Source organism: Phytohabitans kaempferiae (assembly GCF_042433955.1).
Lineage (GTDB): Bacteria > Actinomycetota > Actinomycetes > Mycobacteriales > Micromonosporaceae > Phytohabitans > Phytohabitans kaempferiae.
The window spans coordinates 1-56695 of sequence record NZ_JBHLUH010000026.1 but is presented as its reverse complement, the minus strand read 5'-3'; the positions used below and the strand labels follow the sequence as shown (position 1 = coordinate 56695).

General features: G+C 68.1%; 42 protein-coding genes and 2 pseudogenes. 20 read left to right on the top strand and 24 right to left on the bottom strand.

Annotated elements, in window-relative coordinates; genetic code table 11:
* Positions 1-17 precede the first annotated feature (17 nt).
* From ACFFIA_RS16270 to ACFFIA_RS16250, 3 genes are all read left to right on the top strand, one after another.
* Positions 18-584 (top strand): enolase C-terminal domain-like protein, encoded by a 567-nt coding sequence (locus ACFFIA_RS16270; protein ID WP_377251737.1) that lies wholly within the window; start codon positions 18-20, stop codon positions 582-584.
* A 140-nt stretch (positions 585-724) separates the two neighbouring features.
* Positions 725-3352, top strand: coding sequence for a glucuronate isomerase (locus tag ACFFIA_RS42530; protein WP_446686973.1), 2628 nt, complete (start codon positions 725-727; stop codon positions 3350-3352).
* Between the two features lie 70 nt (positions 3353-3422).
* On the top strand, positions 3423-4130 hold the full coding sequence (locus ACFFIA_RS16250; protein WP_377251733.1) for an FGGY family carbohydrate kinase: 708 nt from the start codon (positions 3423-3425) through the stop codon (positions 4128-4130).
* A gap of 26 nt (positions 4131-4156) precedes the next feature.
* On the opposite strand, the pseudogene ACFFIA_RS42525 reads toward ACFFIA_RS16250, so the two are convergent.
* Positions 4157-4306: pseudogene (locus tag ACFFIA_RS42525) on the bottom strand (IS256 family transposase); the annotation flags it as partial.
* A 556-nt stretch (positions 4307-4862) separates the two neighbouring features.
* Entirely contained in the window at positions 4863-6092 is a 1230-nt protein-coding gene (locus ACFFIA_RS16245) for an MFS transporter (RefSeq protein WP_377251727.1), read from the bottom strand.
* 74 nt (positions 6093-6166) lie between these two features.
* Between ACFFIA_RS16245 and ACFFIA_RS16240 the strand changes: the two genes are divergently transcribed.
* Both ACFFIA_RS16240 and ACFFIA_RS16235 read left to right on the top strand, forming a co-directional pair.
* Entirely contained in the window at positions 6167-6775 is a 609-nt protein-coding gene (locus ACFFIA_RS16240; RefSeq protein WP_377251725.1) for a CGNR zinc finger domain-containing protein, read from the top strand.
* 127 nt (positions 6776-6902) lie between these two features.
* Positions 6903-7330: pseudogene (locus ACFFIA_RS16235) on the top strand (YybH family protein); the annotation flags it as partial.
* 697 nt (positions 7331-8027) lie between these two features.
* Here ACFFIA_RS16235 and ACFFIA_RS16230 read toward each other — a convergent pair.
* Together ACFFIA_RS16230 and ACFFIA_RS16225 are read right to left on the bottom strand one after the other, a co-directional pair.
* On the bottom strand, positions 8028-8720 hold the full coding sequence (locus ACFFIA_RS16230) for an SGNH/GDSL hydrolase family protein (protein ID WP_377251723.1): 693 nt from the start codon (positions 8718-8720) through the stop codon (positions 8028-8030).
* Positions 8717-9445 (bottom strand): class I SAM-dependent methyltransferase, encoded by a 729-nt coding sequence (locus tag ACFFIA_RS16225; RefSeq protein ID WP_377251721.1) that lies wholly within the window; start codon positions 9443-9445, stop codon positions 8717-8719. Before ACFFIA_RS16225 ends, ACFFIA_RS16230 begins: the two co-directional genes overlap by 4 nt.
* Before the next feature lie 71 nt (positions 9446-9516).
* Here ACFFIA_RS16225 and ACFFIA_RS16220 point away from each other — a divergent pair, with 71 nt between their 5' ends.
* Entirely contained in the window at positions 9517-10134 is a 618-nt protein-coding gene (locus ACFFIA_RS16220) for a TetR/AcrR family transcriptional regulator (RefSeq protein ID WP_377251719.1), read from the top strand.
* Here ACFFIA_RS16220 and ACFFIA_RS16215 read toward each other — a convergent pair.
* Positions 10067-10657: a S26 family signal peptidase gene (locus ACFFIA_RS16215; protein WP_377251717.1), complete on the bottom strand. Its 591-nt coding sequence runs from the start codon at positions 10655-10657 to the stop codon at positions 10067-10069. The two genes, ACFFIA_RS16220 and ACFFIA_RS16215, sit on opposite strands and share 68 nt — an antisense overlap.
* 608 nt (positions 10658-11265) lie before the next feature.
* Here ACFFIA_RS16215 and ACFFIA_RS16210 point away from each other — a divergent pair.
* Positions 11266-12222, top strand: coding sequence for a sulfotransferase family protein (locus tag ACFFIA_RS16210; protein ID WP_377251715.1), 957 nt, complete (start codon positions 11266-11268; stop codon positions 12220-12222).
* A 183-nt stretch (positions 12223-12405) separates the two neighbouring features.
* Here the strand turns inward: ACFFIA_RS16210 and ACFFIA_RS16205 are convergent, their stop codons facing one another.
* Both ACFFIA_RS16205 and ACFFIA_RS16200 read right to left on the bottom strand, forming a co-directional pair.
* Positions 12406-12951 carry a hypothetical protein gene (locus tag ACFFIA_RS16205; protein ID WP_377251713.1) on the bottom strand — a complete coding sequence of 182 codons (546 nt, stop codon included), beginning with the start codon at positions 12949-12951 and terminating at the stop codon, positions 12406-12408.
* Positions 12952-13301: 350 nt separating this feature from the next.
* Positions 13302-14297: a LacI family DNA-binding transcriptional regulator gene (locus tag ACFFIA_RS16200; RefSeq protein WP_377251711.1), complete on the bottom strand. Its 996-nt coding sequence runs from the start codon at positions 14295-14297 to the stop codon at positions 13302-13304.
* A 93-nt stretch (positions 14298-14390) separates the two neighbouring features.
* Between ACFFIA_RS16200 and ACFFIA_RS16195 the strand changes: the two genes are divergently transcribed.
* The 6 genes from ACFFIA_RS16195 (at position 14391) to ACFFIA_RS16170 (ending at position 24144) form a co-directional block, all read left to right on the top strand.
* Complete coding sequence (locus ACFFIA_RS16195; RefSeq protein WP_377251709.1) at positions 14391-15683, top strand: polysaccharide pyruvyl transferase family protein; 1293 nt, start codon at positions 14391-14393, stop codon at positions 15681-15683.
* Positions 15676-16587: an ABC transporter permease gene (locus ACFFIA_RS16190; protein ID WP_377251707.1), complete on the top strand. Its 912-nt coding sequence runs from the start codon at positions 15676-15678 to the stop codon at positions 16585-16587. The genes ACFFIA_RS16195 and ACFFIA_RS16190 overlap by 8 nt, the downstream gene beginning before the upstream one ends.
* A complete protein-coding gene (locus tag ACFFIA_RS16185; RefSeq protein WP_377251705.1) occupies positions 16584-17555 on the top strand; it encodes a carbohydrate ABC transporter permease in 972 nt (323 codons plus the stop codon). The genes ACFFIA_RS16190 and ACFFIA_RS16185 overlap by 4 nt, the downstream gene beginning before the upstream one ends.
* Positions 17556-17587: 32 nt before the next feature.
* A complete protein-coding gene (locus ACFFIA_RS16180; protein WP_377251703.1) occupies positions 17588-19210 on the top strand; it encodes an extracellular solute-binding protein in 1623 nt (540 codons plus the stop codon).
* A gap of 176 nt (positions 19211-19386) precedes the next feature.
* Entirely contained in the window at positions 19387-22881 is a 3495-nt protein-coding gene (locus ACFFIA_RS16175) for an alginate lyase family protein (RefSeq protein ID WP_377251701.1), read from the top strand.
* Positions 22882-23100: 219 nt separating this feature from the next.
* Positions 23101-24144 carry a hydroxyacid dehydrogenase gene (locus ACFFIA_RS16170; protein WP_377251699.1) on the top strand — a complete coding sequence of 348 codons (1044 nt, stop codon included), beginning with the start codon at positions 23101-23103 and terminating at the stop codon, positions 24142-24144.
* Positions 24145-24212: 68 nt separating this feature from the next.
* Here the strand turns inward: ACFFIA_RS16170 and ACFFIA_RS16165 are convergent, their stop codons facing one another.
* The 11 genes from ACFFIA_RS16165 to ACFFIA_RS16115 all read right to left on the bottom strand — a co-directional run bounded on the left by ACFFIA_RS16165 (position 24213) and on the right by ACFFIA_RS16115 (position 36237).
* Positions 24213-25490, bottom strand: coding sequence for an FAD-binding oxidoreductase (locus ACFFIA_RS16165; RefSeq protein WP_377251697.1), 1278 nt, complete (start codon positions 25488-25490; stop codon positions 24213-24215).
* Positions 25491-25505: 15 nt separating this feature from the next.
* A complete protein-coding gene (locus tag ACFFIA_RS16160) occupies positions 25506-25949 on the bottom strand; it encodes an FAD-binding oxidoreductase (RefSeq protein WP_377251695.1) in 444 nt (147 codons plus the stop codon).
* Positions 25950-26113: 164 nt separating this feature from the next.
* Positions 26114-27091 carry an alpha/beta hydrolase gene (locus ACFFIA_RS16155; RefSeq protein ID WP_377251731.1) on the bottom strand — a complete coding sequence of 326 codons (978 nt, stop codon included), beginning with the start codon at positions 27089-27091 and terminating at the stop codon, positions 26114-26116.
* Complete coding sequence (locus ACFFIA_RS16150; protein WP_377251693.1) at positions 27088-27915, bottom strand: DUF6282 family protein; 828 nt, start codon at positions 27913-27915, stop codon at positions 27088-27090. Before ACFFIA_RS16150 ends, ACFFIA_RS16155 begins: the two co-directional genes overlap by 4 nt.
* Complete coding sequence (locus tag ACFFIA_RS16145) at positions 27908-29410, bottom strand: lyase family protein (protein ID WP_377251691.1); 1503 nt, start codon at positions 29408-29410, stop codon at positions 27908-27910. Before ACFFIA_RS16145 ends, ACFFIA_RS16150 begins: the two co-directional genes overlap by 8 nt.
* Positions 29411-29472: 62 nt before the next feature.
* Complete coding sequence (locus ACFFIA_RS16140) at positions 29473-31062, bottom strand: ABC transporter substrate-binding protein (protein ID WP_377251689.1); 1590 nt, start codon at positions 31060-31062, stop codon at positions 29473-29475.
* Between the two features lie 26 nt (positions 31063-31088).
* Positions 31089-32084 carry an ABC transporter ATP-binding protein gene (locus ACFFIA_RS16135; protein ID WP_377251687.1) on the bottom strand — a complete coding sequence of 332 codons (996 nt, stop codon included), beginning with the start codon at positions 32082-32084 and terminating at the stop codon, positions 31089-31091.
* Positions 32081-33091 carry an ABC transporter ATP-binding protein gene (locus ACFFIA_RS16130; RefSeq protein ID WP_377251685.1) on the bottom strand — a complete coding sequence of 337 codons (1011 nt, stop codon included), beginning with the start codon at positions 33089-33091 and terminating at the stop codon, positions 32081-32083. Before ACFFIA_RS16130 ends, ACFFIA_RS16135 begins: the two co-directional genes overlap by 4 nt.
* The gene (locus ACFFIA_RS16125) at positions 33091-33957 is read right to left on the bottom strand and encodes an ABC transporter permease (RefSeq protein ID WP_377251683.1); all 867 of its coding nucleotides are present in this window, start codon (positions 33955-33957) and stop codon (positions 33091-33093) included. The genes ACFFIA_RS16130 and ACFFIA_RS16125 overlap by 1 nt, the downstream gene beginning before the upstream one ends.
* Positions 33957-34937, bottom strand: coding sequence for an ABC transporter permease (locus ACFFIA_RS16120; RefSeq protein WP_377251681.1), 981 nt, complete (start codon positions 34935-34937; stop codon positions 33957-33959). Before ACFFIA_RS16120 ends, ACFFIA_RS16125 begins: the two co-directional genes overlap by 1 nt.
* An 85-nt stretch (positions 34938-35022) precedes the next feature.
* Positions 35023-36237, bottom strand: coding sequence for an MFS transporter (locus ACFFIA_RS16115; protein WP_377251679.1), 1215 nt, complete (start codon positions 36235-36237; stop codon positions 35023-35025).
* A gap of 60 nt (positions 36238-36297) precedes the next feature.
* Between ACFFIA_RS16115 and ACFFIA_RS16110 the strand changes: the two genes are divergently transcribed.
* Together ACFFIA_RS16110 and ACFFIA_RS16105 are read left to right on the top strand one after the other, a co-directional pair.
* Positions 36298-37008, top strand: a complete 711-nt coding sequence (locus ACFFIA_RS16110; protein WP_377251677.1) for a FadR/GntR family transcriptional regulator — start codon at positions 36298-36300, stop codon at positions 37006-37008.
* 284 nt (positions 37009-37292) lie between these two features.
* Positions 37293-37988: a GntR family transcriptional regulator gene (locus ACFFIA_RS16105; RefSeq protein ID WP_377251675.1), complete on the top strand. Its 696-nt coding sequence runs from the start codon at positions 37293-37295 to the stop codon at positions 37986-37988.
* Between the two features lie 514 nt (positions 37989-38502).
* On the opposite strand, the gene ACFFIA_RS16100 is transcribed toward ACFFIA_RS16105, so the two are convergent.
* The 3 genes from ACFFIA_RS16100 to ACFFIA_RS16090 form a co-directional block, all read right to left on the bottom strand.
* Complete coding sequence (locus ACFFIA_RS16100) at positions 38503-39222, bottom strand: DUF8817 family protein (protein WP_377251673.1); 720 nt, start codon at positions 39220-39222, stop codon at positions 38503-38505.
* Positions 39223-39593: 371 nt separating this feature from the next.
* Complete coding sequence (locus ACFFIA_RS16095; protein ID WP_377251671.1) at positions 39594-40055, bottom strand: PPOX class F420-dependent oxidoreductase; 462 nt, start codon at positions 40053-40055, stop codon at positions 39594-39596.
* A 33-nt stretch (positions 40056-40088) separates the two neighbouring features.
* Complete coding sequence (locus ACFFIA_RS16090) at positions 40089-40904, bottom strand: nucleotidyltransferase domain-containing protein (protein ID WP_377251669.1); 816 nt, start codon at positions 40902-40904, stop codon at positions 40089-40091.
* A 900-nt stretch (positions 40905-41804) separates the two neighbouring features.
* Between ACFFIA_RS16090 and ACFFIA_RS16085 the strand changes: the two genes are divergently transcribed.
* On the top strand, positions 41805-44039 hold the full coding sequence (locus ACFFIA_RS16085) for an AfsR/SARP family transcriptional regulator (protein ID WP_377251667.1): 2235 nt from the start codon (positions 41805-41807) through the stop codon (positions 44037-44039).
* Here the strand turns inward: ACFFIA_RS16085 and ACFFIA_RS16080 are convergent, their stop codons facing one another.
* Positions 44040-46208: a S8 family peptidase gene (locus ACFFIA_RS16080; protein ID WP_377251665.1), complete on the bottom strand. Its 2169-nt coding sequence runs from the start codon at positions 46206-46208 to the stop codon at positions 44040-44042.
* Between the two features lie 98 nt (positions 46209-46306).
* The gene (locus ACFFIA_RS16075; RefSeq protein ID WP_377251663.1) at positions 46307-47095 is read right to left on the bottom strand and encodes a hypothetical protein; all 789 of its coding nucleotides are present in this window, start codon (positions 47093-47095) and stop codon (positions 46307-46309) included.
* Between the two features lie 469 nt (positions 47096-47564).
* Here ACFFIA_RS16075 and ectB point away from each other — a divergent pair, with 469 nt between their 5' ends.
* From ectB to ACFFIA_RS16050, 4 genes are read left to right on the top strand one after another with little or no spacing between them, the layout of a single operon-like run.
* Complete coding sequence (ectB, locus tag ACFFIA_RS16070; protein WP_446686972.1) at positions 47565-48923, top strand: diaminobutyrate--2-oxoglutarate transaminase; 1359 nt, start codon at positions 47565-47567, stop codon at positions 48921-48923.
* Positions 48920-54829, top strand: coding sequence for a Pls/PosA family non-ribosomal peptide synthetase (locus ACFFIA_RS16065; protein ID WP_446686971.1), 5910 nt, complete (start codon positions 48920-48922; stop codon positions 54827-54829). The genes ectB and ACFFIA_RS16065 overlap by 4 nt, the downstream gene beginning before the upstream one ends.
* Positions 54829-55191, top strand: a complete 363-nt coding sequence (locus tag ACFFIA_RS16055) for a UCP033725 family protein (protein ID WP_377251659.1) — start codon at positions 54829-54831, stop codon at positions 55189-55191. Before ACFFIA_RS16065 ends, ACFFIA_RS16055 begins: the two co-directional genes overlap by 1 nt.
* A 50-nt stretch (positions 55192-55241) precedes the next feature.
* The gene (locus ACFFIA_RS16050; RefSeq protein WP_377251657.1) at positions 55242-55727 is read left to right on the top strand and encodes a hypothetical protein; all 486 of its coding nucleotides are present in this window, start codon (positions 55242-55244) and stop codon (positions 55725-55727) included.
* 620 nt (positions 55728-56347) lie between these two features.
* Here ACFFIA_RS16050 and ACFFIA_RS16045 read toward each other — a convergent pair.
* Positions 56348-56695 (bottom strand): histidine phosphatase family protein (locus ACFFIA_RS16045; protein ID WP_377251655.1); only part of this gene is annotated, 348 nt, incomplete at its 5' end.

Sequence of the window (56695 nt, the reverse complement as noted above, 5' to 3'; positions counted from 1 at the left end):
CCCCCGGACGCGGCATAGTGGACACACACGCCCACCCTGACCCCGAAAGATCTCTAGAGCCGTACGACCTGTTCTGGTTGGAAGACGTCACACCGGCGGAGAATCAGCAGGCGCTGCGCCGGGTCCGCCAGCACACCACGACGCCGCTGGCCATCGGCGAAATCTTCAACACCGTCTGGGACTACCAGTACCTGATCGCCGAGCAGCTCATCGACTACGTGCGCGCCAGCATCACCCATGCCGGCGGCGTGACCGGCCTGCGCCGCATCATCGACTACGCCGCCATGTACCAAATCAAGTCGGGCGTCCACGGGCCGACGGACGTGTCGCCGGTCGGGCTGGCCGCCGCCGTCCATCTCGGCACAGCGATCCCGAACTTCGGTATCCAGGAGTACATGCGGCACAGCGCCGAGACGACGGCCGTGTTCCAGCCCGCCTACACCTTCGCGGATGGGGCACTGATGCCAAGCGAGGCACCCGGGCTCGGCGTGGACTACGACGACGAGGCCGCCAAGGCGTTCCCGTACGAGGCCGCTTACCTACCGGTGAACCGCCTGACCGACGGTTCCATGCACGATTGGTAGGCCATCCGGTGTCCCGGTCATCCACATCGCTTCGGCCGCATCCTGACCGGCTGCTGCCAATCGAGCCACCGGCCCGGCGCCTGGCGCGCCGGCTGTATGAGTCCGTCGAACGGCTACCGATCCTCTCACCGCATGGCCACGTGGACGCCCGGTTGCTGCTTCGGGACGAACCGTTCCCCGACCCGTCGACCCTGCTGATCACGCCCGACCACTACGTGACTCGGATCCTGCACGCCAACGGCGTGGCGCTGGACCGACTCGGTATCGGAGAGGAGCCGCTCAGCGAGCCACAGGCACGGGCCGCTTGGCGGCTGCTGTGCGCCCATTGGGACGCGTTCGCCGGTACCCCGGTGCGTTTCTGGCTCGAACATGAGCTTGCGGACGTCTTTGGCGTCACCTTCCGACCGGGTCCCGACACGGCCGACGAGCTCTACGACGAGGTCGCCAAACGCCTGAGCCAGGACGCATACCGACGCCGGGCCCTGTACCGCCGCTTCGACATCGAGGTCCTCGCCACGACCGACGACCCGTGCGACGATCTGTCCGCACACCGCGCGCTGGCAGACGACTCGGCGTGGCGCGGAACGGTCATCCCGACCTTCCGCCCCGACGCCTACCTCGACCCCCGCCTGCCCCGATGGGTCGAGTCAGTCCGGCGTCTCGGTGAGACCGCCGACATCGACGCCGGATGCTACAGCGGCTACCTCGCCGCGCTCGAGGCGCGCAGGCAACACTTCATCACACGCGGGGCGGTGTCCACCGACCACGCACCTGTCGACCTGGGCATCGAGCCGCTGCCGCCGGCTGAGGCCGAACGGATCTTCGCCGCCGCGGTCGCCGGCACCGCCTCCGCCGCGCAGGCCACCGCCTTCCGCCGGCACATGCTCTTCGAGATGGCGCGGATGTCCACCGAGGACGGGCTCGTGATGACGGTACATCCAGCCGTGTATCGCAATCACCATGAACCCTTGTTCCAGCGGTTCGGCCCGGACACCGGCCATGACATACCGGTCCAGGCCGAGTACACCGGGCCTTGCGTCCGCTGCTCAACCGATTCGGCACCGCGTCCGGGTTCCATCTCGTCCTGTTCAGTGTGGACGAGACCAGCTACTCACGGGAGATCGCACCACTGGCGGCCTTCTATCCCGCCGTCTTCATCGGCGCTCCCTGGTGGTTCCCGGACACGCCCGCGGCCATCAGGCGGTTTCAGCAGGCGGTCACCGAAACCGCCGGCTTCACCCGCCTGGCCGGCTTCGTGGACGACACCCGCGCCTTCTGCTCCATCCCGGCAAGGCATGACATGTCCCGCCGGCTCGACAGCGCCATGCTCGCTGAACTCGTTATGCGGCACCAGATCAGCGAAGAGGAGGCGTTCGCGATCACGAACCAACTCGTCGTGCGGAACCCGCGAAAGGCGTTCAAACTTGACTGACAGTAGGTTGACCGCGACCAGGCTGTCCCGAACCGCGGGCGACGGCCGGCCACCGGCCCCGGTGCGGATCGTCCACATCGGACTGGGGAACTTCTTCCGCGCCCACCAGGCGTGGTACACCGAGCACGCACCGGACGCCGACCGATGGGGTATCGCGGCGTTCGGCGGCCGCGGCGGACACCTCGCCGCCACCCTCAGCGAGCAGGACTGCCTGTACACCCTGCGCATCGCCGGCGAGCCCACCAGGCACGAGGTCATCAGCAGCATCTCGCACGCCCACACCGCCAGGGCCGGCGACCAATGGCGTATGTACCTGCGCTCACCGCAGCTGGCGGTGGTCACGCTCACCGTCACCGAGGCCGCCTCCGCCCTGACCCCCGGCGGCCAGGTGGACCTGAACCACGAGGACCTCCGCAACGACATCGAACGCCTACGCGCGGGTAGCCAGCCGCGCACCGTTCCGGGACGGTTGGCGGACGGCCTGCGAGCACGTCAGGCGGCCGACGGCAGGCCGCTTGCCGTGGTGTCATGCGACAACCTGGCCGGCAACGGCGCCCGAGCCAAACAGGTGGTCACCGCCGTGGCCGACGCCGTCGATCCGGCCCTGTCCCGCTGGATAGCCGCGAACATATCCTGGGTCAGCACGGTCGTCGACCGGATCACGCCCGCGACGACCGCGGACGACATCGACGCGGTGACAACCGAATCGCGACGCCAAGACGATGTCCCGGTCGTCACCGAAGCCTTCACCGAGTGGGTCCTGGCCGGTGACTTCCCCGCCGGACGCCCCGAATGGGACGAGGTCGGAGCCCAATTCGTCGAGGACACCACACCATTCGAGAACCGCAAGCTGTGGATGCTTAACGGAGCCCACTCCCTGCTGGCCTACGCCGGCGGCATACGAGGCCACGACACCGTCGCGCAGGCGTTCGACGACCCCATTCTCCAAGGCTGGGTGGACCAGTGGTGGGACGAGGTCGCGACACACCTCGCGTTGCCGCCCACCGAGATGACCCGCTACCGAGCCGCACTGCGGACGCGATTCAGCAACCAACACATCAAACACCGGCTCGCGCAGATCGCCGCCGACGGATCGCAGAAACTCCCACCGCGGATCGTGCCGGTGGCGCGGGCCGAACGGCACGCCGGCCGCCTACCACACGGCGCCGCCCGCGTCCCTTGCCGCCTGGTTATGCCACCTGCGAGGCGAAGGCGCGCCCACGCAAGACCCCGCCACCGACCTACTGACCCGGGCAAACTCCGGCACCATCCAGGACGCCGTACGAACCGCCCATTCGCTACCTCGACGGCGACCTGGCAGCGGACACCGACTTAGCCCGCACAGTCGAAAGGTACACACACCACATGCTGGCACCGCTGTGACGGGCAAACGGCAACGACGCATCATGCTCGGCGTCGACGTCGGCAGCACGGGCGTCAAGGCAGTGGCGTTCGCCGTGGACAGCACGTGGCGACACGTCGTCATCCGCGAGTACCCGATGCTCCAGCCCGCCCCACGCTGGCAGGTCCAGGATCCCGACGTGCTGCTGGCCGCCACCCATCAGGCGATGTCCGCGTGCATGGCGGCAGCCGGCGACGCCGAAGTGGTCGCCATCTTGATGAGCTCGGCCATGCACGGACTCATCGGCCTCGACGCGGCCAAGAATACCGACAACGACGGTGCTCCGGCTGTCCGGAAAGGCCGGCCACCACATCGGCATTCCCTCTGGTACACCGGTTGTCGTCGGGGCCGGCGACGGACCACTGGCCAACGTCGGTGCCGCAGCGACCGCCGAGACCGTCCCTCGCCGCCGTCTACCACCACCTGTGAGCCCGAGCACCGCAGTTGGACACGGCCTCGCAACCGTCGCGGAAATCCTCGACCAACACCGGCCCGTCCGCCGGAGAAATGGTCCTCACCCGAGGTGAAAGCACGGAGATTCGCTTCTCCGGCGGACGGGACCCACCGGTTGCGATCCTCGTCCGACGCAGAGGCCAGACGCAGCCCTCAGGTCGACCTCGGCGCCATCTACCTCAACACCCGCCGCGATCCTCGCCCGGCACCCCGGGCCAGGCACAGCGCTTCAACAATCAACAGGGTCTGTCAAAGATAACGGTGTAACTGGATCTTGTTGAGTGTCTACTTTCGAGCTGCGGACAGGCGGCCTTCGAAGGTAATCTCGAATGCGTTGAGGCGGCTTCCATCGGGTGACCTAGCGTTTACGGCCCTTGCCAGTCGGGTCCAGGCTCTCACCGCCAGGTACACGCACTTGAGCGCGGCCTGCTCGGACTCCGCTCGCGAATTCGGGGTGTGTCGTTACCGGCCTGGTTGGTCCTGGTCCTGGACGCTGTTGTCCATAAAGGACAGAGTTCGACGGTCTGGGGAGGTCGGGATGTCACTGTCACCGTGTGAGGCTCGTGGCGTACCAACGGAAACCGCGCGGGTGGCGCGTGCAGCGTTTCCGAAGACGACCTTTGGTATGCGGCTGCGCGATGTCCTTGGTCCGCTGTTCACCGATGAGGCGTTCGCTGGTTTGTTTTCCGGGCCAGAGCGGCCGGCCGAGTCGCCGGCGCTGGCCGGGCCCTGGGCCGCGAGGACGAGGATCGCGGTCGCCGCCGCGGTAGACGCGGTCAGGCGGGCGACGCGGGACAGGGTGAGACGAAGGCAAGCTTTCCTTCCAACCTTGGTGACGACGACCCGCGCAGCATGAACCGTGCCCCCGCGGGCCGTCGAGTCAGGAACCGGAAAGCAGTGATAACCCGCGCCGACAGCCGCGAAATGGGAGGGTTTCTACGGAGGCGGTGCGTCGGCTCGAAGACCTTCCTCGTCTCGTCCTCGGCCGCCCCTATGCGCTTCGGGCCAGCTCCGCGCGGCGCAGTGCCGAGGTCGTGACACGCGGAGCCAGAACGCAAGCCGCGAGGGTGATTCCGACGGCGGAGACGACGAAAGCTTGCTGGACACCGAAGGCGGAGCCGAGGATCCCGCCGGTCATCGCGCCGAACGGGACGACGCCGAGGACCACGAGTCGGTAGGCGGCGGTGACACGGCCGAGGAGAGGATCAGGAACGGCCGCCTGTCGCAGGGTGGAAACGACGATCTGATTGCAGGCTGTGGCAACCGCGGCCAAGAACATACCGACGAGCGCGAGGACGACACTGGTGGTCAAGCCCAGCACAAGATAGCTGGCTGCTGGCATGAGAGCGGCCGACCATGTCACTGGTCCACCGCCGATCAGTGGGATGACCTTCTCGGCAATTAGCGAGCCGAGGACAGCCCCAGCGGCCGGGACGGCGATGAAGAGACCGTACATCGCCTCGGAAACGCCGAGCGGACCGGTCGCAAGCAGGACGAGGACCGCCCCGGTCGCGGTGCCGAAGAAGTTGATGGCCGCAGAGATGAACGCCACTCGACGCAACAAGCGGTGGCTCCAGAAGTGGGTCCAGCCCGACCTGATGTCCGCGAGGACGGAGCTGGGCGTCTGGTGCCCCGCGGTCTGATCTCGCGCCGTCGGCAGAAGCTGCGGAAGCAGCAGTGCGGCCAGACCGGCGACGACGAAGAGCCCAGCACTCGTGAAGAACGCGAGAGTCGCGGCGAACGCCATCAGAAGCGCGCCGACTGGCGGTCCCACGAAGGTGTTGATGACCGACTGGGTGGCGAAGAGCCTTCCGTTGGCTCGTTCGAGTCTCTGGCGGGCGACGATGCGTGGTGGAACGGTCAGAGCGGCGTTGTCCACCAGCGTCTCGGCGCTTCCGGCAATGAAGACCGCCATGTAGAGCAGCCAAACACTCTCCCAACCGAGCGCGACCGAGGTCGCGAGCAGCGCGAAGCCAACGGCGCGGAGCAGGTTTCCGGCGACCAGAATGCGCCGTCGATCCATCCGGTCGGTGAACGCGCCCGCCGGGAGGGTGAACAGCAGCCAGGGCAGGAACTGCACAACGGTCATTCCCGCGACCGCCAGAGGGTCGCGGGACAGTGACGCCATCAGGAGCGGAGCGGCCGCCGCCAAGATCCCGTCTGCCGTGTTGGACGTCGCCTGCGACGCCCACAGCACACCGAACGGGGCGAACCGCCGCATACCTAACTCCCTAGAACTTGTTTGGCCATTAGCGGGTACACTAACATGCAACTGCGCCTACAGGAGTTAGGGTCATGCCGTTGCCGGACGTCACACCCTCGAGAGTTGGCGGTGACGTCGCCGTCGACTTCCTCAACACGGTCGGCTGGCGACTCGACCCGTCGCGGCGGCACGAGACACTGCCCTCATACCTTCATCTACTCGCATGGGTGAAGCAGTCCGCACTGGTCTCCAGCGCCGAGGTGGAGCCGCTCACTCGGCAGGCGAACGAACAGCCCGAGCTCGCGGCCGCCGAGCACGCGCTGGTGGTCGAGATGCGCGAGGACACGTACAACGCGCTCAACGAGGACGGACACCCCGGCGTACTCCAACACCTCCTGCTCTCCGCTCACGCCAACAGTCAGTTGCATCGCGAGTCCGACGGAGCGTGGAGATGGACACCGACGACTCTCGACCTGGCAACCCCTCGGCACCGGCTCGCCCTGGAGTTCGCAAGGCTTCTCACGTCGGATTCGGTCGCACGCTTTCACCGCTGTGAAGACCAGCACTGCGGGTGGGTGTTCCTCGACGCATCTCGCCAGCACAACCGCCGTTGGTGCAGTTCCGCCGACTGCGGAAACCGTAACCGGGTACGTGCGCACTACGTGCGCTCCAAGGGCAGCTCACCAGCTGATTCGCGGTGAACCACCGACCCAGCGGCGATCAGGCGGGATGTCGGCTGGCGATCGTTCGTGCGAGGCGCGCGATGAGTTTGCGGGTCGGCCGGGGTTGTAGTGGCAAGGACCGTCAACCCGGAAGGACCGAGCTGACATGCCCACCAACGAGGAACAGATCCGCACCCTGGTCGAGCGCTGGGCCGAGGCGGTACACCACGGCGACCTCACCACGGTCCTCGCCGACCACACCGAGGACATCGTGATGTTCGACGTGCCGCCACCGCATCAGGGCGTGCGTGGCCTCGACGCCTACCGCGAGACCTGGCCACCCTTCTTCCAGTGGCAGGCCCAGGGCGCCTCGTTCGAACTCGAGTCGCTGGACATCGCAGCCGGCGAGGATGTCGCCTTCGCGTACGCCCTGCTGCCTGCGGTACGGAGCATGACTTCGCCGACAATCCCAACAACCGTCTGCGGTTGACGCTCGGGCTGCGCAAGCAGGACGGCCGATGGGTCGTCGCCCACGAGCACCACTCGTTCCCGCTCATCGACCCCTACGACCCGCCACCGGCGACGCCAGCACCAACCTACGCCTCGGACCGGCACAGCACGACCAGCGAGACAGCCACGACCGGTAACCCGACCTGAGCGGGTACCTGGTCAGCTGGTCGACACGGATTCGTTGGTCTGGATGAGCAGTAGCTGGTCGTCGGGTTCGACGGGGCCCGTAGGCTGGCCAGGTCTGTGTCGGGCGGTACGTCGAGGCGGACGGCGAGATGGGGGTGGTCGGCGGCGCCGGTGATGATCACCTTGGCGGCGCTAATGCCGGGCCGCCGGGCAAGGTCCCGGCGCAGGGCCTTCGCCAGGGCTTCCGCGCGCACGGTCGTTTTCGCCCGGCACGGGTTGCTCCGGCCGGAGCTCGACCGTGTCGCTGGACGAGAGTGACGCGCTCGCCCGCTTCAGCTCGCCGTTGGTCAGGTCGCGCAGCGGTTGAGGTCGTAGTCGGAGTTGACGCCGATGCCGAGGCTGCGGCCGAACCCCAACACTCCAGGTCAGGTCGCGTTTCGAACTGTGGATCTCCGAGGCGACTCGAACCCCAACGCCCTCTTGGTTGAAAGACCCACGACGCGCCGGACGGCACCACCTCTGCCGTGAGTTTTAGCGGCCCGACCTGCCAACATGGAAACGCGCGGATGGGTAGGGACGCGTCTGCTGCCTGCCGGCATCCTGGACGAGGTCACCCACGGCATGCATGGCCTGTCACGCCAGGACTGGGTCGTGCTTACCGGGTGAGACGGGCCGCGAGGTCCTCAGCCCACAGCCGGTAGCCGAGGGCGGACGGGTGGAAGCGGTCGCTGCCGAAGAACTCCGGCGGCGGTTGCCCTGCGGGTGAGCTGATGAAGGCGGTCCGGTCCGGGTTCTGTGCGCAGATCCGCCGGGAGACCTGGTCCAGGGTGTCGGCGCGTTCGCTCAGGTAGCGGGCGAGGGTGGCGGGCAGGGCCGGGAACTTGGTGAACGGCGGGTTCCCGGCGACCACAACCTGGCGGGCGCGGCCGGTCAGGTCCGTGAGGATGGCGGTGAGGTCGTCGCGCCACTGGGCAGGGCTGCGCCCGGCCATCACATCGTTGGCGCCGGCCAGCAGGACGACCAGGTCGAGATCATCGCCGAGGCGGGGAACGAGCTGATGCCGGATCCGCCGGGCGGTGGCACCGAAGCGGCCCACCGTCTCCCAGGCGACCGGGCGGCCGGTGTCGGCGGCGAGCCGCTGGGCGAGTGCTGCGGCGAAGCCCTCGGTGTGGTGGGTGGCGCCGCAGCCGGCGGCGGTGGAGTCGCCGACCACCGCGAGGTGCAGCGGCGCTCCGGAGACGCCGGGTACGGTGCCGTTGGTGGCGCCGCCGGCTTCGGGTGCGGGTTTGATGGTGGCGCGCAGCCAAAGTCCTTGGGCGGCGACGAGCGGCAGCAGCATCGGGTTCATGCCGCCCGGCCCAGGGTGAGGGTCGTAAGCAGGTCGAGGGTGATGGTACCGCCGAAGTCGTCGACCAGCCGGCCGAGCGCGTCGAGGCCCTGACGTTGCAGTTGCGGCGGGCGGGCCAGGAACGGGCCGAACGTGCTCACCAGCGCGAGGTATTCGTCGCGGGTCAGTGGCAGCTTGCGCCGGAACCGTTTGACGTGGACGTCGGTGAACTCGCCGGCGGCTATGACGTCGTGGTACATCCAGTCAGCAGGACGTTCCTTCGCGGTGGGGTCGAGTGTGTCGAGCATTGTGTGGATGGCGGTGGCCTGGTCCGGGTCGGCATAGCCGTAGCGGTGTCCGAACAGTGCGAGGGTTCCGCCGGCCGTGAGAGCGGCGCGGGCTTTCGCGTTGCGGGTGGCCGGTTCCAGCCAATGCCAGGCCATTGCGCATGCCAGCAGGGCGACGCCTTCCGGCGGTGGCCGCCACTGCTCGAAGGTGCTGAGGAGAACGTGGGCCTGTGGGAACTTGTCGGTGAGCCGGCTGGCCATCCGAGGGTCCGGTTCGATGCAGGTGAGCGGGGCGGCGAGGGTGACGAGGACCTCGGTGCCCTTGCCGGTGCCGGCACCGACCTCCACCACGCGAGAGGGGGTGCCGCCGTGGTAGTCGGTGATGGCGTCGGCGAGCTCGGGCGGATAGCCAGGGCGTGCGGTTTCGTACTGGTCGGCGACTGAGCCGAAGACATCCATGGCGACTCCCTCGTATACGCTGCCGTATAGGGGCGACGCTAGCGTCCATATACGGCGGCGTATACAGTGAGGTGAGTCACATCAAATTCGAGACTCGTACGCCGCGAGAGCGCTGGATCGCAGCCGGGCTGGACGCACTTGCGGCTGGTGGGCCGGATGCCGTCCGGGTGGAGGCCCTGGCGAAAAGCCTCGGCGTGACAAAGGGCGGGTTCTACGGCTTCTTCGCTGACCGGGAAGCCCTACTGAAAGCCATGCTGGACACTTGGGAGCAGGAAAGCACGGACAGCGCGCTCGAACGCGTCGAACGCGAGGGCGGTGACGCGAGAACGAAGATCACCCGGGCCGGCCTGCTGACCTTCAGCGCGCACCTGCTGCCGATCGACCTGGCCGTGCGCGACTGGGCCCGGCGCGACGAGGCCGTCGCCGAGCGACTGCGGCGCGTCGACAACCGACGGATGGACCTGCTGCGGGAGATGATCGGAACCTTCTGCACCGACCCGGACGAGGTGGAGGCGCGCAGCGTGCTCGCCTTCTGCCTGCTGATCGGCGAGCATTTCCTGGCCGCCGACCACGGCGACCGCACCCGGGCGCAGGTGCTACGCCGGGCCGGCGACTTGATCCTCAACCGGGGCACCAGCACCGTGTCGCGTAACCCTCATCGCGAAAGTCCTGGTAGCGCCGAGCGCTGATCCGGCGCGGCCCGCAGTGATTCGGGTCCGGCGACTCGTCCAGCGACGCGTCCTCGGCCACGTACGGCTCGTCCAGCAGCCTACCGTCGACCGTCACCGTCCCCGCAGCACCGCAGCAGGCGACGGTTTCACCGCCGACCGCGACGACACGTTTGAGCAGCGGCACCTTGTGGTCACCCCAGAGGCCGCCGGGAGAACGGAACAGCACGACGTCGCCGCGCCGCGGCTCATACCTGCCGGTGACCGTCCACACAGTGATGACCTGGCCGGACCTGACCGTCGGCTCCATACTGACGCCGCCCTGGGCGAACCGCTCGGTAGCTCCCGTCTCGGTCGCGTCACCATCGCCACAGCCAGCAACCACTATCACGAGAAGGAGCACCATCAGCCTGCGCATCCAACGGATGCTGCCAGAAACGGTGGTGCCGTGCGGTCCGCCGGGCGCGGTCCTACCCGGCACCGTCCCTACGCCAAGGTCACATACGCTGTCATGCCGCTGATGGCGCGCGTCGGCGCCGCACATGCGGCTGCAATCGAAACCAGCCTCGCCAAAGCCCTCAGGACTCCCACGACAAGGTGAGGGTATGGCCAGGGCCACCGGGTCGTCGCGCCTACTCGACGAGGCGGACGCCGGCGGCCCCTTGCGCCAGCCGTACTACCTTCAGCTTTCGTTCGGGTAAATTGCCGCCTATTGGCTCAGGATTATGGTGCCGTGTAGGCGTAGCACCGACTGGGCATCGGTTTGCGTCGATCCCGCCACACCCCCCAAACCCAACACCCCAGGTCAGGTCGCGTTTCGAACGTGGATCTCAGAGCCGACTCGAACCCCAACGCGCGGTCGAGTGGGCGTCGCCGTGCGCGTCGCGCAACGGGCATTGCTCGGCACCCCGACAACAGGTTACGCACGCCCGCCGGGTGGCGGTTGATCGACTGGCAAGCCGAAGTTGGCGTTGGCTACCGCACTGTGGCTGCCGTCGTAGTCGATGTGAAGCTTCAATTATTCGTTGCGCGGTTGTTGGAGGCGGCCGTCTGGCACGCACTCGGCGCGGCGGGTGCGGGTGAGCCCGTAGCAGCGGGTGAAGGGGATAAAGGGATTGCACAGGCGCCGGGCTGAGAGTTTGACTGCTCGCCATGCCTTCCCCCTCACCGGTCTTCGTTGCGGGTACGGGTCGTTCGGGAACGTCACGGATCGCCGACATCATCGGGGAACATCCGCTGATTCACCGGATTCCCATGGAGACCAGGTTCCTAATCGATCCTGGTGGCCTGCGGGACCTGGCCGACGCGCTCACCGATCGATACGATCCCACCGTCGGTGAGGACGCTCTGCACCGGCTGAGCGATCTCCTCACCGTACGAGTGCCCGGACGGCGCGACGATCGCGGCAAAACCGTTCCCGAGCTCGTCGGCGATCGGCGCTACCGCGACGCGGTGCAACAGCTCTGGCCGCGGTTGATCGCGTACGCATACGACGAACCTGCGCCCGCGGAAGGCTTCGGGAACGCCGACTGGCCTGCCGGGCCGTTCGAGCCGCTGAGCCGCCGGCGGGTACTTCCCAGGTATTTCAGCGACCGGGGCGAACTGCTCGGAATCTTGCGGGGCCTGATCGACACCATGTTCGGCGGAGCAGCCGCCGACGCGGGTAAGCCGACCTGGTGCGAGAAGACACCGTTCAACCTGCTGTGCATGGAGTTCCTCTGGGAGCTGGTCCCCGAAGCGACCATCGTGCACATCAAGCGTCACCCGGTCTCAGTGCTCTCATCCCACCTGGCCCAGCCATGGGCACCGCCCACCGTCGACAGCGCGCTCGCCTACCTCAAGCCGGTCTACCACCGATGGCTCACCTGGAAGAACACGGTCGACCTGACAGGCAGGCGATACATCGAGGTGAAAGCAGAAGATCTCGCAGCCGACTGGCCCGGGCAGCGCCGCGCCCTGTTCGAACGGCTCGACGTCGACGACTTCGCCACCCCTTCAACGTTTCAGTCGCACAAGCTGACGAACCGCAACGACCAATTCGACGACGAAACCCGCGAGTTCATCGAAGAAGCACTCGGCAAGGTCATCCCGGCCATGGGATATGAGTGACGGCTCTGGCTCTCCACCTGACAACGCCGCGTCGCACCCCTCGAACGCCCGGTAAAACGCACCTTCAGCCGAACCACATCGCAGACCACTCGTTCCTAACTTTCCGGCCGTCTTCTGAGCCCGCGCTTATGGGCGGGGCACGCTTCTGCCGCAGACCGGGCGCACCTCGCTGCAACGACATCGTTACGTCGCCGACTTCCTGCCGTTCTCCCACCGCGCTGCCGCCCACGCCCGCTCGAACTCGTCGCGGTCGATCTCCTGGTCGGGCAACTGTGGATCGAAGAGATCCACCAAGGGCGGGTTGAAGGGCCAGTCCTCCACGTCCGTCTTGATCGCGGTCCCATCCCCGGCCACCTCCACCTGCCGGACACGGCGCCCGTCAGGCCCGATCTGCGTCAGGTACGTCGCCGGATCCTCGCCGTCCCACTCCTGACGCAGATACACGACCTGCCGACCAGCGAGTACACCGAAGCCCGGCAGGGCGCGCTGCCCATCGCGCTTGGCGCGCAGCCCGTCCAGGCCAGCGGGCATCGCCGATCCGTCGATATCGACCTCCTCCAGCTGCCAACCCTCGGCGCGCACGACGTCGGCCGGGGCGTCGACGACCTCAACCTCGGCGAATGTTTCCAGGACCTCCCGGGCCGACCGGGCGTGGATCCACCACCACAGGCCGCCCATGCCGTAGTCGTGCAGAAACGAGGTACCGCTGCTTGGACACCGCGTCAGCATGCCTGGCCGCCGCTCGAACGCCATGACCGGGGGCAGCCGCTGAACATCCTGAGCTGCCGAAGGAGTGCCGTCGTGAGCAGCAGTCGTACGTGACCTTGGCCCATGGGCTCGAATCGTAACGTCAACAAGGCTGCCCGTTGAGGAGGGGCGATAGAGTGACGTAACGTTATTTCAAGCGGCGTTTTACGAGGAGTCGACGGTAACGCCGTGACGCTGTTCCCCTACCGATCTGCAGCTCACCACCGGAACGCCGGCGAGCCGGCGGTTGCTCGGCGCGGCAGCCGACGGAATCGCGGCACCCCCGTGCCGTACGACCGCGACGTGGTGCGGGCGGTCGTCGGCGCGCCTGGTCAGGCGCCGGACAGGGCCGTCGCCGAGTCGCGGACGACAAGCTCGGGCTCGGGATCGGCGATGACGCCGCCGGTGCCGGGGCGTCCCGCCATCAGCTCGTACAGCGCGTGGACGCCGGCCCGACCGAGCTCGTACATGGGCATCCGGACTGCGGTCACGGCTGGGCGCATGTGTTCCATCAGGCCGACGTCGTGGATCCCGACCACCGACAGCTGGTCGGGTACGGCAATGCCGAGGTCCCGGGCGGCGGCCAGTACCCCGACGGCGCTCATGATGTTGTTCACCACGACCGCGGTCGGCGCGGCCGGCAGTTGCAGCGCCTGCCGTAGACCGTCGGCGCCAGCCTGCTCACCGAACCCGGTGGCCAGGTGCGGTGCCGGTTCCAGCCCGGCCTGCTGCATCTCCTGCCGGTACCCGAGGTAGCGCTGCCGGGAAGCCTCGGTCCCACCGAGGAAGACGATCCGGCGATGGCGCAGGTTGAGCAGGAACCGGGTCGCGATCTCGCCCCCGCGGTGGTCGTCGATGCCGACCCAGGGGTGGTCCCGGGCGTTGTCCAGGGTGAGGATCGGCTTGGGATGGGAGCGAAGCTCGGCCATCACCTCGTCGTCATACAGCCGGTCGTCGCGGATCAGGATGCCGTCGACGGTGCCGTGGCTGAGCAGTCGGGCGACGAACTGGCTGCCTGAGCGCATCGCCTCGGCGTCGCCCAGCAGGACCGCGTCGCCGCGCTCGGCCGCGGTCTCGTACACCCCGCGCAGCAGCTGGGTGTAGACCGGATTGTCGAGCTTGTGGAGGATCAGCGCGATCATGCCGGTGCGGTTGAGCCGCAGGGACCGGGCCGCGTGGTTGGGCTGGTAGCCGAGGCTCTCCATCGCCTGGATGACCCGCGCACGGGTGGTCTCGCTCATCCGGGTGTGGGTCGTGCCGTTGATCACGGCCGATACCACCGCGAGCGACACTCCGGCGGTGCGCGCGATGTCACGTTGCGTTGCCATGTCTGCGTCCCTCGAAACGTTGACGTAACGTCTCACCAAGTCTACGGTGACGTAACGATTCGTCAGCGACGATACCTCACAGAGGGAGCATGCATGACATCAGCACGCCGCACCGTGCTCCTGCGGTCGTCCTGGGCGACGGTGAACATCGGCGACGTTGCGCACTCGCCTGGCGTCGTGCGGGCGTTCCAGCGGTTCGCTCCCGAGGCCGAGGTCGTCCTCTGGCCGGTGCGGCTGGAGGAGCGCGAACGGTCCATGCTGCGACACGCGCTGCCCGATCTGCGCGTCGTCGACGGCACGCTCGGCCACGACGGGCCGAGCACGCCGGAGTTGGCCGCCGCCATTGAAGGCGCGGACGTCCTGGTGCACGGATCGGGCGCCGGCGCGTTTCAGGACACCGAGATCGACTGGTGGCGCCGGCACGTCGGTCGCCCGTACGGGTACTTCGGCGTCACCGTAGATCCGCTGTGCCCACCTACCGCGGCGACGTTGCCGGAGTTGGCCCGGATGGTCGAACTGCTCCCGCCGAACTTTCTCGACGACGACGTCAGGGACCGGCTCGACGGCGCCGACTTCGTCTACTGCCGCGACTCGCTGACCCTCGCCACCTTGCGTGGCCAGAAGATAACCAAGCCCGACGTCGCATTCGGGCCCGACGGAACGTTCGCGTTCGATTACACGGATGCCGGGACGGCCGCCCGCCTGCTGGACAGTCTCGGCCTGGCGGCCGGCGGGTTCGCCTGCTTCGTTCCCCGGCTGCGCTACAGCCCTTACGCGAAGATCTACGACACCGATCCGACCCCCGAACAGATCCGGCGCGACGCCATCAACCGGGCCACCGTGGACCAGGACCTGGCGGTACTGGCGGCGGCGATCGAAGCCTGGGTACGCGTCACCGGCCTGCCGGCCGTCGTGGTGCCCGAGATGAGCTACGCCGTCGAGGTCGCGCGCGAGCACCTGCCCGACCTGATCAGCGCGCAGACGCTCCAGCACGTCCGGCTCCTCGACAGGTACTGGCCGCTGGAGGAGGCGACCGGCGTCTACGCCGTCTCGTCGCTGGTGGTCAGCATGGAGTGCCATTCGCCGATCCTGGCCGCACGGCACGCGATCCCGACCATCTACCTTCGACAGCCGACCGAGACGATGAAGTCCCAGATGTACGCCGACCTCGGGGCGCCGGACCTGGTGATCGAGCTGGACCATCGCGCGTCGGCGCGGGTCGTCGCTGCGGTCACCGACATCGCTACCGACCCGGCACCCGCGGTCGCCCGGAGCAGGACGGTCGCGGCGAACGCCGACGACCGGCTGAGGGCGGCCGTTCAGGCGTGCGTGTCCGGCCAGCCCGTCGAGGCCTGGCTCGGACCGGTAGGCACTGGCGATGAATAGCCTGCGCAACCGCTGGCGACGCGACCGGGTCCTGCTGATCCTCGCCCTGCCCGGGGTCGCGGTGCTGCTGCTGTTCCACTATCTGCCCCTCGCCGGGAATGTCATCGCCTTCCAGGACTACCAGCCGTTCCTGGGCATCACGCAGAGCCCGTTCGTCGGGCTGGAGAACTTCCGGCCGATCATCACCGGGGAACCGGTGTTCGTCAACGCGCTCGTCAACACCCTGATCATCACGCTCATCCAGGTCGTCTTCGTGTTCCCGCTGCCGATCTGCCTCGCACTGGTCCTGAACGCGACGATCAGCGAACGCCTCAAGCGGCTCACCCAGTCGATCCTCTACATGCCGCACTTTCTGTCCTGGGTCATCGTGGTGGCCCTGTTCCAGCAGATGTTCGGCAACGGCGGAATGCTCAACACCCGGCTGCGATCAGCCGACATGTCCACATTCCACATCATCGGCGTGCCGGAGCTGTTCAAGCTCATGATCACGTCACAGGTGATCTGGAAAGACACCGGCTGGTCGACGATCATCTTCCTCGCCGCGCTGTCCAGAGTGGATCCGGCGCTGCTGGAGGCCGCGGTGGTGGACGGCGCCTCGGCGGCGCGCCGGCTGTGGCACGTGACGCTTCCGTCCATCCGCCCAGTCATCGTCCTGCTGCTGATCCTGCGGCTCGGCGACTCGCTGACCGTCGGGTTCGAGCAGATCATCCTGCAGCAGGGCCAGGTCGGCGCCGGCGCCAGCGAGGTCCTCGACACATTCGTCTACAACCACGGGATCGTCGGCGGCGACTGGGGCGTCGCGGCCGCGGTAGGGCTGATCAAGGGCATCGTCGGCGTCGCGCTCGTGCTCGGCGCGAACCGGGTGGCCCACGCGCTGGGCGAGCAGGGGGTGTACGCGAAATGACGAGCGGACTTGTGACGCCTCCCGCGACCGCGGTGCGCCCGGCCTCCGGTGCACGCCCGCGGCGGCCACGGTCGGGCCGCGGCGAGCGCCCGAGCTGGATGGGCGAGCCGAGCAGGCTGGGGATCGGTGCCCGCGGTCTCGTCCTGGGCCTCGGCTGCCTGGCCGTGGTGGTTCCGTTCTGGGCGGTGCTGATGACCAGCATCGCCAGCCCGGCGGAGATCACCCGCGCGGGCGGCTTCGTCCTGTGGACGCGCGAACCGACGCTCGACGCGTACCAGGCCGTCCTGTCCGGCGGCATCGTCACCCGCGCCCTGATAGTGAGCGTCGGCATCACCGTCGTCGGCACAGCGCTCAGCCTCGTCGCCACGATCGCTCTCGCGTACGCGCTGTCCCGCCCAGGATCGTTGCTGCACAAGCCGATCCTGCTGATGACACTGTTCACCCTGCTGTTCAACCCGGGCATGATCCCGATGTACCTGACGGTCAAGCAACTCGGCCTGCTCGACAACTACCTGGCGCTGATCCTGCCGGTGCTCGTGAACGCCTTCAACGTCATCGTGATGCGCGCGTTCTTCCTCGAGATCCCCGACGAGCTGCTGGACAGCGCCCATATCGACGGTGCCGGCGAGCTCCGCATCCTGCTGCGCATCGTGCTGCCGCTGTCGAAGGCCGTCGTCGCGGTGATCGGCCTGTTCTACGCGGTGGCGTACTGGAACGCCTTCTTCTCCGCCATGTTGTACATGCAGTCGCCGGAAAAGTGGCCGCTGCAACTGGTGCTGCGCACCTACGTCGTCAACAACACCCCGATCGGGTCCGATCAGCTCAGCTCCAACCTGGAGAATCTGCCACCGCAAATCTCGGTCCAGATGGCGATTCTTGTCATCTCCATCCTGCCCATCCTGCTCATCTACCCGTTCATCCAAAAGCACTTCGCCAAGGGACTGATGGTCGGCGCCGTCAAGGGCTGACCGGTCGTCCACACAATGTGGAAGGAGACGTCATGGCACCTACCTTCAGCCGCCGTCGCGTCCTGGCACTCGGCGCGGCAGCGGGGCTCGGCCCGCTGCTCGGGGCGTGCGGCGACGGCGGGTCGGGCTCGTCGAACGGCTCGACCGGGCCGGTCAAGCTGCCCACCTACAAGCCCGTCACCGCGGCCACGCCCGACCTGGCGGCCGAGCCGGCCGGGGTGTCGCCGGGATACTTCACATACCCGACCGCCTCCAGCGCCGCGTCGGAGCCGGTGCAGGGCGAGGCCGTCACGGCCCTGACGTACACGTACGACCCGATCGCCCCCGCGCTCGGCTCGAACCCCTACTGGCAGAACCTCAACAACAAACTCGGCACCGAGCTGAAGATCACGTACGTCGCGTCGGCGGACTACAAGAGCAAGGTCGCCACCACCATCGCCGGTGGCGATCTGCCCGACATAGTGGCTATCCAGGGCGTCTTCCAACAGATGCCGGCCATGCTGAAGGCGACATTCACCGACCTGACCGAGTACCTGTCCGGGGACGCGGTCCTTGCCTACCCGAACCTCGCCGGCCTGCCCACCGATGCCTGGCGCGGCGCCGTCTACGACCAACGGATCTGGGGCATCCCGGTGCCGCGGGCACGGATCGGCACCGTGCTGTACACCAGGGCCGACCTGCTTGCCAAGGCCGGACTCAGCCTCCAACCCACGTCGTGGGACGAGTTCAAGCAGATGGCGGCCGCGTTGACCGACGAGCGGGCTGGCCGCTGGGCGTTCGGGCAGATCCCGTTCAACACGCTCCTGGAGATGAATGGGATCACCGGCAACTGGCCCGGCGGCGTCGGCGTCTGGCAGGCCAAGGACGGCGTCTTCACCCACACCGGGACGACACCGCAGTTCACGCAGGCCCTCCAGGACACCGTCGAGTTGGTGAAGTCCGGGGTGATACATCCCGACCACGCGGGCGCACCCAACACCAAGCGCAACCAGTGGATGCTGGCCGGCACGACCTCGTTCACCGTCGGCGGGTACGCCGGGTGGGGCAAGTTCTACGGCCAGGCCAAAGACGTGACCGGCTTCCGCCTGACCGGCATGCTCTCGCCCACCCGGGATGGCAAGGGGACGCAGGTACGCACGCCCGGTCCGACGCTGTCCAGCTTCACCGCCATCGCCAAGACCGACGACGCCGACCGGGTCAAGCAGATTCTCAAGGTCCTCAACTGGTTGTGCTCACCCTTCGGCAGCAGCGAGTACATGGCCCTGCGGTACGGCGTCGAGGGCCAGACGTTCAGCCGCAACGGCTCCGACCCGACCCTCACCGAGGGCGGGCGCAGCCAGACATTCCTGCCCGTGCGGTACCTCGCCGAAGCATCGCCCGTCATCTACGAGCCCGGTAACCGCCAGGCCGTGCAGGACCAGTACGACCACCAGGTCGCCGGCGCCCCGCTTGCCGTCCCGGACCCGGCCCTCGGGCTGTACTCGGAGACGGTCGCCAGCAAGGCGGCCAGCGAGCAGCAGGAACTGGACTCGGTCCTGCTGGAGATCCAACTGGGCAACAAACCCGTCTCGGCGTGGCAGCCGGCCATCAAGCAGTTCATGGACCGGGTGGGCAACAAGATCAAGGCGGAGTACGAGGAGCAGGCGGGTCGCTGACGTGCCGGACACGGCGGCCGGTCCGGCGTACCCGTTCGGTTCGGCCGCCGAGCCGTGAAGTGCACCCACCCGGGTTGAGCAACACCAGCCGGGCCGCGAACTCCGCGGACTGCTTTCGGCGCTCCCGGGCGCGGTCGAAGGACTCAGCTAACACTCTCACGGGTAGGGAGACCATAGTGAGACGAAGCTATTTTCCCTGGTGCACGCATCGCCGGGCCCGCGCGGGGGCCGCTGCGGCGCTCGTGCTGGCTCTGGTGGCGACGGTCCTGTCGCCGGGCAGGGCCGCCGCGGCCGACATGTCGGATCTCGGCGGACTGCTCGACCTGACGCGTCCGGAACTCGCCGCGGTGGCGGCAAAGCTCGCCGCCGGTGATGAAGCGGGCGCCGCGGGCGAGCTCAAAGTGTTCTACGCGGGCCGCACCGACGTCCAGTACCCGGCTCCGAGCGCGGACGCGGGCGGCGGCGACGCCAGCGCCGATGAGCTCGCGGCGGGGATCTTCCGGTTCGGCGCCGAGACCCGCGACTTCTACAACGACGCCGAGCAGCGGATCGACGTCGACTGGCAGGACGCCTGGGGTGGGACGCAGACCACCCCGGGCGGCGCGCAGACTTTGATGAGTGACCTCGCGTTCATGCCCAGACTGATCAGCGCTTACGCGTACGAGAGTGACCCGGTGAAGCGTGCGGCGTACGCGGCGGCATGGATGGACATCTCGCTCGACTTCTTCGCCGACAATCAGAGCTGGCCACAGGGCCGCAACCTGTCGGCCGCCAAGCGACTTTCACAGCTGGTCAGTGCGTTTTCAGTGTTCCGGACCGACCCGGGCATCGACGCGAGCGATCTCGTGGCGTACCTGTCCGGCGTGCACGCCACGACGAAGTTCCTCACTGGCGTTATGCAGATACATGTCGGGAACAACTGGTACGTGTCCATGGCCCGCGCGGTCTACGCGGCAGCCGTATTTCTGCCCGAGTTCTCGGCATCGCCCGGCTGGGAGTGGTTCGCGGTGCGCTCGGTCGAGCGATTCCTGCGCGCGCACGTGAAGGGCGACGGTGTGTACCGCGAGCCCGCGTTCAACTATCAGGCGTACGTGGCGGATCTGCTCAACACCGTCATCAGAGTAGCGGATGCCAACGGGCGGACCCTTCCTGATTCGATCGTCCAGGCGGCGGACTGGATCGCGGATTCGCTGTTCGCGACCCGTCAGCCGAATCTTGAGGTCGCGATGGTGGGCGACTCGCCGAACGCCGATGCGGGTGCGGCCGCCATCGGCAGAACCGGTGCACGCAACTCCTGGCCCGATTTCACCTGGGTCGCCTCCGGTCGAACGGAGGGGACCGCCCCGACGCTGCCGTCCACGGTGTTTCCGATCAGCTTCGCGGTACAGCGTTCCGGGTGGGACGCCGACGCGCGGTACATGCTGATCAACAACCAGAATTCCAGCTACACTGCCTCGCATCGGCATCCGGACGACCTCAGCCTGGTGATGGCGGCGTACGGGCGTCCGCTGATCGTCGACTCCGGCGTGGGGGACTACAGCGCGACTGCGACGAACGACTGGATGCGCCGCACCACCGAGGCGCACAACACCATCGAGGTCGACGGACTCCCGCAGACCGCCGGCGTCCCCCGCACGACGTCGCTGTGGCGCTCGAACGCGGGCCTCGACATCTACCGCGGTGCGGCGATGGGCTACCGGCCGGTCGTGCACGATCGCGCCGTCTACTTCGTCAAGCCCGGCTTCTGGGTCGTCTCCGACGACCTCACCGGTGACACCGCCGCGCACGATTACCGGCAACTCTGGCACTTCCCTGGTGATCCGGTCACCGTCAACCCGAATACGAAGGTCGCCACGGTCGGCTTTGACACCGTGCCCGGAGCCCCACCGGTTGCCGGCGTGCGGCTCGTCCCGGTGGCCCCGGCCGGCGCCGCGCTCACCCCCACGGTCCACGAGGACGGCGCCGTGCGCGTCGGCGATCAGGTACTCACGGACGTCGACTACCTGTCGTACGACTGGCGCGCCACCGGGTCGACGGGACTGGACACGGTGGTGGTTCCCGGCAAGGCCGGCGCGGCGCCCGCGGTGACGGCGAGGCGCATCGTTATGCCCGGGGTGGGTCACTCCGTGGCGACCGCGATGGAAATCGGCCTGCCGGACGCGACCGGACGCTTCTACCTTTCGCGGGAGGCGACTCCCTCGTTGAGGGCGTTCGGGGCCGCCACGACCAACGCCGAGACCGCTTACCTCGAGCGTGCTTCGGGCGGCGGGCTTACCCGGTACGCGTTGACCCGCGGGTCGTCGCTGGTCGACCACGGTGCCACCGTTATCGCCGCATCCGCGCCGGTGTCCGACGTCAGTGTGGAACTGCGAGGCGCGACCGCCCGGATCTCGCTTGGGGACCCTTTCACCGGCACGCTCTCCATCAACGCGCCCAACGTCCAGGCGGTGAAGGTGAACGAGACCCCGACCGCGTTCACCCGCACGGGCGACCTCATCACCGTGTCGGTCCAGGCGTCGTTTTCCCCGACACCCGTGCTCGACGACGAGTTCGCCGATGCCAGCCTGGACCGCACCGTCTACGACTTCAACGGATCCTTTGACGGCTGGGCGCCGGTGCAGGGCACCTGGGCGCTAACCGGCGCCGGTCCGGACACGCAGTTGGCACAGACCTCGACCGCGGACATTGTGTCGTTCGCGGCGCTGCAAGATATACCGGATGACGTGGTTATGGCAGCGGACATCGTTCCTGGGGTACGCGGCCAGACGACGGCCCGTACCGGTCTCGCGTTCCGCTACCACGATTCCCGAAACTACTATCGGGCCAATGTACTCAACTCCTCGTCGGGGGCGACGCTGCAGCTCGTGAAGATATACAACGCGACGACCACGATTCTCGCGGAGACCGCACTGCCCGTCAGCGCCAACACCCCGCACAAGCTGATCGTTTCCGCGATCGGGAAGCATCTGACCGCCAAAGTCGGCGACACGTCGATCTCCGCGGACGACTCACAGCTGCCGACGGGTGGTGCCGCCGCCTTCACGCATCGGCGGGCCGCGACCTTCGACAACATCGTGATCAGGGAAGGGATCGATCAGGCCAATTGGCGAGCGATAGCAGGGGCTGTGTCCGTCGCCTCGGGTCAGCTGCACCTCACGCCTCCTGCCGGTGGCAGGGCGCACGTCCTAGCCGACTCGACACTGCCGTCGCGCTTCTCCGAGGCGTGCGACTATGTCGCGGAGACCACGGTCACGATCAACGGATCCGTCGGTAACGCGGGAATCTCGCTGCGAGACACCACGGACTCGTACGGGTACCGGATCCACATTGGCAAGACGAGCCAAGGAACCCAGTACGCGAGTATCATCCGCGAAGCCCACGCGTCGGGTCCGGTAACGGTGGGCACGGCATCAATCAGCAACCCGTTGACAGGCCCCGTTCGACTGGGTGCCGTGATTCACGGCGACCGCATCACCGTGACGTTGAACGGCGTTCAGGTCCTGAAGGCTCGCGACACCGTTGTCCGCAGCGGCGGCGTCGGGCTTTACGCATCCACGCAGAGCACCTTCGAGAGCATCACTGTCGCTCAGTCCTGCCAGCGGGAACGCCTCCGGCCAAGCAAGCCCGGCGCCAACAACCGCCCGGACCACAACGACGGAGCTGGCGGGTAGCGGCGTTGCCGGCAGCGCGACCGCCGCGGATGGGTGAGCCGCTGCTCCGTCGCGCTCGACTCGCTCGCCGGCTGTTTCTGCGCAAAGCACGAGGGTTGGTGCGCCGCTCACACATACGGCGGCGCACCAAACCGTGGTGCCGGCACGCCGGCGATGACTCGCGTCGGTACTTCCGAGTCTTTCCCCACTCAGCGTGGCCGATCACGAAGGAGCTGTGCGTTGTCCCCATCACCCCGAGCCTCGTCACCGGTGCTCGCCGACGCGGCGCACCGTCCGCCGGCCCTGCTGGTCATGCCGCGCGACCTGGTCGACGACGTATACGGACCGGAGGAACGTGCCCACCTGGACCGCCTGGTCCGCTGGGCCGGCCCGGACGCGACGGCTGAGCAGGTCAGCACGCGACCGGCGCTACTGGCCGACGTCGAGCTGCTCGTCACCGGTTGGGGCGGCCCTCGCCTGGACCGCACTCTGCTCTCGCACGCGACCAGGCTCCGTGCGGTCTTCTACGGCGGTGGATCGGTGCGGCCGATCGTCACCGACGAGTTCTGGGCCGCCGGCATCCCGATCGTGTCGGCCGCCACAGCCAACGCGGTGCCCGTCGCCGAGTTCACCTTCGCGCAGGTGACGCTGGCGCTTAAGCACGCCCACCGCTTCGAACGCGCGGTACGCCAGCTCGGCCGGTTCCCATCCCAGCCGGCGGCACCCGGCACGTTCGGCTCGACGGTCGGCATACTGTCACTCGGCCTGATCGGCCGCCTGGTGGCCCAACGGCTGTCCACACTCGACGTTCATGTGCTTGCCGCCGACCCGTACGTAGACGCCGCGAGTGCCGCCGTTCTCGGCGTCGAGCTCGTGGGAATCGACGAGCTGTTTCACCGCGCCGACGTAATCACTGTGCACACGCCGTCTCTGCCACAGACCTCGGGACTGATCACCGAGGAACTGCTCGCCTCGATGCCCGAGGGTGCCACAATCATCAACACCGCACGCGGTGCGGTGCTGGATGAACCCGCGCTGATCCGGGTCCTGCGCCGGCGTCAGGACGTATTCGCGCTCCTCGACGTGACCCATCCCGAGCCACCCGAACCGGGCTCGCCGCTCTATACGCTGCCCAACGTGGTGCTCACCCCACACATCGCCGGCAGTATCGGACTCGAGCGGCGCCGCGTCGGTCGGCTGGTAGTAGACGAGGTCGGTCGCTTCGTCGCGGGCCAGCCGCTGCTGCACGAGGTCCGCGCTGCCGATACGGCGCTACGCGCATGACCGTTCGCCGTCGGCGTACCCGGAGCGTTGGAAATGTTGTTCAACCGACGCCTTGCAGCCGTCACCGGTCACGCCCGCGGCGCAGGCTCATGGTTCCGCGAGGCGCGCAGCCGTGCGGATCTGCCGCCGACCGGGCGTCGCGCTGAGTGACCGGCTGGGGCGCCGACGCCGTCCGCGAGCCGGGTGATCGTGTACTGCGGGCCGTGGCGTAGGTGAGTGTCCAGCGGGTAGGGGTCGACGACCTTGCCGGGGTTCATCCGGCCGCGCGGATCCCAGATCGTCTTGAACATCCGCATCGCGGTCATCAGCTCGGGGCCGTACATGCGCTCCAGCAGCTCGCCCCGGGCCTGGCCGTCGCCGTGCTCGCCGGACAGCGAGCCGCCCAGGGACACCACGAGGTCGGCCGCGCGCTCCACATAGGAGCGATAGCGGCGCAGCCCTTCGGCCGTGCGGAGGTCGAAGTTGTTGCGGGTGTGCACGCAGCCCTGGCCGAAGTGGCCGTACCAGGCGCCGCTGTAGCCGTACTCTGCCCACAGGTCGCGGATGCCGCGCAGGTACTCGCCCAGGCGCGTAGGTGCGACGGCCGCGTCCTCCCAGCCCTCGTGGTTGTGCGGCATGCCGGGCGGCTGCGCGGTCGCGCCCAGCCCGGACTCGCGGATCGCCCACACGCCGCGCTGCTCGTGCACCCCGCCGTAGCCGATCGCGGTCGCGCCGGGCGGCGGGTCGTCGAGCAGCCGCTTCAGCAGCTCGTCGGCCACGGCTGGGTCGTCGTGGCCGACCTCGGCCACCAGCCAACCGTCGCCCGGTGGCAGCAGCGCCAGATGCTCGACGTTAAGCCGGGCCGCCCGCATCTGGCGCACCAGCGTGCCGTCGAACCCCTCCAGCCCGAGCAGCGGATGGCGCAGTAGATGCGGCACCTGGTCGGCGGCCTGGTACACGTCGTCGAAGCCGAACACCGCCAGCCGCCGATAGCGCGGGCTGTCCACCAGCTTGATCGTTATCTCGGTAACCAGGACGCAGGTGGACTCGGTGCCGACGATCGCGTGGGCGACGTGGAACCCGTTCTCGGGCAGCAATTGATCCAAGTTGTACCCGGAGACGCGGCGCGGGATGTCCGGATAGCGCTGCCGCACCAGGTCGCCGTAGCGGCGTGCCAGCTCGCGCAGCGCCCCGTAGATCCGGGCCGGCGCTCCGCCCTCGGCAACGATGCGCGCGTAGTCGTCGTCGCCGACCGGGCCGAGGTCGAGCACGTCGCCGTCGTAGGTGGCCACGGTCAGGCGCTCGATGTTGTCCACGGTCTTGCCCGCGTACAGGGCGTGGGTGCCGCACGAGTTGTTGCCCACCATGCCGCCGAGCGTGCACTACGCGTGCGTCGCCGGATCGGGCCCGACCGTGAGGCCGTGTACGGCCGCCGCCGCGCGCAGGTCGTCGAGGACCACGCCCGGCTCGACGCGGGCGATGCGGCGCTCGGGGTCGATCTCCAAGATCGCGTTCATGTACCGGCTCATGTCCACGACCACGGCCGTGTTGCACCCCTGCCCGGCGAGGCTCGTCCCGGCGCCCCGGCCGAGCACCGGCACGTCGAACTCCCGGCACACCCGCAGCGTCTCAAGCACGTCGCGGGCGTCGCGCGGGAAGACAACCGCGAGCGGTACCTGGCGATAGTTGGACGAGTCGGTGGCGTAGACGGCGAGGGTGGCGGCGTCAGTGCCGACCGTGCCGCGGACCGCCCGCGACAGCGCCTTGCCGAGTCTGCGCAGTTGTCGCCGGTCCATCGCGACGGACTCGGGTGGTGGGCTGCTCACAAGGGCTTCTCCTCCGACCTGTCCGTTGTCACCAATCGTGCTCACTCCGCTCGCACGGAACTCTGTTCGGGCGAAGCCGTGCTCTTGCGTGGTAAAGGTTGTGCGCTCGCGCGCACAACCTTTACCGCTGCGGGAACAGCCATGCTGCCGGCCGCGCCAGGAGATCAACAGAGGTTGTCGCGGATCCAGTCCACAACCTTGGGGACGTAGATCTTCTGCTCCGGCTGGGACGGGTCGATCCAGCTCAGATGGGTGCCCTCCTCGACGGTGATGAAGGTCTTGGGCTCGCCCGCCCGCTCGAACATCTCGGTCAGGTGGTCGAAGGGGAAGTGCTCGTCGTCGCGGGCGTGGACGACCAGCAGTGGCCGGGGCGCGATCTTGTCGATCGACTCGGTGGGGCGGAAGTTGTACAGCGCCTCCATCGACTCGATGGTCAGTGCCTCGGGGATGCCGAGCTTCTTCGGGTCGGAGGCACGTTCCTCGCCGACGACGGAGGCGAGGCTCTGCCGGTAGCCATAGCGGGTGGTGTGGGCGTCCGCCTTCGCGTTGCCGCTGGGGAACTCGGCCTTGTCGAGGTACCCGGACTTGCCCGTGAGCACGCGGGTGACGCGATCCTCCTCGATGGCCTTCATCCGGTCGAGCCATTCGCGGTAGGTCATGTTGTCGCGGCCGTACCGGTAGCCGTCCACGATGCCGCCCGCGCACACGACGGCCTTGAGCCGCTCGTCCTCGGCCGCCGCCGCGATGACCACACCGCCGCCGAGGCCCCAGCCGAGGATGCCGATGCGGTCCGGGTCGACCTCGGGCTGCTGCTGAAAGAACGTGAGCGCATGCCGGATGTCGCGGACCTCGTCCTGCGGGATGATCGTGCCGAGGGTGCCCTCGCTGGTGCCCAGGTTGCGGTAGTCGAAGGCCAGGCAGACGTAGCCCGCCTCGGTGAGGTACGGAACCCAGCGCGACGGCACCCACTCCTTGATGGCCAGGCGCCCGTGGCACACCATGACGGCCGGGCGGCGCTCCCCATCCTTGAGGTCGTCCGGCATGTGGACGATGCCCTCCAGCCGCAGCCCGTCGCTGTAGAAATGCACGTTCCTACTCTTCACGTTCGCTCCTTGTCGCCGTGGTGGGGTTGCCGTGGTCAGTGCCGGAGCAGCCGCTCCGGGTTGTCGGTGAGGGCCGCGGTGAGGACCGCCCGGTCGGCGCCTTCACCGGTCAGGCGGTCGGTCAGCTCCGCCAGCGCGTCCGGCGGCGGAGGACTGTCGGGCTGGCCCGCGTCGGACGACAGCACCAGCCGGTCGGCGGGGACGGCCTTGACCAGCTCGGCCAGCATGCGCGCGGAGCATCCGGGCTGGTGCAGCAACTGGTACGCGGTGATCTCGACGTACACGCCCTGCCCGGCGAGGTCGGCGGCCTGCGGCACCGGTATCGCGGGCACGGTGAACGTCGGGTGCGTCAACAGCACCCGGCGCACGCCGAGGCGGCGCGCCACCGGCAGCAGCCAGGCGATCTCCGCCGCGCTCACGTGGCCGGTGGCGAGCACGGCGTCGGCTTCGGCGATCATCGCGAGGATGGCCCGCAGCGGAGCCTCGGTGCTCCAGTCCAGCGGCGGCAGGGCAAGCTGCGCCGACGACAGCCGCGCGTCGTGCTGGCACAGCCGGGGCAGTCCCGCCGCCGCCTGGGTGTGACTGTCCTGTGTGGGCAGCCAGACGATGCGGCCGCCCGCGCTGAGCGCGGTGTAGACGGCGGCGGGGTTGATGCCGCCCACGGCGCTGTTGAGCGCCACACCGCCGATGACGTCAAGGCCGCTCGCCTTCGCCGCCGCGGCGGCCCGCCCGGTGGTCGGCTCGTAGTGGCTCTTGAGGACGAAGCCCCGGTATCCGGCCTTGGCGTATACAGCGGCGGTGTCGAGGTCGTCGGCGCGGCGGCGCACCACGTCCGGCGCGCTGTGGACGTGCAGGTCATACATGGCGCGAGCCGTCCGCGATCACCGCGTCGGCGGCGGCGTGCCTGCGCTCGTCGGCGTCGCGTAGCGCGGCCCGCCGCCCGGCCGCCCAGTCGCGGTCGCGCGCCAGGCCGCCCGATAGCTGGTCCAACTCGGACAGAGCAGGTTCCGGAGCAGGCCCGCCGAGCACCGTGCGGGCCGCGACCGAGCTCGCCGGATCCTTCGCCGCCGCGAGCACGTCCTCGGGCAGGTCGAGCGGGCGGTCGAAGTACTCGGCCGCCGCCGCGCGCAGGTGCTCGTTGGCCAGCTCCGGTGGAGTCCAGCCCTGCTCCTCGCTGTGCCGCACGAGGATGCCGACGATCTGGTGGGCGGTGCGCCAGGCGATCCCGTGCCACTCCACCAGCGCCATCGCCACGTCGGTAGCCTGGGCCCAGTGCGCCGCCGCGGCGGCGGCCATCCGGTCGGCGTACACGGTCGTGGCGTCGATGAGGCGGGCGAGCTGGCCGAGTCGGGTCGCGGCCTCCGCGAACACATCCAGCAGCTCCCCGTGTAACGCCGACCACTCCAGTACCGACCAGCCCGTCGGGTCGGCCGACAGCCGCAGCGCCGTGCCGTGTGCGGCGGCGGCACGGGCTGCGAGCTCGCGCGCCTGCGCCAGCAGGTACGGGTTGCGCTTCTGCATCATGACGCTGCTGGTGCCGCAGAACCGGTCGGGGAAGCGGAGGAAGCCGAACTCCGCCGACGACCACAGCATCAGGTCGCCCGCGAAGCGCGACAGGCCCGCGAGATGGTTGGCGAGCGCGCCCGCCACCTCCACCACGGTGTCGTGGCTCTGGATGGCGTCGAACGTGTGCGGCAGCGGCTCGGCGAAGCCCAGCAGGTCGCTGGTGCGCTGACGGTCGATGGGCGCGCTGGTGCCCGCCAGGATCGCCGCGCCCGCGGGCGACCGGTCGACATCCCGGTACCCGTCGGTGAAACGGCGGGCGTCGCGCTCCGCCACGTTGGCCCACATCGACAGCCAGTGCCCGAACGTGGTCGGCTGGGCGTGCTGGCCCTGCGTGTAGCCGGGCATGACGGTGTGGATGTGGGCCCGCCCCTGCCTCAGCAGGCTGCCGCGCAGCGTGTTGAGCGCGTCGACAAGGTCCAGAATGGACTCGCGCAGCGCCCAGCGCAGCCGCACCCCGCCCACATCGCCGGAGCTGCGGCCGAGGTGCAGCCGCCCGCCGACGTCCTCCCCCAGCGCCCGGATCAGCGCCGTCTCGTCGGCGTGCAGGCCGCCCTCGCCCGCCTGCGCCTGTTCGCGCAGCGTCGACAACAGCGCCGCCGCGTGTGGCGGCGACAGCAGTTCCCGCTCCGCCAGCATCACCACGTGGGCGAGGTTGAACTCGCGCGAGCCCCGGGCCTCCGGCGTTCGGGCGCGCTCGCGGTGCGGCGCGAGGTCCGGCTCAAGCTCCTCGGTCAGCCTGATCCCGGCCGTGCGGTAGCCGCGGTACGAGGCCGCCTGCTGCTGGCGTCCCAACGGCTTCTCCTTTCGCCGAAGGGGTACCGGGCCGTGCCCCGGCCCGGTACCCGCCGTGTGCGTCAGCTAGCCGGCTTGAGCGCGGCCCAGCGGAACTCGGCGAACGTGCCGAGCGAGAAGAACTCGTCGCGGCCCTGCCACGACGACCGGATGAGCTGCGGCGCGCTGTTCTCGGTGAGCGCGATGCCGGGCAGGTCCTCGCTCACGATGACCTGGGCCTGGCGGTACAGCTCCTTGCGCTTGGCCTGGTCGGGCTCCTGCGCCGCCGCCTCGAAGATGGCGTCGAGCTTCGCGTTGCAGTACCCGGACGGGTTGGTGTTGAGCACGCCCTTGCGGGTCTCGCACTTGTACGCCCGCACGACGCCCAGATGCGGGTCGAGCCGCGCGTCATAAGGCACCGTCGAGGCGTCGAAGTCGCGGTCGGTGAACGTCGCCGCCTGCCACACGGCCAGCTCGTCCTGCTGGAGCTTGACGTCGATCTTCAGGTCGCGCCAGTTGGTGGCGACGATCTGGGCCAGCTCCGGATTGCCGTTGAAGCCATTGGTGTAGCGGAACGTCACCGCGAACCGGAAGCCATCGGCCTTCACCGGGTACCCGGCCGCGTCGAGCATCGCGGCCGCCTTCGCGGTGTCGAACCCGTACGCGCTGGTGTAGTCGACGGTGGGAGTGTAGGCCCAGTAGGTCGACGGGATCGAGCTCTTCGCCGGGGCGCCGAAGCCCTTGAGCACGGTCTGGCTGATCTGCGCCCGGTCGAGGCCCGTGAACAGCGCCTTGCGCACGGCCGGGTCGTTGAACGGTGCCCGGTCGAGCTTGAAGAACACGATCTGCAGCGAACGGGTGCCCCGGTTCTTGCTGACGAACACGTTCGAGTCGCTCTCCAGGTCGAGCGCGGACTGGTTGTTGGTCTGCGGCAGGAAGTCGATCTCACCGGTCTTGAGCGCGAGCACCGCGGCGTTGGCGTCCGGGATCACCCGGAAGATGAGCTTGGAGACGCCGGGCTTCCCGCCCCAGTACTCGTCGTTGCGCACCAGGACGATGTCGTTGTTGGCCCAGCTCTCGAACTTGAACGGCCCGGTCCCGACGGGCTTGCGGTTGTACTCGTTCTCCTTCAGGTTGGTGCCCTCGTACAGGTGCTTCGGGATGACGTTGAAGTCCGACGGCGTAAACGTGGCCAGCAGCGGCGCGTATGGGCTCTTGAGGGTGAGCACCACCGTGCCGTCGTCGGGAGTCTCCACTTTGGAGATCAGCGGCGCGACGCTCGCGCCGTTCGCGGTCAGCGGCAGCACCTCGTTGAGGCTGAACGCCACGTCTGCCGAGGTGAACGGTGTGCCGTCGTGCCACTTCACCCCCTTGCGCAGGCTGAACGTGTAGACGGTGCCGTCCGGGGAGATCTGCCACGACTCGGCCAGCGCCGGGATGATGTCACCGGCGGCGTCCGACGACACCAGCGACTCCTGGATCGCGAGGCCGACGTGGCTTGCGGTCTGTGTGGGATAGAAGGCGCGCACCAGACCGGGCGGCTCGGCGTTCAGACCGACGACGAAGACATCGCTGGCGGGTGCGTTCGACGCGCCGGACGAGCTACAGCCGGTCAGCAGCATTCCCATGGCCGCGGTCGCGGCGAGCGCGATCCGCGCTGCTCGTGGACTCATGTCAAGGGTCCCTTCAAGGATGTTCGCTAAGAGGCGACAGGTTGATGCGTATGGAGATGACACGAGACGTGGCCAGAGCCGGCCGCCAGCGGCAGCGGCTCGACCGCCCGGCACACGTCCATCACGTCCGGGCAGCGGGTCGAGAACCGGCAGCCGCTGGGTAGGTGGATGGCGGAAGGTGGTTCCCCCGTCAGGCGCCTGGCCAGCGGCCGGGCACCGGGCACCGGGTGCGGTGTCGCGTCGATCAGCGCTCTTGTGTACGGATGCCGCGCGGCGGTGAAGATCTCGTCCGGGTCGCCGGTCTCGACGATCCGCCCGAGGTACATCACCGCCACCCGGTGCGCGATGGCCCGCACCACGGCGAGATCGTGCGTGATCAGCAGCAGCGCGATGCCCCGCTGCCGCTGTAGGTCTCGAAGCAGCTCGAGGATCTGGGCGCGGACCGACACGTCCAGTGCGGACACCGGCTCGTCGGCGACGACCACGCGCGGCTCGGTCGAAAGCGCCCGCGCGATCGCCACGCGCTGCTGCTGGCCGCCGCTCAGCTCGTGCGGGTACCGGTGCAGGAACGACGTGCCCGGCGACAGCCCAACCTGTTCCAGGATCGCGGTCACGGCGGCCGTGGCCGTCGACCGGTTCGCCTTGCCGTGCAGCAGCATCGGGCCACGCAGGATCTCCAGCAGGGTCTTGCGCGGGTTCAGGGAACCCGCCGGGTCCTGGAACACGGCCTGCACGGCGCTGCGGAAGTCGCGGCGCACCTGCCGGCGGGACATCGACGCCAGCGGCACCCCGCCCAACGCCACCTCGCCGCGCGTCGGCCTGGTGAGGCCGAGCGCGATCCGGGCGAGCGTGCTCTTGCCCGATCCGCTCTCCCCCACCAGCGCCAGCGTCTCGCCTCGCCGCAGCGTCAGGTCGGCGTCGTCGGCCGCGTGGACTGGCTGGTGGCCGAACGCCCAGGCCCCTCGCCGGGGTACCCGGTAATGCTTGGTGATGCCCGAAAGCGTCAGCACGTCGTCGGTCATCGCGGGCTCCCCACCTTCTCGGGGGCGTGCAGCCAGCAGCGCGAGGTGTGCCCGGCCGCCACGACGTACTCGCCCGGGGCGTTGTCGCAGACCGGCATCCGCTGGTCGCAGCGGTCGGCGAAGCGGCATCCCGACCCGAACGCCTCGGGCGGCGGCACGACGCCACGGATCGTGCGCAGCTCCTGTGCCGGCCGGTCGATGGTGAGCAGGCAGTCCAAGAGCGCTCTGGTGTACGGGTGGCGCGGCGCGCGGAAGACCTCCGCGACCGGCCCGGACTCGACGATCTGCCCGGCGTACATGACGTACATGCGCTCGCACATCTGCGCCACCACGCCGAGGTCGTGGGTAACGAGCAGCAGGCCCATGCCGCGGGTGCGCACCACCTCGTCCAGCGTCAGCAGGATCTGCGCCTGCACCGTCACGTCGAGCGCCGTGGTCGGCTCGTCGGCGAACAGCAGGTCGGGGTCGCCCGCGAGCGCGACCGCGATCAACACCCGCTGCCGCATGCCGCCGCTCAGCTCGTGCGGGTACCGGCGCTGGAACTCGGGCCTCGCGTCGAGCCCGACCGAGGCCAGCAGCTCCGACACCCGCGCCCGCGCCTGGGCCCGATCGGCACGCAGCTTCTCCGGCAGCGCCTCGCCGATCTGCTTGCCGATCGTCATGGTCGGGTTGAGGTAGGTGCTCGCGTCCTGGAACACCATGCCGATACGGCGTCCGCGCACCGCCCGGATCTGCTCCAATGAGGACGCCAGCAGGTCGATGTCGCCGATGCGGGCCGAGCCGCGCACCTGGTCGAGCACCGCGGGCGGCACCAGCCGCACCAGGCTGCGCATCAGCACAGACTTGCCGCAGCCGGACTCGCCCACCAGAGCGACCCGCTCGCCCGGGGCGATGTGGAAGTTCACTTCGGACAGCGGCTCGATGAGCCGCGCGCCGGTGCGCAGCCGCACGCTCACGCCGCTGACGTCGAGCCCGGCGCGGGAGCCGGACCGGATGGGTTCGCTCATCACAGGTTCTCCTGGGCCGCGGGACGGAAGGCGTGGTTGAGGCCATCGCCGACGAAGTTGATGGAGAGCACGACCAGCAGGATCGCCGCGCCCGCAGGCACGGAGATCCACCACGCTTCGAGGTGACTCTGCGCGGTCTGGAGCATCTGGCCCCAGCTCGTGCGGTCGGGGTCGCCCAGGCCGAGGAAGCTCAGCCCGGCCTCCAGTAGGATCGCCGCGCCGACATCGACCGTCACCTGCACGATGACCGGCGGCATCGCGTTGGGCAGCAGTTCGCCGACGATGATCCGCCAGTCGCGGTAGCCGACCGTGCGCGCGGCGAGAGTCATGTCGGTCTCGCGCAGCGACAGGAACTGTGCCCGCACGATCCGGGCCACCTGCGGCCAGATCGCCAGGGCGATGGCGCCCGCGATGTAGTACACGCCGCGCCCCAGCACGGCGACGGTCACCAGGGCGAGCACCAGGCTGGGCAGCACCTGGAACACCTCGGTGATCCGCATCAGGACCGCGTCGACCTTGCCGCCGTAGTAGCCCGCGAGCGCGCCGACGACGATGCCGACCGCGAACACCGCGATGCCGGTCATCGCGCCGACGAGCAGCGAGATCCGGGCGCCGTGCAGCACGCCGGAGAACACGTCGCGCCCCAGCGCGTCGGTGCCGAACCAGTGCGCCGCGCTGGGCGGCTGAAGCGTGTCGGCCGTGGTGCGCTGCGGGTCATAGGGCGCGAGCACCGGGGCGAGCAGCGCCAGCAGCACGAAGAAGCCGATGACGATCAGCCCGATCAGCGCGGGCCGGTACCCGATCAGCTTGCGCCAGGCGGAACGCGCTCCGCCGACGGGTGCCGTCGTGGCCGAGATCGCGCTCATCACGCCACCTCCGTCGTGGTGAGCCGGATACGCGGATCGACCACCGCGTACAGGATGTCGGTGATCAGGTTGGCCAGCAGCACCGCCGCGGCGATGGCGAGCACGACGCCGATGACCACCTGGTTGTCGTGGTTGACGATCGACTGGTAGAGCAGCCGGCCCATGCCGGGCCAGCCGAACACCGTCTCGATGAGCACCGAGCCGGACAGGGCGAACCCGAAGCTGTACCCGATGACGGTCAGCGTCGGCAGCAACGCGTTGCGGGTGACGTGCCCCCGGATCACCGCCCGCCGCGACAGCCCTTTCGCCTGCGCCGTGAGGATGTGGTTGCGGGACAACACATCCTTGACGCTGGTACGGGCGATACGAGACACCGCGCCGATCTCGCGCATCGACAGCGCGATGACGGGCAGCAGCAGGTGCAGGGCGACATCCCTGACGTGGGCGAGGCCGGTGAAGTTGGACCGCACGCTGGTCATGCCGGACACCGGCAGCCAGCCCAGCTCGACCGCGAACACGATCAGCAGCAGCTGCCCCAGCCAGAACGCGGGAATCGAGAAGGCCGCCACCGCGCCACCCGTGATGAGGTGGTCGGCGAACGGGCGCTTCGACGTGCCGGCCCACGTGCCGAGCAGCAGCGCCACCAGGGCAGCGAACGTCAGCCCGGTCAGCGTCAGCAGCAGCGTGGCGCCGAGCCGGTCGCCGATCAGGACCGACACCTCCTGCCGGTTGGAGTAGGAGTAGCCGAGGTCGCCGGTGAAGACGTTGCCCAGGTAGGCGAGGTAGCGCTCGGGCAATGATTTGTCCAGCCCGTACTCGGCGCGGAGTTGGGCGATGTACTCCGGCGTCGCCGGGTAGTCGCCGAGCATGGCCTGCACCGGATCGCCCGGGGCCAGCTCCAACAGGATGAACATCAGCGTGACGACTCCCAGCGCCAAAGGGACGGCGAGCAGGAGCCGGCGGAGCACGAATCGGATCATCGGCAACCCTCATCTGTCGACTGGGCCGATCTGGCGTGCGGCGGGGCCGCGGGTGTCGCGTGTGGACGGATGGCGCGCGGGGTCGTCATGGCGTCACCTTCTCGGGTACCGGGGCGGGGGTGACCACGATCGCCGGATTGCGCAGGGCGAGCGAGAGCAGCGCGGCGGCGACGAGCGTGGCGAGGCCGAGCCACAGCGCGGCGCCGAGCCCGGCCTGGTCAGCTACCCAGCCCAGGACGGGCGTGAACAGGCCGCCGATGGTGATGCCGATGCCGAGCGTGACGCCGCTCGCCGTGCCCATGCGGTTGGGCAGGTACTCCTGGCCGAGGGTGACCTGCACAGAGAACGGGACGAACGCCGCCACCCCGAGCAGCGACACAGCGGCGAGCGCGAGGTAGACGTTGGGCGACAGGATGAAGCCCGCCATGAGGATCGGCGCGGCGACGTAGGCCCAGCGCAGGGTCTCCACCCGGCCGAGGCGGTCGGCCATCCAGCCGCCGAGGAGCGTACCCGCGACCCCTGCCCCGCCGTAGAGCCCCTGCGCGGTCGAACCGACCGACAGCGACTGGCCGTACTGGTCGATGACGTAGAGGGCGAGGAACGCCCCGGAGCCGACCGAGCCGATCGATCGCAGGATGATCACTCCGACCAGGACCCAGAAACGGGGCCAGTCGTCGACGCCGACGCGCGGCGGACGCCCCTTGGGCGGGGACGCGATCCCGTTGGCGGCGGCGGCCCGGCGCAGCCTCGCCCGGAACACCGCGTACACCACCCCCATCGCGACCGCGGGCGCGGCGAGCAGCGGCGTGCCGGTGACGCCGGTCTGGCTGAGCACCAGCGCGACCAGCACCGGCGCGATGGCGATGCCGATGTTGCCGCCGACCGAGAAGACGCTCATGCCTTGGGCCGAGCCGCCCGAGGCCAGGCGCGCGGCGCGGGCCGCTTCGGGGTGGTAGGCGGCCACGCCGATGCCGGAGATCGCGACCGCGATACAGGTCAGCAGGTACCCGTCGAACACGCCCGACAGCCCGACACCGATGCCCGACACGAGCATGCCGCCGCCGACCAGCCAGCCGAGCCGGTACCGGTCGGTGAGCAGACCGAAGCCCGGCTGGACGAGGCTCGACAGGACGGTGGCGGCGAGCGCCACGCCGCTCACGGCGGCGTAGCTGTAGTGGCGCTCGGCGACGAGGTACGGAAGCAGGGCGGGTACCGCACCGGCGTAGATGTCGTTGACGACATGCGTGCCGGTGAGCATGCCGAGCATCCGCCTGTTGCCGCGGGCCGTTCGGGTGGCCACTACGCGGCTCGCCCCGGACGGCTACCCTGGATGTGACATGTCATCCGGTCATGGGATGACTTGCACGACGGCAAGGATAGTCTCATGCAGCCTGTTCCTCAATCTGGTCTGATCGGTGACACCATCGCGGAGCTGCGACGGCTCATCGCCACGGGCTATTGGAAGGTGGGCGACCGCCTGCCGACGGAGGCCGACCTCGCGTCGTCACTCGGTATTGGGCGGAATACGTTGCGGGAGGCGGTCCGGGCGCTGGTCCACGCGGGCCTGCTCGACACCCGCCACGGCCGCGGCACCTACGTCAAGTCCAATGACGAGATCGGCCCCACGCTCGCGCGCTACCTGCGGCAGGAGGATCTGAACGACATCCTGGAGACACGGCGCGTGCTCGAACCGGAGGCGGCCGCCTTGGCCGCGATGCGCCGCGACGACGCGGCGGTCGCCGCCATCGCCAAGGCATACCAGCGGCTGACCGTAGCGCGCAGCACCGCGGCGATCGTCGAGGCAGACGTCGACTTCCACACCGCGATCGTGGCCGCCACCGGCAACCCGGTGCTGCTTCGGCTCTACGGTGGCCTGGCCGACGTGCTGCGCTCCTCGGTCGAGACGCTGAGCCGCGGCCACAGCCGCGCCATAGCAAGCCACGGAAAGCTCGTGGAGGCGATCCGCGACGGGGACCCCGATGCCGCCCGCGCGGCGGCGCGTGCGCACTTCGACCGGGCGATGTCCGGCGACGGCGAAGACGCCGCCACCGAGGGAGGTGAACACGGCTGAACGCGCCCCCGAGCGCCCGGGTCGCGGGATGCGGGCCGGCCCGCCGCCAGAGGCCATGGCACGACCGCGCACGGGTGTGTCCACCCCGTGGCCGAGTGCCATCGACTTCATGAACGACTCCGTTCAGGCGTGTAACTGGCGTGTAACATGCCACACGCTACAGGTGACCCCTGCACCTGCCAAGCCCTCCGTTGGTCACCCCACTCGGCGGCCCTGCCATCGATAACAGGTGCTACTTTTCGTCTCCGGCATGTCGGTGCGGTTGAGTGGGAGAACCGAAGACGATGAAGCCTCTGCATCATCACCGGAGTCTCCGGTCCGATGTGCTCGCCGCGCTGCGCAACGCGATCATCACCGGCGAGCTGGCGCCCGGGAGCCTCCACTCGGTCAACAACCTCGCCACCCAGCTCGGCGTCTCCCGCACCCCCGTGCGGGAGGCCCTGCTCGGCCTCGCCGCCCAGAACATGGTCCGTTTCGAGCGCAATCGCGGCATCCGCATCCTGCAGACCACCGCGCATGACATCGAGGAGATCATGTCGCTGCGGCTGCTGCTGGAGGTGCCCGCGACGTACCGCGCCGTCGGCCACCTCACCGACGCCGACCTCACCAGGCTGCGGCTGCTTTTCACCTCGATGCAGAAGGCCGCCGAGGCAGGTGACGAGCAAACCATGGTTGCCCGCGACCGCGAGTTCCACAAGTTCCTGATAGCGGGCTCCGGAAACCAGCGCCTGGCGTCCTTTGTGGACTCGCTACGCGACCTCGTGCAAAGCCGGGGCACCACCACCGCGGGCCACTCCCGCACACTCACCGACATCGTCGCCGAGCACCTGCCAATCCTGGAGATGGCCGAGAAGCGCGACGCCGCAGGCGCAGCCCGGATGATGCAGGAGCACCTCACGCACACCACCACACTCCTGCTCACTCAGGAGAGCCCTGGCCTCGCCTCCCTCGACCACTGGCCCGCCTGGGCCTTCGAGTGATCGGCCGCTTCGCGCTCAGGCGGCAGATTCGGTGAGCTGTTAGGCACGGTCGTCGCGACCGGAACTGTCGCCGTTGGAAATCTGGTGGCGGCGCGAATCGGCTTGAGCGGCCGTTGTAGGCAATGACTACGGAACGCTGATTTCGCTAACCATCCACTTGCGACTGACTAGTTGCGCGTCCGCCCGCCAGGCGGCTACCGTCACTACATGTTTGCCTGCCTCAAGCGGGCTGACTGGGGCTTCGAGGACACGCCCCCTCGGACACGAACCGAACCCCAACGGTGCATGGCAAGATCGATATCTGCCCGCACCGTTTGTGTTTCTGGTAGGTAGGTCAGGCGTAGCCCGAGGCTTCGGTAGACCTCCAGCTGGGATGCATCCTGCCATGGAGATAGCCCTGCACCTCGACGGCCTTTGCGCAGCTCACAGCAGCCCGGCGCTCGCCCACAACGCGCACTACGCTACCGACAGCACACTCTTCTAGCCGAGATGAGGGAGGCGTTCGTATGGTGAGTCACCGCAGTGCTGCTGCGAGTTCGGCGGCGTTGTCGAACGCGGGTGCCGCCCTTTCGGATTCGTCTTCCGTGAGCGTGACGGACTGGGCGCGGGCCAGCATCTCGGCCGCAGTCTTTGGATCGTCCAGCACCATCGCGAGTTCGGCGCGGTAGACCAGGACCTCTACCTGCTCGACCGGGTCGTCGTCGGCTTGCGGACGAGCCAACGCGCTGTCGAGGATCCGAACGGCCTGTCCGACGCTTCCCCTGGAATCGGCCTGCACGACAGCATTCGCCAGGGCCTTGGCCAGCCGCCCGGCAGGCGTGGTGGCCGGCATGGGCGCGGTGGCGGCGTCTCGAAAGACGCGGATCCAGTTGCCGCCCGGGTCGATGACGCTGAACCCGCCCAACCCGTCGGCGTTCTTCCGCGCCCTAGGCCGGGTCATCCGCGGCGTTCCGGACACCAGTACCTTGCCGTACGCGGCGCGCATGCCGGCTGCGAATGCCCGGTGTAGTCCCTCGATGTCCGCAGTGAGTACGAGGCAGGAGCCATAGGACTGCTCAGGGTCAAATCCGGAGATCTCGAAGAACTGCAGATGCAGGTCTTCCCGCTGCACCCCCAAACACGCGTAGGGCTTGCGCTGCTTGTACGTGGTGCGGAAACCGAGAACTCCGTAGAAGGTTTCGATGTCGTCAATGGATGCGCACGGCAACAGGGGAACGGTCACCTCGTTGGTCATGCCTCCTTCCTAAGCGTCGCAGGGTGTCCGTCGCACATGGAAATAGCCGATCATCGCCTTCGGTCATCCGATCGGCTGATGCCCCAGAACACAACACCGAGTTGAGTGTCGGCGGCGCCTTCCTGCCTGCCATACGGCTCGCCAAGATCAGGCGCCCGGATCTGCCGCCGATAGCGCGGGCGGCGTACGGGCGGTTGGCGAACGCTCCGGGACTATTTGCGTGGCCTGGCATGCGTAGTGCATGGCGCGACGCTGCTCGACCGAGGACGGCATCGTGCTCACCGAGGTGAAGGTGGGGGCGGTTCGGTTGGGGTCGGCAGTCGCTGTCTGCAAGCCTGGACTGGTGGTGCCGTGCCTGGTTCAGAAAGGTGTCACGCGAGGCGAGGAGGGAACCCGCCGGTCGCGATCGGACCCCAGCGCGTGGGGGTGATGCGCAGCAGGGATTTACCCTGGTCGAGCATGGCCTGGCGGTACTCGCTCCAGTCGGGATGTTCACCGGCGATGTTGCGGTAGTACTCCACGAACTCGTCGAGTCCTTCGGCGGCGTCAAGTACCTCACAGACTCCGTCGATCTGCGTCCACGGGCCGTTCCACTCGTCGGTGAGCACGACGACGCTCACCTTCGGACGTGAGCGTGCGTTGCGCGCTTTGGCGCGCTCCGGATATGTCGATACCACGATCCGGCCCGAGTCATCCACGCCCCCGGTCACTGGTGACGCTTGCGGCGAGCCGTCCACTCTCTGGGTGATCAGAATCATCCGGTGCCTGGGGCGGACGAACTCGAGGAGCCGGTCCAGGTCGACGGCTGTGTTCGTGGCGATGGTGCGCGCCATTCTTGTTCTCTCCTTGGTGTTTGACAAGCCGCGTCAATGCGGAGGATAGGCGACAGCGACGCGCACCTCAGCGAGCAGACCATGCGCATGCGAAATCGTCTGGGTGATCTGCGGTGGGGATTGCCCGATGTCACCGAGCAGCCTTTGGGCACGTTCGGCGAAGCCCGACGGTGCGATCGACAGTCCTGCCGCCGATGCCACCATGCCTTTCTCGTTGATCAGCCATTGATGGGCTCGACCGTGCAGCGCGTGACAGGCCACGCCCACGGCGCGGAACAGACACCCAGCCGCGTACGTTGGGTCAGTGCCGTCCGCCCCGTAGGTGGCCAGCCGCAGCGCGAAGTCCGCCTCCCACAACCCGTCCACGAGCGCGTCCCCCAGCGCCGCCGGATAATGCCGGGTCTGTGCCTGTAGTTCGGCGAGCTCTCCGCTGGGATCGGCGAGTACTCGGCACAGCGCCACCTCCCCGGCGTAGGCATGCGAGTAGAAGCCCAGCGGATGGCCAACCTGGAACCCGACCTCGTATCGGCCGGCCCGGCAGTCATCCCACACCCGGTGCACCCGGTCCAAATCACGGTAGATCCAGTCCACCCGCCAACCCTGGACCGTCAGCCAGCCGCCGCCGTTGACCCATGGTCCCCAACCGCCCGGCGCCGTCACCTCGACCGGCTCATCGGCCTCCCGGCCCGCCAACTCCCGCAACCCCACCACGTCGAACTCGCCGCGGTAGTACAAGCCCAGGTCGAAATCCGAGTCGGGGCGGTGGCTACCGCGGGCGCGGCTGCCACCAAGCACCACCGCCACCACCCCGCCAACCGCCACCAGCCGCTCGCTGAGCTCCACCAACATCCTGTCATCCACAACCTCTGATTTGACCACGCCACGTCCGCCGGCCGCTCCCCGCCTCCAACCGGCCAACGACGGCAGGTGACACGCTGTTTACAACGGGACCCAGAACCGAATCGCCAGCCACCTAGACGCCTGCGGCGCGATCGCGGACGGACTTCACATGCCGCGCTAGAGGGACGCAGGATTCATCGGGTCGCCCGATCGATACATGCAAACCGCAATCTGCCAGTTTACGTGAGACGAACACTTGACTTGATCACCTCGAAACGAGAGCCGGACCGCAGGGTTCAACCCGACGCCTGGATTTGGCGACGACGCCGAGAATTGTGACTGCTGACCCGCGTCGCCGACGCCAGCCGATCGAACTACACCTCGTTCCGGTTCGCGGCTCGGTTGGCGGACTACGAAAGAGTGACGACCTCCGCTCGGACGGCCGGTCGCCAAGCCGATACGGCGTCCCGGCTCGGCGCGACCGACGAACCGCCCAGCCGACCTGCGGATACTCCAACCTGCACGAGGAAACGACCCGAGCAGGGTAGATTCCAGACCTAGTCGAAACAAGACGAATACCATCGGTACGCCCAGAATCGCTGGGCATCATCCACAACACCTGCACATGGGTCACATCGCGGCCAATTCCGCCCTCTGGGTATTGGCGCACCCGGCGGTCTCGAAAGGGCGCACAGCCTCACGCCACCGGATTGCATAACAACACTTCCATGCAGTTACGGAAACGATACCCCTGGTTAGGACCCGGATTCGGAATGACTGCGATGGTCCCTGATCGGGACACGACCGCCTCGACCACGGTCGGCTCCATGCCTCCCTTCGGGCTTCTCCGGAAACACCAAATCGGCGATCGCCGCACCACTCGCCAGCGCGCGACCGGAAGGTGACGGCATGCTCGCCGCCAAGGTCGCCGCTCCCCTTCCCGAAGGGCATTGGCCTTGCCAGATCGACGTTGGAACGTTGAATTCGGGCCGCACAATTAGGACTTACGAGGGGGACCTCATCGAGTCTCGGCTGGCTGCCGATCTCGAAAACCGCGGGCAGCGAGTCATCTGGCTCCGGCCCGAGGAGCACGAACTGAAACAAGCGTCCCTGGCGAGAATGCTCGCTTCCGTCGACCACCCGCCCATTTCCGGGCTGTCAGGCAAGAGCACGGTGGTCATTCAGTTGGCCGTCGGCGCAACGCCCGGGCCAACAAGCGGACTGGCTGCCGGCTGCGAGATCGTGCTGGCATCGATCCTGGACGGAACCGGACCCGACGAGGGGGCGCTTGCCCGCCTGCCGACGGACCGTTCCGCCGCCGGTGCGGCTGCCGAACAGCTGGGTTCGTCGCTCCCGGCCAAGGCGCTGGATCGGCTCGTGGCCGTCGCCAGTGGGCGAGCGGCCCTGATCGACTCCGTGCTGCGGGTTTCGCGTGGCCCATCTGCGCGCTCTGCGATGCTGGCCATCGAGCGGGCCCACGACGTTCAAAGTCTGATCGCTGCGACCACCGCCGGCCTGCTGGAAAACGCGGACCCCGTCCGGCTGGACGCGCTGGCACTCGCCGCGCGGCTGGGCTACGCGCACGACCGCCTGAGCGCTCTTCGACCGGCCGTGGACGCGGCGGAGCGAGAGCCATGGTGGCAGCCACTGGCAGGCGGCTGGCAGCGGCTCCATTACCTGTGGGGCAAGGCGCTCCTTTTCCTGCCGGCGGCGATGACGGCGTCCCGTCGAGACCGACTGATTCGCCTCGTTGGCGAGCTCGAGGCGGAGGGTGCGCACGCGGAAGCCATCGAGTTGTGCGTGCGGACGGGTGCCTGGGACACGGCGGCGGAGGTGCTGATTGACTGTCTCGACATCGTGCTGGCCGAGCGTACCGACGCGGTGCGACGTTGGCTCGCTCGATTTCCACCGACGATTCTCGCCCGCCATCCGGCACTCTCGCGGCTGCGTACCGAGTTGGCGCTTGAGCCGCCGCGTGGCTCCCAACTGCAGCAGGACGCATGGGTCGCGTTGCACGAATCGTGCGTCGCACTCACCGAGATGCGTCTCGACACGGCGCGGGCCCACGCGCGCCGCGCCGGCCAACTCAGCCGCCAGGCCGGTGAGGCAGCGGTCCGCGGATACGCCAAGCAACTCGTCCGGCTGACCCGCGAGGTTGGGCGTATCAAGGCGCCGCACAAGGGGATGGACCAGTTCCTCCGCGCGGTGGAGTTCGCGGCGAGGCTCGATTCGGCCGCGTACCGGAACATGCCGGCCGGCTCGATTCAGGTTCCAGCGCGGATCTCCAATGGCGACAGCGGGGAAGAGCCGCCCGCGCCTCGACGCGCTGAACCGGACCGACCCGCAAGACATCCCGCTGTTCCTGACGTCAGGCACAGCGACGCAAGTGATCTCGTCGCGTACCTGCTTGGCGACTTCCGCCTCATCCTCGATGGCCAAAAAGTCACCAGCTGGTCCGGCGTACTCGGGAAGTCGCTGCTCAAGTACCTGATGATTCAGCAACCGAAGCCCGTGACCCGCGGCGAGCTCCTCGCCGCCTTCTGGCCAGGTGTCCCACTCGCGTCCGCCAAGAACCGACTGCACGTCGCCTTGTACAGCCTGCGCACCGACCTGCGCCAGGTCTGCTCGAAACCCGTTGTCGTCCACAATCGCGACACGTACACCATCAACCCGGAGCTGACCGTGTGGCTTGACGTGGAGGAGTTCACCAGGCTGAAGGCGGCGGGCACCATGCTGGCCCGAACCGGGAGACGCGATGACGCGATCCACGCACTGCAAGCAGCCTGTTCGCTATACAAAGGCGACCTCATCGAGGACACCCGGTTTGCGGAGTGGGTCGTCCCGGAACGGGACCGACTCGCCACCACATACCTCGACCTGCTCGCGCAGCTGGCCCGCCTGCATTTCGATGGTGGTAGGTACCCGGCCTGTGTGGACACCTGTCGCCGCCTACTTGCCCGGGACCCGTGCTGGGAACAGGCGCACCGGCTTGTCATGCGGTCTTACCTACGGCTCGACAAGCCACATCGGGCGGTGGCACAGTTCGAACTCTGTAAACGACAGTTGCAGGCCAGTTTCGGGATGACGCCCGATCCGAAGACGATTGCGTTATACGAGTCGATACGCGCCCACCGAGTGGTGTGATCAGCCGCGGCGGGCGACCACTGTCGCTGGAACGCACGGCGGGGGTCGCCCGCTGACGCCCGACAGAACCGGGACGGCGTAGTATCGACCACCGTTGTGGTCGGCCGTGACCAGCCCGTCCGGGCCGCTGACGACGATCTCGCACAGGTAGTCGCCTGGGCCGAGCGTGGTGAGGTCGGCGCGGTGGCTTGTCGCCGCGGCGCCACCGGCCAACGTCGCCAAGGTCTTGCCGATGGCTAGGCGGGTACGCACAGTGTGGCAGTGGACGGTCGAGTCGGCGGGGATGTCGGTGCCGAAGACGAGGGCACTGCCATCGACGTAAACGCCCCGTACCGCGGGGAAGCGCGCCGCTCGCGCGGCCGCTATCGCGGCTGCGAGGTCGAGCCGGCCCGCGCCCCAGTTGTCGTCGGGCGCGTCGGGGCTCGCGCCACCTTGTCGTGCCGTTATCTGGAGCAGTTGCTTGACCTGCTCGCCGGTGAGATCGGGCCGCACGGACAGCACCAGCGCGGCCGCGCCGGCGACGTGGGAAGCGGCCATGCTGGTACCCGACAGCGCCGTGTGCTGGGGATCAGGGCCGAAGGGCACGGCGCTGTTGCTACAGCGGGCCGAGACGATCACCTCCCCGGGTGCGGACAGGTCCGGCTTGCGGGCGCCCAACCGGGTTGGGCCGCTGCTGCTGAAGGACGACAGCCGGCCCAGGCCGGACGCGTCGGTCAGGATCCGTGGCCGGGTCACGTGCGACCCGACGGTGATGACCCGCCGTGCCGTGCCGGGAATGGTGATCGTTCGGGAAGGGTCCCAGGAACCGCCTGTGAAGCGACTGTGTTCCCGCCCGCCGTCGCCCTCCGGTGCGCGCTCGATCCAGGCGTCATAGCGGCCATCGCAGACCTGATCAGCACCGAGGCGGATTTGCCACGTGCCGGTCTCGATCTCCTCCGCCATCCCGGCGGTGACGATTAGGGTGACCGAGGTGTCCCCGGTGCCTGCGGAGTCCGGCACGCTGTCGATCGTCACGTCGTTGCCGGCGACGGTGGTGAACGTGTGCCGCTGTCCCGGGGCCACAGCCCTTGAGACCAAACCGCTCGGCGCCTGCACCGCGACCGTGATGCGATCATCGCCGCCGAACCAGATCTCCACGATGTCGTCCTGTCGATTGCCGCACGGCACCAGCAGATCGAGGGTCACGCTCTGCCCGGCACCGATGCGCCCGCCGGCGTGGACCGACCAGTCCCGCTCGTTCCCCGCGGACTTCACGATGACCACTCCAGGTCTGCTGGCCAGCTCGTCAAGCCTCTGCTCAAGCAGCGTCTCGCCCGCGTGCCCACCACCGTTCGTGCCCTGGCTGATGTTGACGACCACCGGTCGCGGCGCCGCCTGATTGACGGCGTACTCGACCGCATCGGCCAGCCGAGCCGAAGTGCCGAGCGTCACGCCCGGTGTGCCCTCGAGGGCGACCACGATCAGGTCCGCCTCCGGCGCGATCCCCGAGTACATTCCCATGCCGCCACGCTCGTTGCCCGCGGCGATCCCAGCCACATGCGTGCCGTGTCCCACCTCGTCATCGCTATGCGGCACAACTGCGAAGGGATCGGCCGCGCCCAACGCGCGATCGAGATCCGCCTTTGTGTAGTCGATCCCGTAGGGAACCCACGCGTCGCCCCAAACGCGCGCGCCCTGATCCCACAGGTACAGGATTCGCGACGAGCCGTCGTCGTGGCGAAAGTTCGGATGCGTGTAGTCGATGCCGGAGTCGACGACAGCGACGACGACGCCGCCGCCACGAACAGGGGTTGGGTTGTCATGCAGAGCGCCAGCGCGCACGTCATCGCGCGAGATGTTGAGTTCGGGGAACAGCGGTCGGGAAGCCTCCACCCGATCGACGGACTCATGTCTGGCGAGCGTCTCCAGCTGGTTTACCGCCACCCGGCCGGTATACACCCCGACTTTGTCCACGGTGTCGGATGTAATCATGTCAGCGGGGCTGAGCGTCCTCACCCAACTCAGGTCGGTGCTCCGGATCAGAACGTCGACGACTCCCCAGTCCTTGCCAGGCCGCCATCCCAGGCGGCTAGCCAGAGCCGGCACAGCGGCCGCGGCGCCGCCCGACGGCACCGGCCGGCCCGCGACCGATCCGAGCAGATGCCGAAGTCGCGGATCGAGCGTGCCCATCTGACGCTTCCTCCTTCAGTTGTGGCGGCAGCATGTCCTCTCGCCCCTTGGCCGAGTGACGCGACAATTCGGCCGTACATATGAAGGACAGGCCCATGTCAGCTGTAGACCAGCACCCGCACCGGTGTTTCCTCGAGGAAGCCTGGGACGATGCCCGGCTGACCGAGGAACGGCGGCTGCAGGTCCGGCTGGAACCAGCGAGTGGCGAAGCCGGCGAACGGCGGCAGCCCGGGGCCCGGGCCGAGCATGTCGACCGTCACATGGATCTCCAGCATCCGCGGCTCTCCCCGCGAGGGCGGAGGGATCGGCACGACGGGGAGCACCTCCATGTTGATGAAGCCACCGCCGAACATGTTCGTGATCGGACCCAGGACGGGACCGCTGGCAACCGAGTCGAGGTCGAGGGTCCGGCCCCGGACCACGTACTGGAACGGGGACATGATCTGTGCGGCGGACGGCCCGCCCAACAGCGGAACCGGGTTGCGCCACAGCACCGCCAGGAGCAGAGCAGGCTCGCCGGCTCTGATGATGCGGTGGGGAATGAACGGACCGTTCGGCGCGATCGGCTCGAACGGTCCCATGACCATCAGGTCGAACCACAGGTACGGCACCGGCAGCGTCGTGCTCTGCCCCGCCATCTCGGTGTCAGGAGTGCGGGTCGCCCGTTCCGTAAGCTGCTCGTACTTTGCCTCGTATTGCCGGGTGTAGCTGGTCAGCTTCGTCGTGATGCGGTCGATGAGCATCTGCACCCGTGGATCTTCTTGTAGATCCCTGCGTGCCTGCTCCTCCGTGGCTGTTCCGGAAGCCGAGCGCTCGTCGTGTTCCATCCGCGAGGCTGCGACCTGTTCGGTCGCCTGCTCGCCTGCGGTGGCGTCGTTGGCCATCATCTTGCCTCCTTGCGCGATCGCCACGGGTCGGATGCCTGCTCACCATGCTGGCAACGACCACTTAGTCGGCAGCATGACGGCGATTAGCGAACGCGCCGGGACGTCTCTCCCGCGCATAGTTCGCGCTGTGGATCCCGCTTACCCCTGTCGGAGATCCGACTGGGCGGCGCGAGATCCCATTACATGTCGTGCGCCGAGGACGAATCACCCGGGTTCGGACGCCGGCACCGCCGGTGCGGCTACCCTGGACGGCAATTGATCTCTCATAACGATTCTGTGACAATTTCGTGACGATTCCGTAAGGATTCCGTGAGTCGGATCCCGCAGGATTCCAGCTGAGGCAATCGGTCCTCGTGCAGCACAACGCCTAGGCAACCCCCCGTCGCGACGGCGAGGCGACGGAATTCGATCACCAAGCCTTTACGTAGCGGAAGGAATTTTTCTGTGGGGGTCAGGAAGGAGGTCTGGGATGGTCCGCTGCCCGCAGGAGGGCTCCATGACCAGGCGTGCCGTGCCCGGCCCCGTCGGCGAGCGCCCGAACGAACCTTCGATCTTCGAACGCCGCGAGTCGGTGGTACGCAGCTATTGCCGCCGCCTCGACTGCGTCCTTGACACCGCCGAGGGCAGCCTGGTCCGGGACATCACCGGCCGGGAGTACCTCGACTTCGTCGCCGGTGCGGGGTCGCTGAACTACGGACACAACGACCCGGACATGCGAGCCGCGTTGATCGCCCACCTCGAGCACGGCGGGATCTCACACAGCCTCGACATGTTCAGCTCGGCCAAAGGTGCTTTCCTCACGACCTTCGAGTCGCTGGTACTGCTGCCGCGCGGGATGGACCATCGGGTGCAATTCACCGGTCCAACCGGCGCCAACGCGGTCGAGGCCGCACTCAAACTCGCCCGCAAGGTAACCGGCCGTACCAATGTGATCGCCTTCACCAACGGCTTCCACGGAATGTCGCAGGGCGCGCTGGCAGTGACCGGGAACCGGCATCACCGTGGCAGCCCACAGAACCCCCTGTACGGGGTGACCCGGATGCCGTACGACGGGTACCTGGGCGACAGTGTCGACACGGCCGATCTCCTGGACCGTATGCTGCATGACCCCTCCAGCGGGCTCGACGCACCGGCGGCGATCCTGCTGGAGACCGTGCAGGGTGAGGGTGGGCTCAACGTCGCCTCGTCGGCGTGGCTACGCCGGATCGCGGAGCTTGCGCGGACCAGTGGGGCCCTGCTGGTTGTCGACGATGTCCAGGCGGGCTGCGGTCGTACCGGCACCTTCTTCAGCTTCGAGCCCTTCGACATCGTTCCCGACCTGGTCGTGCTGGCCAAGTCGATCTCCGGTTACGGCCTCCCGATGGCGCTGCTGCTGATCCGGCCCGAGTACGACGTCTGGCTCCCAGGCGAACACAATGGGACCTTCCGCGGCAACGTTCACGCATTCGTTACGGCCAGGGTCGCCCTCGAGAAGTTCTGGTCGACCGTTGATTTTTCCGCCGACGTGGCACGCCGGAGCCAGATGCTCGCCCGTCAACTGGCCGGGGTGGGCGACCTCGTGCCCGGCGCGTCCGTCAAGGGGCGCGGAATGATGTGCGGCATCGACGTCGGGTCCGGCCGGCGCGCGGAAACGGTCGTCCGCCGCTGCTTCGCGGAAGGACTGATGCTGGAGACCGCGGGTTCGTACGACCAGGTCGTCAAACTGCTCCCGCCGCTGACGACACCCGACAAGGTCCTGCACGAGGGTCTGGACATCCTGCTGTCGGTCATCCGAGCGGCGGCGTCGGGACACGAGTGGCGCAGCTCTTCCGGTCCGGTGACCGCGTGAGCCAACAACTTCGGGTGCCCTCGGAAGACACTCGCACGGCGCCCGCGACACGGATCGCGGGACCCGCCGCCGCGCTGGTGCTGACCGCCGACGGTGTTGACAACGGTATCCGTTGGCGACCGGGCGAGCGGCTGCACCACCTGTTCGAGCGGCGCTGCGACGAGTTCAAAACCAAGGGCGATCCCGATCACCTGGCCGTCGACGACGGCGAGCTACGGATGACGTACGCGCAACTCGATGCCCAGGCCAACCAGCTCGCCCGTCACCTGTTGGCCCAAGGTGTTTCTCCTGGGGACCGGGTCGGTTTGTTCGTCGACAAGTCCGCCTTCGCGTACCTCGTCATGCTCGCCGCCTCCAAGATCCATGCGGCGTACGTGCCGTTGGACGCCGCCTTCCCGGCGGATCGGATCTCCTTTATCGTCGCCGACGCCGGTGTCCGGACGATCCTCACGATCTCGGCGTTGGCCAGCCGTCTGGATCGGGTGGACGCCACGGTGATCCGAGTGGACACGGTGGTCCGAGTCGACGAGCGGGTGGATATCGATCTCCCCGAGGCGCGCCGGATCGGCCCGGACGAGTTGGCACCGGCCAACGACGACCTGGCGTACATCATCTACACGTCGGGCACCACTGGCCAGCCCAAGGGCGTCGCGATCAATCAGGTGAACATCTGCAACTTCGTCCAGGTCGCGGCCGAGACGTACGGCCTGCGCGCGGACGATCGCGTCTACCAGGGGATGACGATCGCCTTCGACTTCTCAGTCGAGGAGATCTGGGTACCACTGGTCTGCGGCGCGACCCTGGTGCCGAGCACCTCGTCCGGACCACTCGTCGGCCGCGATCTCGCCGCCTTCCTCGCCCGGCACCGGGTCACGGCTCTCTGCTGCGTGCCGACACTGCTGGCCACGATCGAGGAGGACGTGCCCGAGCTCCGGTTCATCCTCGTCTCCGGCGAGGCCTGTCCGCCGCACCTGGTCAGCCGCTGGCACCGACCGGGCCGGACACTGCTCAACGTGTACGGGCCCACCGAGACGTCGGTCACTGCCACCTACGCGCGGCTGGCTCCCGACCAGCCACTGACGATCGGCGTCCCCCTCCCGACGTACTCGGTGGTGATCCTCGATGATGATCAGCGGGCACTGCCGCGGGGCGAGACCGGCGAGATCGGCATCGCCGGAATCTGCCTCTCCCCGGGATACGTCAACCGGGATGATCTCACCACACGCACCTTCGTCCCCGATAACGTCGGGATCCTGAACAACCCGTCCAGAAGGATTTACCGGACCGGTGACCTCGGCCGGGTCAACCACGACGGGAATATCGAGTATCTGGGCCGGATCGACAGCCAGGTGAAGATCCGCGGATACCGGATCGAGCTGACCGAGATCGAGTCGGTGCTGCTTCGGCTGCCGAGGGTCGCCCAGGCGGCGGTCACCTCATACGAGCCGAATCCCGGCCTTGTGGAACTCGCGGCGTTCTACACGCGGCGTGCCGGTGCGCCGCCGCTGGACCACGGACACGCGCTCATGGAGCTACGGGCCAAACTACCCAGCTACATGGTGCCGGCGTACCTCGAGGAGCTGCCGGATCTGCCCAGACTGCCCAGCGACAAGGTGGACCGCAAGAGGCTGCCCGCGCCGTCCCGGCCACGGTTACAGCCGACGAGGTCGGCCGTCGTCGCCCCCGCGGGGGCAGCGGAAGCGGCGCTCGCGGACCTGCTCGCCGAGCTGCTGCGGGTGAGACAGGTGTCGGTCGAGGACGACTTCTTCGCCGATCTCGGGGCCGATTCTCTGATCATGGCGCGCTACTGCACGCGCGTGCGGGAACGGTTCCGCACCGACGTGTCCATCAAGGACATGTACCTCAACCCCTCCGTCCGCGCCCTCGCCGTGGTGGTCACCGGGGTGCTCGACGCGGACGCGCCGGCGGCACCGGTCGAACCACCGCCGCTGCCCCTGCGGGTGCCCAGCGGCCTGCGGTACTACGGCTGCGCGGCCGCCCAAGCGCTCTTCGGCCTGGCGTTCATGTTGCTTATCTCCATCGTCATGGTCACCGGATACGGCTGGATCAGCACCGGTGCCGGTCTGTACGACCGAGCGCTTCGCTCGCTGACCTTCGGCGTCCTCGTCTTTCTCGCGGCGACCCTGCTACCGGTGGCCATGAAGTGGCTGCTGATCGGCAAATGGCGGGCCCGAACATTCCCCATCTGGGGGCTCACCTACCTCCGGTTCTGGATCGTCAAGCGAGTCGTTCGGACCAGCCCTCTGGTGCTTTTCCGCGGATCGCCGCTGTACTCCCTCTACCTGCGGACCCTCGGGGCGAAGGTCGGGCCGTGTGTCGTAGTACTGTCGCGATCCGTTCCGGTCTGCACCGACCTGATCACGCTCGGAGCCGGCACGGTGATCCGCAAGGACGTGCACTTCCTCGGCTACCGGGCCGAAGCTGGGTGGATCACCACTGGCCCGATCACCCTCGGCCAGAACGTCCAGATTGGCGATGGCAGCGTCCTCGAGATCGACACGGTGATGGGCGACAACGCCCAACTCTGCCACGCCTCCTCACTGCAGGCTGGAAAGGTCGTACCAGTCGGGGCCACCTTCCACGGGTCACCGGCGATACCGTCCCGGACCGGCAATTTCCTGGCCCCCTGGAAGGCCTGCTCGCGGTCACGTCGGGCGTACTACAGCATCGGCCAACTGCTCGGTCGGGTGCTGGTCGACACCCAGACGATCGTGGTCTTGGTCGTGCTGGCCACGGCCATCGACATCAGTACTGTCGCGGGTTCGCTGCTGATGTTCTTCGGCGCGATCCCGGTCGGCCTGCTGCTGGCCGTGGTCGTACCCCGGCTGGCGAACCTGTTCCTCGTCGCAGACCGGGCCTATCCGTTGTACGGGTGGCACTGGACGTGCTTCCAAATAGTCACCCGGTTCAGCAACGTCCGCATCTTCAACATCCTCTTCGGCGACAGTTCCTACATCCTCGGCTACCTCCGCGCGATCGGCTGGCGCTTCAATCGGGTACGGCAGACCGGTTCGAACTTCGGGGTTGAGCAGAAGCACGACAGTCCGTTCCTGTGTGACATTAGCGGTGGGGTTCTCGTCTCCGACGGGCTGTCCATGGTCAACGCCCGGTTCGGCAGTTCGTCGTTTGCGCTGTCGCGGGTGACGATCGGCTCGGAGAGCTTCCTTGGCAACGACATCGTCTTCCCGGCCGGCGCGAGGGTCGGCGAGAACTGCCTGCTCGCGACCAAGGTGATGATTCCGATCGATGGACCGGTCCGGGAAGGTGTCGGGCTGCTGGGATCGCCGCCGTTCGAGATCCCTCGAAGCGTACGCCGAGACGCCCGCTTCGACGAGTTCAAGACCGGGAAGGAGTTCCGACGCCGATTGTCGAGGAAGAACCGCTCGAACCTCGCCACCATGGGGCTCTTTCTGCTCTCCCGCTGGCTGCTTTTCTACCTCCCGGTCCTGATCGTGGTACGCGTCGAAGGGCTGCTTGACCCGGCCTGGTCGAACCCCTTCGTGCTGGCCGCCGGTTTGGCGCTGGCACTGGCGCAGACCGTCGTCCACGTCGTCCTGCTGAACTGGATCGTCCTCGGCTTCCGCCGGCTCCGGCCGCTGTATTGCTCGATCTACGACCGCCGGTTCTGGCGGCACGAACGCTACTGGAAGCTCGGCGATGCCCAGTTCCTTGCACTTTTCAACGGAACCCCGTTCAAACCATTGATCCTGCGGCTGCTCGGGGTACGGATCGGCCGCCGGGTATACGACGACGGCTGCGGCATACCGGAGAGGACCCTGGTCGAAATCGGCGACTACTGCACGCTGAACGAGGGATCGACTCTGCAATCCCACTCGCTGGAGGATGGGACGTTCAAGTCGGACCGGATCCGCCTCGGCAACGGCTGCACCGTCGGCACCGGTACGCTCGTACACTACGCCGTCGACTTGGCCGACGCAGTGGACGTCACGCCCGGCTCCTTCGTCATGAAGGGCAGTAGCGCACCCGCCGGCACGACCTGGCGGGGCAACCCGGCGCGACAAGTACGCACCGCCCCTGACCGCGTCCGCCCCGGCCCGACCGGCCCGGAATACGGCCTGGCACGCACCGTCAACGCGGCCGCCCAGGCGCCCACCTCGGGGTGGTTGCCGGCGGTGCCCGTCCCAGGCGCCGCACCCGACCCCACAGCGGCCGCCCCGCCGCCAAACGCGCGGGACGCGGCGGCCGGCACTCAGGGCGGCTCGGCGCTACCGCGCCGAGCCAGCGGTTCCGCATCTCCTCGGCCGGAGCCTTCGGACATCTCAGCCTGGGCCACGCCCGTCGACCCACCTGCTGCCTACTTCACGCCGGCCAACGACATCGAAGAGCGCCTGCTGGCCGCGACCGGTGAAGGTGGCACCGATGCGCTGGCGACCTCGGTCGCTGAAGTCGCTTTTGGTGACCGGGTCGAGAGTAGGCCCACGGAGCGCACACCGGTCGAGGAGACCACCCCCTGGTCGAGGTATGCCCACGTTGGCGAGGATCTGGGCCGCCCGACCATGATGCAAAAGACGATCGCGCCCGATCAGGTCGACGACTACCTGGAACGGGGCTATGACCGGGTCTGCGGATTCGTGCATCGAGCAAACGAGGTGGCCCACCTGACAACGCCGGCCAAGCTGCACACGGCACTGGGCCTCGGCTATGCGGGCTCGCCGTTCCAGCGAGACGCCGAGACAGCCTACGTGCTGCGCTGGCCCGCCCACCGTCCCAGCCTTTACCGAATCCCCTACGGCGGGCAAAACGACGTGGCCATGTGGGCTATGGAGGGCTGGGTAATCGAACGAGCGCCATTCCGGGGCAACGGGTTCGCGCCAGGCGACAGCAATGACGTCATCGCCGAGTTCAAGGTGGACAGTGCCCGGCTGCCACACGGTTCCCAACTATGGCGGATCAGTTCCAACGGCACCGAAGCACTGATCGCGATCCTCGACAGCGACATCCCCATCTGGCGGAAAGTGGCCGCGGCCGGTGAAGGCTCCACCGTCCTGCGCGCCACGGTGCTGCTTCCGGTCTTGCCCGCGTCCCCCGCGCGCGGAAGGTCCGGTGACGAGGGTCTTGCGTGGCGTACGGAGACACTCGACGCCGAGACGTACGTCGCCGTCTTCACCTCGCGCCAGCGTCACGAGAACCGCACAGCTGAGCCGATGGAGACCATCGATGTCAAGTTTGCTCGGCTGATCCGCGATTGGCCTAACGAGAGCTTGTCGCTTGCCGTCCACTCGGGCACTGCGACCGGTGAAGGTGGCACCGATGCGCTGGCGACCTCGGTCGCTGAAGTCGCTTTTGGTGACCGGGTCGAGAGTAGGCCCACGGAGCGCACACCGGTCGAGGAAACCACCCCCTGGTCGAGGTATGCCCACGTTGGCGAGGATCTGGGCCGCCCGACCATGATGCAAAAGACGATCGCGCCCGATCAGGTCGACGACTACCTGGAACGGGGCTATGACCGGGTCTGCGGATTCGTGCATCGAGCAAACGAGGTGGCCCACCTGACGACGCCGGCCAAGCTGCACACGGCACTGGGCCTCGGCTATGCGGGCTCGCCGTTCCAGCGAGACGCCGAGACAGCCTACGTGCTGCGCTGGCCGGCCCACCGTCCCAGCCTTTACCGAATCCCCTACGGCGGGCAAAACGACGTGGCCATGTGGGCTATGGAGGGCTGGGTAATCGAACGAGCGCCATTCCGGGGCAACGGGTTCGCGCCAGGCGACAGCAATGACGTCATCGCCGAGTTCAAGGTGGACAGTGCCCGGCTGCCACACGGTTCCCAACTATGGCGGATCAGTTCCGACGGCACCGAAACGCTGATCGCGGTCCTCGACAGCGACATCCCCATCTGGCGAAAAGTGGAGGTGAGGGGCTAATGCGTGATGGTTACGTCGCCCGGTGGCGTGGTCGCGAGTACGAGGCCAGCCCTGACGGGGACAAGGTGCGTCTCTACCAGCCGGGGGCCGGTGACGGCTTCGAAGAGGTGGGGCAGGGACGGCTCGTCCTGGTGCTGCCCGTCGCGGAGGTCGAAGACCTGGCGTACGTGCGCACAACCTGCTCCTGGAAGGGCGAGCCGTTCATCGTGCTGGCCGAGCACGACACTTGGTTGCGGGTCGAATACACCGGTGGCCAGTGGCCGGTCGCCGAATCGATGGGGTTGGAGGCGCTCGACTTCGGTGTCTACCAGGGTTGGGCTCCGGCCAACGAGGTCACCGGCCTACGCGAGGAGCGCGCCTGACACGTCGGCAGTCGGCCAGGGCAAGCGGGCCGGTCACCTCGGCGACGTTGATGGACGTCAACCGCGGCTGCTCAGATGTCGGCACCGATCGCCTTTCGGCCGCGGCCGGGACACGCTCCTGCGACGGCCCGGTCAACGGCAATCCGCTCTTGGATCGACTCGACCCCCGCGACGGGCGACGCCTCCTCACCCTGCCGGGCGAACTGGTCTGGGCGACCACGTGGATGACAGAGGCGAACGAGATAGTCTCGCCACGGCTCGGCCTTCCGCTACCCCCGGTCATCGACTGGCCGGACCCCGACGAGGAACCGGACGGCGGCGCGCATCGTAAAGGCGTGCACTGGAAGACGGTGTCCCTCACTGCACACCCGTTCGTCTGGCTCGACGATGAGACGACTGATGCCGACCAGCGATGGGTCGCCGTACACCACCCACGGCCGGCGTTGCTGCAGCGCGTCGACCCGCTCGTGGGACTGACCAACGCCGCCTTCGCGGCAGTACGTCAATGGCTCGTACAGCACGACGAAATCGCTTGATCAGCTGAGCACCCATGCCGCGATCCGCTCGTCACGGAAAGTGACGAGCGGCTACCCACTCCCCCCGGCGTCAGATCACGACATGGAGAGCATGCGTTCGCACCCGGGCTTCGCTGGGGCCGTGCTCGCCGATCGGTGAACTCTCGCTCCGGGCGCCCATACGACGGCAATCGCAGATAACAGGACCGCCAGCGACATTACGATTCGTCGGCGATGGCACCGGCGGCCCTGCCACCCCTCGTGTCAGCGATCGCGCAGCAACGTTTGCCCAGCTAGAGTTGCACTAGCGAGATCGTGCCGGCGAGCCGTAGCCCTGGTTGGGTATCGGTTTGTGTCGATCCCGACACCCACCCAAACCCAACACTCCAGGTCAGGTCGCGTTTCGAGCTGTGGATCTCCGAGGCGACTCGAACCCCAACGCCCTGTCAGAGTTGAAAAACCCACGACGCGGGGGACGGCACCACCTGACGACGAACAAGGGTGGCGTTTCTGCCCTCAAGTCGCCCGCCCTATCCAGTGGACAAGCGGAGCCGCGGACGTCCTCATCTGCCGCGTAACGCTCGCTACACTCGTTGCCGCAGTCCTTGTCGGCGTCTACTCGTAGCCGTCGGGCCGTACCGCTACGCCAGGTGCCCGGTGTCGTTAAAGCTGACCAGGTTCGGTGGTCGATCGGAGTCCCACTGCACGATGGTGATCGCGCAGTTGCCCTGGTTGAGCCCGATCCAACGCCAGAGCGGGGCATCAAGCACGTGGCGGACGAACCAGCCAATCACGAAGTTGTGCGTGATCAACAGCTCGTGCCGGTCGCTATCGCCGGTGACACCGAGGTGCTCGACGGCGGCTCGCAGGGCCACGGCGTCCTCGTCGCGCTCATCGTCGGGCACGCCGTCGAGCCAGGCAAGCCATCGGCCCGGGTACCGGTCGCGTTGTCCGCTGGAGGGCACCGGCGTGCGGTCCGCCAGGAAGTC

What these genes read in the sequence shown, in the direction of transcription:
- ACFFIA_RS16250 (WP_377251733.1), top strand. Translation starts at nt 3,423, where the DNA reads ATGCTCGGCGTCGACGTCGGCAGCACGGGCGTCAAGGCAGTGGCGTTC.
- ACFFIA_RS16245 (WP_377251727.1), bottom strand. Translation starts at nt 6,092, where the DNA reads ATGCGGCGGTTCGCCCCGTTCGGTGTGCTGTGGGCGTCGCAGGCGACG.
- ACFFIA_RS16240 (WP_377251725.1), top strand. Translation starts at nt 6,167, where the DNA reads ATGCCGTTGCCGGACGTCACACCCTCGAGAGTTGGCGGTGACGTCGCC.
- ACFFIA_RS16230 (WP_377251723.1), bottom strand. Translation starts at nt 8,720, where the DNA reads ATGAACCCGATGCTGCTGCCGCTCGTCGCCGCCCAAGGACTTTGGCTG.
- ACFFIA_RS16225 (WP_377251721.1), bottom strand. Translation starts at nt 9,445, where the DNA reads ATGGATGTCTTCGGCTCAGTCGCCGACCAGTACGAAACCGCACGCCCT.
- ACFFIA_RS16215 (WP_377251717.1), bottom strand. Translation starts at nt 10,657, where the DNA reads ATGTGCGGCGCCGACGCGCGCCATCAGCGGCATGACAGCGTATGTGAC.
- ACFFIA_RS16210 (WP_377251715.1), top strand. Translation starts at nt 11,266, where the DNA reads ATGCCTTCCCCCTCACCGGTCTTCGTTGCGGGTACGGGTCGTTCGGGA.
- ACFFIA_RS16205 (WP_377251713.1), bottom strand. Translation starts at nt 12,951, where the DNA reads ATGCTGACGCGGTGTCCAAGCAGCGGTACCTCGTTTCTGCACGACTAC.
- ACFFIA_RS16200 (WP_377251711.1), bottom strand. Translation starts at nt 14,297, where the DNA reads ATGGCAACGCAACGTGACATCGCGCGCACCGCCGGAGTGTCGCTCGCG.
- ACFFIA_RS16195 (WP_377251709.1), top strand. Translation starts at nt 14,391, where the DNA reads ATGACATCAGCACGCCGCACCGTGCTCCTGCGGTCGTCCTGGGCGACG.
- ACFFIA_RS16190 (WP_377251707.1), top strand. Translation starts at nt 15,676, where the DNA reads ATGAATAGCCTGCGCAACCGCTGGCGACGCGACCGGGTCCTGCTGATC.
- ACFFIA_RS16185 (WP_377251705.1), top strand. Translation starts at nt 16,584, where the DNA reads ATGACGAGCGGACTTGTGACGCCTCCCGCGACCGCGGTGCGCCCGGCC.
- ACFFIA_RS16180 (WP_377251703.1), top strand. Translation starts at nt 17,588, where the DNA reads ATGGCACCTACCTTCAGCCGCCGTCGCGTCCTGGCACTCGGCGCGGCA.
- ACFFIA_RS16165 (WP_377251697.1), bottom strand. Translation starts at nt 25,490, where the DNA reads ATGGTGGGCAACAACTCGTGCGGCACCCACGCCCTGTACGCGGGCAAG.
- ACFFIA_RS16150 (WP_377251693.1), bottom strand. Translation starts at nt 27,915, where the DNA reads ATGTATGACCTGCACGTCCACAGCGCGCCGGACGTGGTGCGCCGCCGC.
- ACFFIA_RS16140 (WP_377251689.1), bottom strand. Translation starts at nt 31,062, where the DNA reads ATGAGTCCACGAGCAGCGCGGATCGCGCTCGCCGCGACCGCGGCCATG.
- ACFFIA_RS16135 (WP_377251687.1), bottom strand. Translation starts at nt 32,084, where the DNA reads ATGACCGACGACGTGCTGACGCTTTCGGGCATCACCAAGCATTACCGG.
- ACFFIA_RS16130 (WP_377251685.1), bottom strand. Translation starts at nt 33,091, where the DNA reads ATGAGCGAACCCATCCGGTCCGGCTCCCGCGCCGGGCTCGACGTCAGC.
- ACFFIA_RS16125 (WP_377251683.1), bottom strand. Translation starts at nt 33,957, where the DNA reads ATGAGCGCGATCTCGGCCACGACGGCACCCGTCGGCGGAGCGCGTTCC.
- ACFFIA_RS16120 (WP_377251681.1), bottom strand. Translation starts at nt 34,937, where the DNA reads ATGATCCGATTCGTGCTCCGCCGGCTCCTGCTCGCCGTCCCTTTGGCG.
- ACFFIA_RS16105 (WP_377251675.1), top strand. Translation starts at nt 37,293, where the DNA reads ATGAAGCCTCTGCATCATCACCGGAGTCTCCGGTCCGATGTGCTCGCC.
- ACFFIA_RS16100 (WP_377251673.1), bottom strand. Translation starts at nt 39,222, where the DNA reads ATGACCAACGAGGTGACCGTTCCCCTGTTGCCGTGCGCATCCATTGAC.
- ACFFIA_RS16095 (WP_377251671.1), bottom strand. Translation starts at nt 40,055, where the DNA reads ATGGCGCGCACCATCGCCACGAACACAGCCGTCGACCTGGACCGGCTC.
- ACFFIA_RS16090 (WP_377251669.1), bottom strand. Translation starts at nt 40,904, where the DNA reads ATGTTGGTGGAGCTCAGCGAGCGGCTGGTGGCGGTTGGCGGGGTGGTG.
- ACFFIA_RS16085 (WP_377251667.1), top strand. Translation starts at nt 41,805, where the DNA reads ATGCTCGCCGCCAAGGTCGCCGCTCCCCTTCCCGAAGGGCATTGGCCT.
- ACFFIA_RS16080 (WP_377251665.1), bottom strand. Translation starts at nt 46,208, where the DNA reads ATGGGCACGCTCGATCCGCGACTTCGGCATCTGCTCGGATCGGTCGCG.
- ACFFIA_RS16075 (WP_377251663.1), bottom strand. Translation starts at nt 47,095, where the DNA reads ATGATGGCCAACGACGCCACCGCAGGCGAGCAGGCGACCGAACAGGTC.
- ectB (WP_446686972.1), top strand. Translation starts at nt 47,565, where the DNA reads ATGGTCCGCTGCCCGCAGGAGGGCTCCATGACCAGGCGTGCCGTGCCC.
- ACFFIA_RS16055 (WP_377251659.1), top strand. Translation starts at nt 54,829, where the DNA reads ATGCGTGATGGTTACGTCGCCCGGTGGCGTGGTCGCGAGTACGAGGCC.
- ACFFIA_RS16050 (WP_377251657.1), top strand. Translation starts at nt 55,242, where the DNA reads ATGGACGTCAACCGCGGCTGCTCAGATGTCGGCACCGATCGCCTTTCG.